This window comes from Intrasporangium sp. (genome assembly GCF_030452765.1).
GTDB lineage: Bacteria > Actinomycetota > Actinomycetes > Actinomycetales > Dermatophilaceae > Intrasporangium_A.
In genome coordinates this window covers 1-48,355 of record NZ_JAKDLO010000008.1, presented here as the reverse complement: position 1 = coordinate 48,355, position 48,355 = coordinate 1, and the positions used below count along the sequence as shown (strand labels likewise).

The 48,355-nt window shown below is 70.8% G+C and carries 43 protein-coding genes, 4 tRNA genes and 1 pseudogene; 29 read left to right on the top strand and 19 right to left on the bottom strand.

The features are described from left to right. Window positions 1–528: 528 nt before the first annotated feature. The 5 genes and pseudogenes from L0H79_RS22130 to L0H79_RS02085 form a co-directional block, all read right to left on the bottom strand. Window positions 529–684 carry a hypothetical protein gene (locus tag L0H79_RS22130; RefSeq protein WP_367652423.1) on the bottom strand — a complete coding sequence of 52 codons (156 nt, stop codon included), beginning with the start codon at window positions 682–684 and terminating at the stop codon, window positions 529–531. Window positions 685–785: 101 nt separating this feature from the next. Further along, window positions 786–1,478 (bottom strand): annotated as a pseudogene (locus L0H79_RS02100) (Tn3 family transposase); the annotation flags it as partial. Then, window positions 1,370–1,660 carry a Tn3 family transposase gene (locus L0H79_RS02095; RefSeq protein ID WP_301482883.1) on the bottom strand — a complete coding sequence of 97 codons (291 nt, stop codon included), beginning with the start codon at window positions 1,658–1,660 and terminating at the stop codon, window positions 1,370–1,372. The pseudogene L0H79_RS02100 and the gene L0H79_RS02095, both read right to left, overlap by 109 nt. A gap of 188 nt (window positions 1,661–1,848) precedes the next feature. Further along, window positions 1,849–3,186: a hypothetical protein gene (locus L0H79_RS02090; RefSeq protein ID WP_301482882.1), complete on the bottom strand. Its 1,338-nt coding sequence runs from the start codon at window positions 3,184–3,186 to the stop codon at window positions 1,849–1,851. Beyond that, window positions 3,146–3,532 carry a DUF4158 domain-containing protein gene (locus L0H79_RS02085; RefSeq protein ID WP_301482881.1) on the bottom strand — a complete coding sequence of 129 codons (387 nt, stop codon included), beginning with the start codon at window positions 3,530–3,532 and terminating at the stop codon, window positions 3,146–3,148. The genes L0H79_RS02090 and L0H79_RS02085 overlap by 41 nt, the downstream gene beginning before the upstream one ends. A 271-nt stretch (window positions 3,533–3,803) precedes the next feature. Here L0H79_RS02085 and dxs point away from each other — a divergent pair, with 271 nt between their 5' ends. The 7 genes from dxs to L0H79_RS02050 all read left to right on the top strand — a co-directional run bounded on the left by dxs (window position 3,804) and on the right by L0H79_RS02050 (window position 12,041). After that, entirely contained in the window at window positions 3,804–5,672 is a 1,869-nt protein-coding gene (dxs, locus tag L0H79_RS02080; RefSeq protein ID WP_301482879.1) for a 1-deoxy-D-xylulose-5-phosphate synthase, read from the top strand. 737 nt (window positions 5,673–6,409) lie between these two features. Continuing rightward, window positions 6,410–7,633, top strand: coding sequence for a substrate-binding domain-containing protein (locus L0H79_RS02075; protein WP_301482878.1), 1,224 nt, complete (start codon window positions 6,410–6,412; stop codon window positions 7,631–7,633). After that, window positions 7,630–8,364 (top strand): ABC transporter ATP-binding protein, encoded by a 735-nt coding sequence (locus L0H79_RS02070; protein WP_301482877.1) that lies wholly within the window; start codon window positions 7,630–7,632, stop codon window positions 8,362–8,364. Before L0H79_RS02075 ends, L0H79_RS02070 begins: the two co-directional genes overlap by 4 nt. Continuing rightward, complete coding sequence (locus L0H79_RS02065) at window positions 8,361–9,098, top strand: ABC transporter ATP-binding protein (protein ID WP_301482876.1); 738 nt, start codon at window positions 8,361–8,363, stop codon at window positions 9,096–9,098. Before L0H79_RS02070 ends, L0H79_RS02065 begins: the two co-directional genes overlap by 4 nt. Beyond that, window positions 9,095–9,982 carry a branched-chain amino acid ABC transporter permease gene (locus L0H79_RS02060; protein ID WP_301482874.1) on the top strand — a complete coding sequence of 296 codons (888 nt, stop codon included), beginning with the start codon at window positions 9,095–9,097 and terminating at the stop codon, window positions 9,980–9,982. The genes L0H79_RS02065 and L0H79_RS02060 overlap by 4 nt, the downstream gene beginning before the upstream one ends. Further along, on the top strand, window positions 9,979–11,097 hold the full coding sequence (locus L0H79_RS02055) for a branched-chain amino acid ABC transporter permease (RefSeq protein ID WP_301482873.1): 1,119 nt from the start codon (window positions 9,979–9,981) through the stop codon (window positions 11,095–11,097). The genes L0H79_RS02060 and L0H79_RS02055 overlap by 4 nt, the downstream gene beginning before the upstream one ends. Beyond that, complete coding sequence (locus L0H79_RS02050) at window positions 11,097–12,041, top strand: alpha/beta fold hydrolase (RefSeq protein ID WP_301482872.1); 945 nt, start codon at window positions 11,097–11,099, stop codon at window positions 12,039–12,041. The genes L0H79_RS02055 and L0H79_RS02050 overlap by 1 nt, the downstream gene beginning before the upstream one ends. Here L0H79_RS02050 and L0H79_RS02045 read toward each other — a convergent pair. The 5 genes from L0H79_RS02045 to L0H79_RS02025 all read right to left on the bottom strand — a co-directional run bounded on the left by L0H79_RS02045 (window position 12,028) and on the right by L0H79_RS02025 (window position 18,384). Continuing rightward, the gene (locus tag L0H79_RS02045; RefSeq protein ID WP_301482871.1) at window positions 12,028–13,875 is read right to left on the bottom strand and encodes a helix-turn-helix domain-containing protein; all 1,848 of its coding nucleotides are present in this window, start codon (window positions 13,873–13,875) and stop codon (window positions 12,028–12,030) included. The genes L0H79_RS02050 and L0H79_RS02045 overlap by 14 nt on opposite strands. Window positions 13,876–13,937: 62 nt before the next feature. Beyond that, window positions 13,938–14,726 (bottom strand): 3-hydroxybutyrate dehydrogenase, encoded by a 789-nt coding sequence (locus L0H79_RS02040; protein WP_301482870.1) that lies wholly within the window; start codon window positions 14,724–14,726, stop codon window positions 13,938–13,940. Between the two features lie 235 nt (window positions 14,727–14,961). Then, the gene (locus tag L0H79_RS02035; RefSeq protein ID WP_301482869.1) at window positions 14,962–16,494 is read right to left on the bottom strand and encodes a UDP-N-acetylglucosamine 1-carboxyvinyltransferase; all 1,533 of its coding nucleotides are present in this window, start codon (window positions 16,492–16,494) and stop codon (window positions 14,962–14,964) included. A 52-nt stretch (window positions 16,495–16,546) separates the two neighbouring features. Then, the gene (locus L0H79_RS02030; RefSeq protein WP_301482868.1) at window positions 16,547–17,803 is read right to left on the bottom strand and encodes an HRDC domain-containing protein; all 1,257 of its coding nucleotides are present in this window, start codon (window positions 17,801–17,803) and stop codon (window positions 16,547–16,549) included. Next, window positions 17,800–18,384, bottom strand: a complete 585-nt coding sequence (locus L0H79_RS02025; protein ID WP_301482867.1) for a DUF3000 domain-containing protein — start codon at window positions 18,382–18,384, stop codon at window positions 17,800–17,802. Before L0H79_RS02025 ends, L0H79_RS02030 begins: the two co-directional genes overlap by 4 nt. Before the next feature lie 141 nt (window positions 18,385–18,525). Between L0H79_RS02025 and hemE the strand changes: the two genes are divergently transcribed. Both hemE and murJ read left to right on the top strand, forming a co-directional pair. After that, window positions 18,526–19,575, top strand: a complete 1,050-nt coding sequence (hemE, locus tag L0H79_RS02020) for a uroporphyrinogen decarboxylase (protein ID WP_301482866.1) — start codon at window positions 18,526–18,528, stop codon at window positions 19,573–19,575. Further along, a complete protein-coding gene (gene murJ / locus L0H79_RS02015) occupies window positions 19,575–21,248 on the top strand; it encodes a murein biosynthesis integral membrane protein MurJ (protein ID WP_301482865.1) in 1,674 nt (557 codons plus the stop codon). The genes hemE and murJ overlap by 1 nt, the downstream gene beginning before the upstream one ends. An 11-nt stretch (window positions 21,249–21,259) precedes the next feature. Here the strand turns inward: murJ and L0H79_RS02010 are convergent, their stop codons facing one another. Then, the gene (locus tag L0H79_RS02010) at window positions 21,260–22,315 is read right to left on the bottom strand and encodes a DUF4349 domain-containing protein (RefSeq protein ID WP_301482864.1); all 1,056 of its coding nucleotides are present in this window, start codon (window positions 22,313–22,315) and stop codon (window positions 21,260–21,262) included. 101 nt (window positions 22,316–22,416) lie between these two features. On the opposite strand from L0H79_RS02010, the gene hemG reads away from it, so the two are divergent. Together hemG and hemQ are read left to right on the top strand one after the other, a co-directional pair. Beyond that, window positions 22,417–23,799, top strand: coding sequence for a protoporphyrinogen oxidase (gene hemG / locus L0H79_RS02005; protein WP_301482863.1), 1,383 nt, complete (start codon window positions 22,417–22,419; stop codon window positions 23,797–23,799). Window positions 23,800–23,842: 43 nt separating this feature from the next. Further along, a complete protein-coding gene (gene hemQ, locus L0H79_RS02000) occupies window positions 23,843–24,544 on the top strand; it encodes a hydrogen peroxide-dependent heme synthase (RefSeq protein ID WP_301482862.1) in 702 nt (233 codons plus the stop codon). A 9-nt stretch (window positions 24,545–24,553) separates the two neighbouring features. On the opposite strand, the gene L0H79_RS01995 is transcribed toward hemQ, so the two are convergent. Both L0H79_RS01995 and msrB read right to left on the bottom strand, forming a co-directional pair. Continuing rightward, complete coding sequence (locus L0H79_RS01995) at window positions 24,554–24,973, bottom strand: DUF1707 domain-containing protein (RefSeq protein ID WP_301482861.1); 420 nt, start codon at window positions 24,971–24,973, stop codon at window positions 24,554–24,556. An 89-nt stretch (window positions 24,974–25,062) separates the two neighbouring features. Further along, on the bottom strand, window positions 25,063–25,488 hold the full coding sequence (msrB, locus tag L0H79_RS01990) for a peptide-methionine (R)-S-oxide reductase MsrB (RefSeq protein WP_301482860.1): 426 nt from the start codon (window positions 25,486–25,488) through the stop codon (window positions 25,063–25,065). A gap of 70 nt (window positions 25,489–25,558) precedes the next feature. Here msrB and L0H79_RS01985 point away from each other — a divergent pair, with 70 nt between their 5' ends. Next, a complete protein-coding gene (locus tag L0H79_RS01985; RefSeq protein WP_301482859.1) occupies window positions 25,559–26,728 on the top strand; it encodes a S9 family peptidase in 1,170 nt (389 codons plus the stop codon). A gap of 70 nt (window positions 26,729–26,798) precedes the next feature. Here L0H79_RS01985 and L0H79_RS01980 read toward each other — a convergent pair whose 3' ends face one another. After that, window positions 26,799–28,439 carry an acyl-CoA dehydrogenase family protein gene (locus tag L0H79_RS01980; protein ID WP_301482858.1) on the bottom strand — a complete coding sequence of 547 codons (1,641 nt, stop codon included), beginning with the start codon at window positions 28,437–28,439 and terminating at the stop codon, window positions 26,799–26,801. A 71-nt stretch (window positions 28,440–28,510) separates the two neighbouring features. Here L0H79_RS01980 and L0H79_RS01975 point away from each other — a divergent pair, with 71 nt between their 5' ends. The 5 genes from L0H79_RS01975 (at window position 28,511) to L0H79_RS01955 (ending at window position 31,324) form a co-directional block, all read left to right on the top strand. Beyond that, window positions 28,511–29,734 carry a 4-alpha-glucanotransferase gene (locus L0H79_RS01975; protein WP_301482857.1) on the top strand — a complete coding sequence of 408 codons (1,224 nt, stop codon included), beginning with the start codon at window positions 28,511–28,513 and terminating at the stop codon, window positions 29,732–29,734. Window positions 29,735–29,822: 88 nt separating this feature from the next. Next, window positions 29,823–30,968, top strand: coding sequence for a YihY/virulence factor BrkB family protein (locus tag L0H79_RS01970; protein ID WP_301482856.1), 1,146 nt, complete (start codon window positions 29,823–29,825; stop codon window positions 30,966–30,968). A gap of 102 nt (window positions 30,969–31,070) precedes the next feature. After that, window positions 31,071–31,143, top strand: a tRNA-Gly gene (locus tag L0H79_RS01965). A 21-nt stretch (window positions 31,144–31,164) separates the two neighbouring features. Next, window positions 31,165–31,235: transfer RNA gene (locus L0H79_RS01960), tRNA-Cys, on the top strand. A 14-nt stretch (window positions 31,236–31,249) separates the two neighbouring features. Further along, window positions 31,250–31,324 (top strand) — tRNA-Val (locus tag L0H79_RS01955). Window positions 31,325–31,350: 26 nt separating this feature from the next. Here L0H79_RS01955 and L0H79_RS01950 read toward each other — a convergent pair. Beyond that, the gene (locus tag L0H79_RS01950) at window positions 31,351–32,586 is read right to left on the bottom strand and encodes a type II toxin-antitoxin system HipA family toxin (RefSeq protein WP_301482855.1); all 1,236 of its coding nucleotides are present in this window, start codon (window positions 32,584–32,586) and stop codon (window positions 31,351–31,353) included. After that, entirely contained in the window at window positions 32,576–32,920 is a 345-nt protein-coding gene (locus tag L0H79_RS01945) for a helix-turn-helix transcriptional regulator (protein ID WP_301482854.1), read from the bottom strand. The genes L0H79_RS01950 and L0H79_RS01945 overlap by 11 nt, the downstream gene beginning before the upstream one ends. Before the next feature lie 311 nt (window positions 32,921–33,231). Between L0H79_RS01945 and efeU the strand changes: the two genes are divergently transcribed. From efeU to L0H79_RS01915, 6 genes are all read left to right on the top strand, one after another. Continuing rightward, entirely contained in the window at window positions 33,232–34,110 is an 879-nt protein-coding gene (efeU, locus tag L0H79_RS01940) for an iron uptake transporter permease EfeU (RefSeq protein WP_301482853.1), read from the top strand. A gap of 44 nt (window positions 34,111–34,154) precedes the next feature. Continuing rightward, complete coding sequence (gene efeO, locus L0H79_RS01935) at window positions 34,155–35,273, top strand: iron uptake system protein EfeO (RefSeq protein WP_301482885.1); 1,119 nt, start codon at window positions 34,155–34,157, stop codon at window positions 35,271–35,273. Between the two features lie 78 nt (window positions 35,274–35,351). After that, window positions 35,352–36,647: an iron uptake transporter deferrochelatase/peroxidase subunit gene (gene efeB / locus L0H79_RS01930; protein WP_301482852.1), complete on the top strand. Its 1,296-nt coding sequence runs from the start codon at window positions 35,352–35,354 to the stop codon at window positions 36,645–36,647. An 80-nt stretch (window positions 36,648–36,727) separates the two neighbouring features. Further along, complete coding sequence (locus L0H79_RS01925) at window positions 36,728–37,762, top strand: zinc-dependent alcohol dehydrogenase family protein (RefSeq protein ID WP_301482850.1); 1,035 nt, start codon at window positions 36,728–36,730, stop codon at window positions 37,760–37,762. A gap of 246 nt (window positions 37,763–38,008) precedes the next feature. Next, window positions 38,009–39,466, top strand: coding sequence for a DEAD/DEAH box helicase (locus L0H79_RS01920; protein ID WP_301482849.1), 1,458 nt, complete (start codon window positions 38,009–38,011; stop codon window positions 39,464–39,466). A gap of 105 nt (window positions 39,467–39,571) precedes the next feature. After that, window positions 39,572–40,297, top strand: coding sequence for a VIT1/CCC1 transporter family protein (locus tag L0H79_RS01915; RefSeq protein WP_301482848.1), 726 nt, complete (start codon window positions 39,572–39,574; stop codon window positions 40,295–40,297). 70 nt (window positions 40,298–40,367) lie between these two features. On the opposite strand, the gene L0H79_RS01910 is transcribed toward L0H79_RS01915, so the two are convergent. Continuing rightward, window positions 40,368–41,213 (bottom strand): class I SAM-dependent methyltransferase, encoded by an 846-nt coding sequence (locus tag L0H79_RS01910; RefSeq protein WP_301482847.1) that lies wholly within the window; start codon window positions 41,211–41,213, stop codon window positions 40,368–40,370. Window positions 41,214–41,390: 177 nt separating this feature from the next. Between L0H79_RS01910 and L0H79_RS01905 the strand changes: the two genes are divergently transcribed. Next, the gene (locus tag L0H79_RS01905) at window positions 41,391–42,065 is read left to right on the top strand and encodes a helix-turn-helix domain-containing protein (protein WP_301482845.1); all 675 of its coding nucleotides are present in this window, start codon (window positions 41,391–41,393) and stop codon (window positions 42,063–42,065) included. A 36-nt stretch (window positions 42,066–42,101) separates the two neighbouring features. Here L0H79_RS01905 and L0H79_RS01900 read toward each other — a convergent pair whose 3' ends face one another. Further along, window positions 42,102–43,316 (bottom strand): acetyl-CoA carboxylase biotin carboxylase subunit family protein, encoded by a 1,215-nt coding sequence (locus tag L0H79_RS01900; RefSeq protein ID WP_301482844.1) that lies wholly within the window; start codon window positions 43,314–43,316, stop codon window positions 42,102–42,104. After that, the gene (locus L0H79_RS01895; RefSeq protein ID WP_301482843.1) at window positions 43,316–44,557 is read right to left on the bottom strand and encodes a hypothetical protein; all 1,242 of its coding nucleotides are present in this window, start codon (window positions 44,555–44,557) and stop codon (window positions 43,316–43,318) included. Before L0H79_RS01895 ends, L0H79_RS01900 begins: the two co-directional genes overlap by 1 nt. A gap of 127 nt (window positions 44,558–44,684) precedes the next feature. Between L0H79_RS01895 and ligD the strand changes: the two genes are divergently transcribed. The 5 genes from ligD to L0H79_RS01870 all read left to right on the top strand — a co-directional run bounded on the left by ligD (window position 44,685) and on the right by L0H79_RS01870 (window position 48,288). Next, window positions 44,685–45,647: a non-homologous end-joining DNA ligase gene (gene ligD / locus L0H79_RS01890; protein WP_301482842.1), complete on the top strand. Its 963-nt coding sequence runs from the start codon at window positions 44,685–44,687 to the stop codon at window positions 45,645–45,647. 5 nt (window positions 45,648–45,652) lie between these two features. Further along, window positions 45,653–46,771, top strand: a complete 1,119-nt coding sequence (locus tag L0H79_RS01885; protein WP_301482841.1) for a chorismate-binding protein — start codon at window positions 45,653–45,655, stop codon at window positions 46,769–46,771. Window positions 46,772–46,796: 25 nt separating this feature from the next. After that, entirely contained in the window at window positions 46,797–47,642 is an 846-nt protein-coding gene (locus L0H79_RS01880; protein ID WP_301482840.1) for an aminotransferase class IV, read from the top strand. Further along, on the top strand, window positions 47,639–48,121 hold the full coding sequence (locus L0H79_RS01875; RefSeq protein ID WP_301482839.1) for a TIGR02611 family protein: 483 nt from the start codon (window positions 47,639–47,641) through the stop codon (window positions 48,119–48,121). The genes L0H79_RS01880 and L0H79_RS01875 overlap by 4 nt, the downstream gene beginning before the upstream one ends. A gap of 93 nt (window positions 48,122–48,214) precedes the next feature. Then, a tRNA-Val gene (locus tag L0H79_RS01870) sits at window positions 48,215–48,288 on the top strand. Window positions 48,289–48,355 lie beyond the last annotated feature (67 nt).

The window sequence follows — 48,355 nt, the reverse complement described above, 5'->3', positions numbered from 1 at the left end:
AACTACATCCATGGAGAAGGCTGGCAACTCTGTTCCTCTGTTCGGGCGCCGGATACCTTCAGACCGCACTTCGGGTGACTATTCAGCGCTACCGGGCATTTGGGCTTCTGGAACAACCGCAAACAGTGGGATAGCGGCTATACCAATCAAGGCTACCTCTACAAGATGCTCAACTACAACTACAACTACAACTACAACTACAACTACCACGGAGACGGTACCGAGACATATCGCGTCGTCACAGACGGTTGGGCCGTGTATGGGCGCTACAAGCAGTCAGTGCAGTCCGAGAATTATCTTCGCGTATCGTGCTGAACCTTCCAAGTGTGCCTATGCTGAGACGCCTCCTTGACCTAACTTCTCGGCACAGGTTCGACGTTGACGACGAAGGCGAAGTCTTTCCTGCCACCGACGTCCGGCTACCTAAAGGGACGGCGAGTTACAGGTCAAATTGGCGTAACCGTCGACTGTGGAAGCGGCACTGAACTGAAGCGCTGGTCGCCCCACCTCGCCCAACAGCCGATCCCCTTACGGCCGGACTGATGGGCCATTACCACGGATGTCGAGGCGAGCGTGCATGTCGAGTTTGACTTCGCCGTAGGGCTGTATGTGTTGCCAGAACAGGGGTGACAGGCCGCGGCGGTCGTGCTCGGTGAGCTGGCCGGCCCACTGGTCTTCGGCCAGGACGTCTTGCAGCAGCAGGGTGTTGAGGTAGACCAGACCAGGGCGGCTTGCAGGATCCGCAGGCAGGCCACGCTCATCTCCTGCTCGTCGGCGCGGTTGGAGGCGATCTCGGCGCCCTTGCCGTAGTAGATGACCGCGTTGGCCCGGTTGAACGCTTCAACCACGTTCAGGCCCTCGGTGATCTCGCGTTGCAGCTGCCGGTCGCGCAGGTACCGGGCGACGAAGAGCGTACGTTGGGCGCGGCCGACCTCCAGCCTGGCCTGGTAGGTCGGGTGCGAGGCGGAGCGGGTGAACCGGCGCAGGATGGCCTCGGTGGAGGCGGTGCCGGTGGGGATCGCGGTGGCGTACTTGATCATCTGGTCGTACTGCTGGGCGATCAGGTCCCACCGGATGGGCCGGGTCAACGCCGGACCCAGCCGCGGGTACGCCTCGGGCTCACCGGGCGCGGGACGGTAGAGCTTGACGTGGTTGATGGCCTTGATCCGCGGGAGCAGGTCGAACCCGAGGAGCCGGGTGATGCCGAACCCGATCTCGGACTGGCCGTGGGCGTCGACGTAGTTGCCCTCCACCGTCATGGTGGTGCCGTGCCGGATGGCGCCCTCGACCATCGCGTGCACCTCGGAGGCGGAGGCGCGCAGGCGTTGGGAGTGGATCACCATGGAACCGCGTTCGACGTGCCAGTAGATCAGAATACCGCGGCCGCCGTAACGGGAGTGCCACTCGGTGAAGATGTTCTGGTCCCAGGAGCGGAAATGGGTGGAGTCGGAGGCGACCGCGGCGACCCGGCACCCCACAGGGACCGGCGGCGGGCGGCGAAGGTGGCGTTGGCGATGCCGATGGCGATCTGTTCGGCGGCCTCGCGGGTCAGGTAGCGGCGGCGGGCGTAGCGCAGCTGCTCCTCGCTGTGGGTGTGTCCGTGGCCGGCGGCGACAGCGCGGATGCCGGTGTTGGTGCCGTAGCCGTAGATGACCAGCATCAGCGCTCGGCCAGCACCTCGGGCGGAAGGGTGCCGCCACCGGCCACGGCCGCGACCTGGTTCAGGCAGCCGGTGCGTAGCACGGTCTCCTTCAGCACGTCGATCAGGGCGACGGTGCCCCACCGGCGGGCGACCTCGGCCTTTGACGCGGCGCAGGCTGACCGGTTCGGGTGCGGCCTCGTGCCGGGTCAGGCGGATCGGTCCGGCGGCACGGTCGGTGACGTCCAGCCACTCCAGCCCGGGCAGCGCGGCATCCAGCTCGGCCAGGGCGGTGGCCATCTCGGTGCGCAGCTGGTCGATGAACACGGTCGGGTCCAGCGGTTTGCGCAGCTCCCGGTAGTTCTGTTCGCGGCGCTGCTCGAAGTCGGCCGGCAGATCTTGGTCGGGGTTGCGCCAGGAGTGCGCCGACGACCCAGATCTCCTTGCACCGCAGCTGCTCGCGCAGTGCCTGGAAGGTGGCGACCTCGTACACCATCCGGGTCACCCGGTCGCGGCCGCGGGTGTCCGTGCGGTAGATCAACGGCGCCGTCACCGGCGGTGCCGCCATGGGTGGGCACCTGATCCCCGAGTGGGTAGTAGGTCAGGTTCCCCGCGGCGGCGTACCGGCGGATCAACACCAGCGCGTCGATCACCGGCCGGTGCGTGGTGTTGTTGCTGCGGAACTCCAATATGTCCAGCAGCGCGATCAGGCCGCGGCGGTAGTGCCCGGTGTAGGAGGCGCGCAGCGTGGTCTGCACGGTGCGTCGGTACACCGGCCCCTTCGTCTTGAACTCGTGTACCAGCTCCCGCAGCGTCTCTTCCCCGCCGGTCACGGCGGGGAAAACCACCTCCCGGACCGCGTCATCGGGCCGTTGCAGTGCGGCGTCGGCGATGTGGAAGAGGATGTTCTCCTTGCCGGTCACCTTCTTGAACGCGTTGATCAGCTCGTTGGTCACGCGCTTCTCAGCGCGGGCGCCGATGCGGTGCACCGTCGCGATCAACAGCTCCACCAGGGTGTCGGTGATCTCCAGCTCGCGTCGGTGTACCAGCGCGGCCAGCAACGTCACCATCAACGGGGTCGAGTGCCGGCGCAGATGCGAGGGCGCCTCCACCGCGGCCCGCGCCCGCCACCCGGCCACCACCCGCGGAGCCACGTCCGCGAACAGATCCGATGGGAGCCCGATCGCTCGGACCGCCTCGAGTTTGGCGATCTCGGTCATCATCGACTCCAGGCTGACGTTGCCCGGCTCGGACTTGATCAACCCCAGTACCGAGTTCGACTCCGACTCGGCCTCACCGTCCACCAGGGAGTCGTCTCCCTCGCCACCATCCTCGTCAACGGTGATCAGTGCGAGCAGTCGGGCCAAGGTTGGCTCGTCCAGCCGCTCGGTGATCCGGGCCGTCCAGGTCTGCTCGGCGGTCCGCAGCGCGGAGCGCACCATCCGGGTCATCCGCCCGCTGGTGGGTGCCTCGATCCGCTCTCGCCGGAACTGGGTCAACAGCTCCTCACGCACCCCGCTCAGCGCGCCGCTCGGCGTGCGTGACATTCGCCGCCAGCCAGGACGTCAACCGGCCCTGATCGGCGACCGTGGCCACCCGGAACCCGAGATGCGCCCGGACCTCCGCCCGGTGATACTCCGCCGTGCGACTCGACCACTCATACGACGTCAGGGCGTCGGACTCGATGCCGACCTGGCGGGCGACGAACTCGACCACCGCGTCCGGCAGGTCCGCTCGACTGCGCGGGAAACGCCCATGCCGGCTGTAGTGCTTCAACAGCAGAGCGCAGCCCAGCGCGGACGCTCCACGCTTGCCGGCCAGTAAACGACGGTCCTCGTCCAGCAGCGTCCAGAACTCGACCAGCTCATCAGCAGCGTCCTCCGGCAGTTCCATGGCAACCGATGATCTCGCGAGACCGGACGCCGCGGGGCCAGCCGACGTACTCGATTGCGGCTGGTGACAGCACCGTTACCAGCACCCCACCGACCGGCACCGCTGCAGGCAGGGTCATCGTCTACCGGCTCACAACGACTACAGCATCGAGCGGCGGCGGTAGAAGAAGCGGTGGCAGGAGAACCTGTCCAAAGGGACAACGGGAGCCCGCCGAGCGGCATACGACGTCGTAGACTCGCCCCGACGACCGCACGAGAGGATGACGGACAGCGTGAGCCTGCTGGAGACGATCACCGGGCCCGAGGACCTGCGGGCCCTGCCCGTGGGCCGAATGCCGGAGCTGGCCGAGGAGATCCGAGCCTTCCTCGTGACCGAGGTGTGCAAGACCGGTGGCCATCTCGGTCCCAACCTGGGGGTGGTCGAGCTGACCATCGCCCTGCACCGGGTCTTCCACTCGCCGCGCGACACGATCGTCTTCGACACCGGCCACCAGTCCTACGTGCACAAGCTGCTCACCGGGCGCCACGACTTCAGCAAGCTCAAGAAGCAGGGCGGCCTCTCCGGTTACCCGAGCCGGCGCGAGTCCGAGCACGATGTCGTCGAGAACTCCCACGCCTCGACCGCCCTGTCCTGGGCCGACGGCATCGCCAAGGGGCGGCGCGTGCGGGGGGAGGCCGGCCGGCACACGGTCGCGGTCGTCGGTGACGGCGCCCTGACCGGTGGTATGGCGTGGGAGGCGCTGAACAACATCGCCGTCGACAAGGACCTGCCGCTGGTCATCGTCGTCAACGACAACGAGCGGTCCTACGCCCCGACGATCGGTGGGCTCGCGGAGCACCTGGCGACGCTGCGCACGACCCGCGGCTACGAGCAGGTTCTCGCCTGGGGCAGGCGGTCGCTCACCCGCACACCGCTGGTCGGTGGGCCGGTCTACGACACCCTGCACGGCTTCAAGAAGGGCCTGAAGGACATCGTCGCCCCGCAAGGGATGTTCGAGGACCTCGGCCTGAAGTACTACGGCCCCGTCGACGGGCACGACGAGCAGGCGGTCGAGCGGGCGCTTCGCCAGGCCAAGGAGTTCGGCGGGCCGGTCATCGTGCACGTGCTCACCGAGAAGGGGCGCGGCTACCAGCCCGCGCTGGACGACCAAGCCGACCACATGCACGGCATCGGCAAGATCAACCCCGAGACCGGCCTGCCCTTCGAGGTCGGGGGGCGGATCTGGACCGACGAGTTCAACGAGGAGCTGGTCCGCCTCGGCGCGGAGCGCGACGACATCGTCGCCCTCACGGCCGCGATGCTCATCCCCGTCGGCCTCGACGGCTTCGCCGCCGCCCACCCGGACCGCGTGTTCGACGTCGGGATCGCCGAGCAGCACGCGGTGACGATGGCCTCAGGGCTGGCCTACGCGGGTCTGCACCCGGTCGTCGCGCTCTACGCGACGTTCCTCAACCGGGCCTTCGACCAGATGCTCATGGACTGTGCCCTCCACCGGGCCGGGGTGACCTTCGTGCTCGACCGGGCCGGCATCACCGGCGGCGACGGGCCCTCGCACAACGGGATGTGGGACATGACGCTCCTGTCGATCGTCCCGGGCCTGAGGCTGGCCGCCCCGCGCGACGGCGAGCAGGTACGCCGCCAGCTGCGGGAGGCCCTCGCGGTGACCGACGGGCCCACCGTCCTGCGCTTCCCGAAGGGCGACGTGGCCGAGCCGATCCGGGCGGTGCGAAGCGCAGGCGAGGTCGACGTGCTCTTCGAGACCGGCACCGAGGACGCCGACCTGCTCGTCGTCGGGGTCGGTGCCTTCGCCGGGCTCGCGGTCGACGTGGGCGAGAAGATCGCCGCGCTCGGCCGCACAGTCCGCGTCGTCGACCCCCGCTGGGTCCTACCGGTCAGCGACTCGGTCCTCGCCCTCGCACGGCAAGCCCGCACCGTCGCCGTCATCGAGGACAACCTCGTCAGCGGCGGGGTCGGCGCTGCGGTCACCCTCGCGCTGCGCGAAGCCGGCCAGGACATCCCCGTCCACCTGCACGGCATCCCGAAGCGCTTCCTCGAGCACGCCTCGCGCGCTCAGGTCCTCGAGGCGCTCGGCCTGACGGCCGAGGCGATCGTCGCCGACCTGCAGGGCCGTCTCGGGTGAGGTGCCGGCGCGACTACGCCTCCGGGCCGGCTCCCGTCTGGTACCCGGCAATCAGTCGGCCGTCGCGCAGCTCGACGACCCGGTTGCAGGCCGCCGCGACGGCGGCGTCATGGGTGGCAACGAGGAGGGGGTCGACCCACGAGTCGCGTGAAGGTCCAGGAGCAGTCTCACGATGCTTGCGCCGGTAACGGAGTCGAGGTTCCCGGTTGGCTCGTCTGCTATCAGTAGCAGGGGGTAGCCGTCCGACAACCACCTGTTGACCGCGCTGGTAAGTGGTGATGAACTCGTATGGATGGAGGCCACGTCGGTTGGTGTGTCGGTCGCTATCAGCATCTTGGTTGGTGTCGTGTTCATCTCTTCAGCTGATACCAAGTTTCTCCATGGACGCGTCGAGTCGCACGTCTCGAACTACGTCCTAGTGCCGTCAGTTTCGGTGCACCCTATAGCGCTGCTCTTGCCTCCGACTACTGCACGTCCTGCCAGCCTGCCGCTGCGTTCACTCGGCCGCAGGACGCCCGTGGCAATGCTCACCGCCGAGTGACAGAACAGCGAGGCACTGGCGTGTCCTGGTTTGCGAACGGTGCGTGGCGAGCAGACACACGGGTTCCCCACCTTTGTGGTGTCGCCCACCACCAACGAGGCCGTACCGCACGGCTACCTTCGCGCCAGAGGTCAGGTGATGACGACATCTCGCTGCAGCAAGAGCGCGAGCACCCGGCCGGAGCTGGAGGACGACCATGTCCAAGCGGTGGAGCCTCGCCCTCGCGGGCGGCCTGATCACCCTTTCCCTGGCTGCCTGCGGCAGCCCCGGAGCACCCGGGAGCCCCGGCGCGAACGCGTCGCCGGGCGATGAGCAGCCGGCGGGCGCGGCTGCGCCGTACAAGGTCGGCCTCGTCTACTCGAAGAGCGGGCCGCTCGCCAGCTACGGCGAGCAGTACCGTCAGTCGCTCACGGTCGGCATCGACTACGCGACCAAGGGCACCGGCGCCGTGAACGGCCACAAGATCGAGATCTCCGAGCAGGACGATGCCGGTGACCCGGCCAAGGCCGTCGCCGCCGCCACCGCCCTGATCGGCAAGGGCAACAGGATCATCGCCGGGTCGACGGCCTCCGGGGTGGCTCTGCAGGTCGCGCCCATCGCCGCCGACAACAAGGTGCTGTTCATCTCCGGCCCGGCCGCCGCCGACGCCATCACCGGTGCGAACAAGTACACCTTCCGCTCCGGCCGCCAGACCTGGCAGGACGTGGCGACCGCCGGTGCGATGCTCGGTGACGTCAGCGGCAAGAAGGTCACCGTCCTCGCCCAGGACAGCGCCTTCGGCAAGGCGAACATCGCGGCGGTGAACGCCGTCCTCGGCTCGAAGGGCGCGAAGGTCGACTCAGTCGAGGTCCCCGCCGCGGCGACGGACTTCACCCCCTTCGCGACCAAGATCAAGCAGGCGGCACCGGACCTGCTCTTCGTCGCGTGGGCCGGGACGAACGCGACGGCGATGTGGACCACGCTCGAGCAGCAGGGCGTCTTCGACACGACGAAGGTCGTGACCGGCCTCGACATCAAGCCGACCCACGCCCTATTCGGCGCAGCCGGCACGAAGATCGACTTCCTCTCGCACTTCTTCGACGGCGCGGCCGACAACGCGGCCTACCAGGCGCTCGCGGCGGGGATGAAGGCGCAGAACGCCTCGGTCGACCTGTTCACCAACGACGGGTTCGTCGCGGGCCAGATGATCGTGCATGCCCTCGAGGCGAGCGGCGAGAACACCGACGCCATGGTCGCCGCCTTGGAGGGTTGGACGTTCGAGGGCCCCAAGGGCCAGGTGCAGGTCCGCGCCGCGGACCACGCGATGCTGCAACCGATGTTCACCGCCACCCTCAAGAAGGAGGGCGACAGCTACGTGCCGGTGCTCGGCAAGACGCTCGACGCGGCGACGGTCGCCCCGCCGGTCACGCCGTTCAAGTGATCGAGGCACAGGCCGTCGGCTGGCGCGTCGGAGGAGCGCAGATCCTCGACGACGTGTCCGTGTCCGTTGGGCCCGGTGAGCTGCTCGGCATCATCGGCCCCAACGGCGCGGGCAAGTCCTCCCTCGTCGACATCCTCTCCGGCGTCCGGCGCGCCACCACGGGCAGGATCGCCTTGGGGGACAAGGACGTCACCAACAAGAGCGCGACCAGGCGGGCGCGGATGGGGCTGGCCCGCTCGTTCCAGACATCGGCCCTCTTCGATGGCCTGACCGCCGGGGAGAACGTGCGCCTGGCCATCCAGGCGGCGGGGGAGCGGCCCTTCACCCCTTTTCGCCGTGCCGAGGGCGACGACGCCGAACGGATCGACGGGCTGCTCGCGCGGGTCCGTATGCCGGGCCGCGCGGACACGCTCGCGAGTGACCTCTCGCACGGAGACCGGCGCAAGCTGGAGCTCGCGATGGCCCTGGCTTCCGACCCGTCCGTGCTGCTGCTCGACGAACCGATGGCCGGCGTGTCGGCCGAGGACGTCGATGGGCTGACCGAGATCATCGGCGAGGTCCGCGACGTCGGCGTGGCGGTCGCCATGGTCGAGCACCACATGCACGTCGTCCTCGGGCTGGCCGACCGGGTCGCCGTCCTGCACCACGGGCAGCTGCTCGCGACCGGGTCCCCGGACGAGGTGACGGCCGACGACCGGGTCCAGCAGGCCTACCTGGGAGAAGCGCTGTGAACGAGACCGACACAGGTACCCCCGGCCCCATCCTCACCGTCGAGGACCTGCACGTCCGCTACGGCGGGTCGCACATCCTGCAGGGAGTCTCGTTCGACGTTGCGCCGAAGGGGGTGACCGCCCTGCTCGGGCGCAACGGCGTGGGCAAGACCACCACCCTGAAGGCCATCCTCGGCCTGGCTCCTCGGACCGGACGGATCCTCGCCGCCGGCACGGAGATCCAGAAGCACTCGACGACGCGTATCGTGCGCGACGGGATCGGCTACGTCCCGGAGGACCGCGAGGTGTTCGGAGGCCTGACCGTCGAGGAGAACCTCCGGCTCGTCGACCGTGAGCGGGGCATCGAGGCACCCGTCGTCGACCGGCTCTTCCCGGACCTCGTGGCGCGCCGGAACCAGCGCGCCGGAACCCTCTCCGGCGGACAGCAGCAGATGGTTGCGCTGGCCCGGGTGCTGCTGCGCCCGACGACGCTGCTGCTGATCGACGAGCCGACCAAGGGACTGGCGCCCAAGCTCGTCACCGAGGTCGCCGACGTCCTCGCCGAGGTGGCCCGCTCGACACCGATCCTGCTCGTCGAGCAGAACCTGCCGCTGGTGCGTCGGATCGCCGACGACGTCGTCGTCCTCGACGCCGGCCGAGTCGTGCACCGCGGCCGGGCCGCGACGCTCGTCGCCGACGCCGACCGCACCCGCGAGCTGCTCGGCGTCTCGATGCGCAAGGAAGGTGCCGCATGACCGACCTGCTCCTGCTCGTGGTCACCGGGGTCGGGCTCGGGGCCCTCTACTTCCTCGCCGCCAGCGGCCTGAGCCTCATCTACGGCCTCATGGGCGTGCTGAACTTCGCCCACGGCGCGTTCATGATGGCCGGCTCCTACGCCGGCTGGTGGACGATGACCTCGCTGCTTCCCGCGTCGATGCCGGTCGCGGCACGGCTCGGCATCGCCGTTGTCGTCGCCATCGTCGTCGGCGCGGTCGTCGGCCTCCTCGTCGAGGTCGTCCTCATCCGGCCGCTCTACCGGCGCCACATCCAGCAGGTCCTCGTCACCGTCGGCCTCGCGCTGGCGAGCGTTGCCGCGGCCCAAGGGATCTGGGGGGCAGACCCCAAGCCGCTGCCCAAGCCCGAGTGGATGTCGCAGACGACGCAGCTGCTCGGCGCGCGCCTGCCCAACGACCGGTTCGTGTTCATCCTGGTCGCGCTCGCGCTCTATCTCGGGTTGCTGGCGCTGCTCCACCTGACCCAGCTCGGCCTGGTCATCCGCGCCGGTGTCGAGAACCGCACGATGGTCGAGGCGCTGGGCATCAACGTACGACGCACCTTCACGATCGTCTTCTCGATCGGGGGTGCGGCTGCCGGCCTCGCCGGGCTTCTCTACTCGCAGTACAGCGGGACCGTGTCCCCTGCCCAGGGCGGCTCGTTGCTCATCTACGCCTTCATCGTCGTCGTCATCGGCGGCATGGGCTCGCTCACGGGTACGGCGGTCGCCGCCGTCACGGTCGGTCTGGTCCAGCAGCTGGCCAACTACTACGCGGCCAGCGGTGTCGGCGACCTGTCCGTCGTGCTGCTGCTCGCCCTCGTCCTGCTGCTGCGACCCAGCGCCATGAAGGGAGCGATGGCATGAGGTCACCGACCCTGTCCACGTCGGAAGCAACCGAGCCGCCCCGTCCGTCGGCCGCCGTCACGCCACCGGTGGGACAGCGGGGACCGGCGAAGGCGTGGCTGCCAGTCCTGCCCGCCGTGCTCGTCGTGGCGATCCTCGCGTACCTGCCGTACGTCCCGGTCGAGGTGCCCGGGCTCCTGCCGTGGCGGGTCAACGGTCCCGGGTCGATGCAGCTGGTGGCGACGTGCCTCGTGATGGCGGGCATCGCGCTCAGCTACGACGTCATCTTCGGCCGCACCGGCCTGCTCAGCTTCGGTCACGCGCTCTTCGTGGCCGCCGGCAGCTACTTGCTGACGATCTCGCTGGCGTCCTGGTCGCTGCCGCTCTGGGCAGCCATCGTCGTCGCGCTCGCGTTCACCACCGTCCTCGCCCTGCTCGTCGGCGCCATCGCGTTGCGGGTCGGTGGGATCGCCTTCGCCATGGTGACCCTCGCGTTCGCCCAGGCAGCCTCGATCATCGTGTTGCGCAACCCCGGCGACGTGACCGGCGGCGAGGAGGGCACGAGCCTGCCCAGGGCGGCGATCCCCGACCTGCTCGTCGGGGTCGCCAACGCCCCCTACCGCTACTGGCTCGCCCTCGCGTTCGCGGTGGTCGCCGCGGTCACCGTCACGATGCTCGTCCGCTCCCGCGCCGGTCACGCCATGGCCGCGGTGCGCGAGAACGAGGCGCGCGCCGCCGTCCTCGGCTTCCCGGTCTACCGGGTCAAGCTGCTGGCGATCGTCGTCGGTGCCTTCCTCGGGGGCCTCGGCGGAGTCGTCCACGCGCTGGTGCTCGGCGGCTCCAGCCCGCACATCACGACGACCGAGTTCACCCTCAGCCTGCTCGTCATGGTCGTCCTCGGCGGGGCCGGCCGGACCTGGGGGGCGCTGCTCGGCGGCTTCCTCTACCACTACGCCGATGCCCGGCTCGTCGAGGTGAGCGGGTCGTCGCTGTTCCAGGCCCTGCCCGAGGTCGCCGGTCAGGTCCTCGCCCAGCCGCTGTTCATCCTTGGGGTCTTCTTCATGGTGGTGGTGTACTTCGCACCGACGGGCCTCGCCGGGCTCGGAGCCCGCCTGTTCCGGAAAGGACGTCTCTGATGACCACCGCACCCGACTTCGTCATGGAGCTGCCGGTCGGCAGCGTCGGCATCCACGATCTGACCGTGGGGACTCCGGTCGACGGCGCTCCCGTCGTGCTGGCCGTGCACGGCATCACCGCGAACGGTCTCTCGTGGCGCAAGGTCGCCGAGGAGATCGACCGTCGGCACGGATCGGGCGCGGTGCGGTTCCTCGCACCCGACCTGCGTGGGCGGGCCGCGAGCGCCGATGCGGGTGGCCCGTTCGGGCTGCGCGTCCATGTCGAGGACCTGGCCACGATCGCCTCGATCTTCGGCGCCCGGCCGGTCCTGGTCGGGCACTCGATGGGAGCCTTCGTCGCGGGCCTCGCGCTCGCCACCCACCCGGAGCGCTTCGCCGGGGCCGTCCTGGTCGACGGCGGACTCGCCTTCCCGGCTCCACCCGGCCTCGACATCGACGCCGCCCTCTCAGCGGTCATCGGCCCGGCGATGGACCGGCTGTCGATGCGCTTCGCCGGCCCAGCGGCATACGTGCAGTTCTGGAGCGAGCACCCCGCGGTCGGTCCTGCGCTGCGCGGGACGGCCGGTGACGCGGTGCGCGCCTACCTCGAGCACGACCTCGTTCCCACCGAGGACGATGGCTGGCGCAGCAGCTGCGTCCTCGACGTCATCCGAGCCGACGGTGCGGATGTGCTCGCCGACGCCGACACCCACGGCGCCGTCGCGAAGGCGGTCGCCCAAGGTTCCAGCATCGAGCTCGTCTGGGCACACCGCGGGCTGCTCGACGAGGCGCAGGGTCTCTACGACGACGATCGGCTCAGGGCGCTCGACGTGCCGGCCGACATCGCCGTGCACGACGTCGACGCCAACCACTACACCGTCATCCTCGAGGAGCCGGGGGTGACGGCTGTGGCCGACGCCATCGACCGCCGCCTCGAGCGAGCGGAGGCGATCAGCCAGGCGTGAGCAGCAGGTCCCGCAGCCGCAGCGCGAGCTGGATCTCGAGGGCCCGGTCCGGGTGCTGCCACGCGTCGCCGAGGAGCGCCGTGATCCGCTCGAGGCGCTGGGCGACCGTGTTGACGTGCACGTGCAGCGTCCCGGCCGTGTAGCGGGGGCTGGACCCGGCCGCGAAGTATGCCGCGAGTGTGCCGGCGAGGTCGGTGCCGCGACGCTCGTCATAGTCGAGCACCGGGCCCAGCACGCGCGCGACGTACTCACCGATGTCCGGCTCCGAGCCGACGATCAGTCCCGCGAAACCCAGCTCGGTCGCGGCGCCGCCCATCCCGCGGCGGCCCAGCGCGAGCAACGCGCGGACGGTGCGGACTCCCGCGGCATGTGCGTCCGGGATGCCGCCGACGCCGGCGAGGGGGCCGACCCCCGCCACGGTGGTCCCGGCCCGGCGTCCGAGCCGGGCCGCCATCGACTTGGCCAGGCCGTCAGGGTCGTCACCGGGCACGAGCGCGACGATGTCTCCGTCGTGGGCGCCGACGAGCGCGTCAGCACCGGCGATGGTGCTGGTCGAGAGCAGCACGCTGCGTGATGTCGCACGATCGTCACCGCGGATCACGAGCAGGCAGAAGGGTTGCCCTGCGTTGAAGCCGGCCGACCGGGTGAGGGCGAGCCGGTCGTCGATCCCGCCACGCGGACTGATCAGGTCGGACACGAGGCGGTCCCGCTCGTGCTGGTGGGAGTCGACCACAGCGCGTTCGAAGAGCAGGACGAGGGCGGTGACGACGGCGGCTCGCTCGATGGTGCGCCGGTCGGAGTCGCTGAGGTCCTCGACACCACCGACGAAGAGGGTGCCGAGCCGGTCGCGCACCGCGCTGACGGGCGCGACATAGGTCCCGTCGACCTCGACGAGCCGCCCCGATCCCCAGTTGCCGTCGGTCACGAGTCCGAGATCCTGCGGGACCGGGCCCGACTCGCTGCGTCGCTCGCCCTCGGCATCGGTGAGGACCGCCCAACCACCGAGCAGCTCGACGAGGGACTTCGTGATGCCCTCGACGCCCCCGTCCTGCAGGACCAGGGAGGCGAAGCGGTCGTGTGCGGCGGCCGCCTTCTCGACACCGGCGGCATACTGTCGGACGGTCTCGTGAGCCTCGGAGAGAGCCCGCACCGCCTGCTCCGCCTCCGCCAGCGCCCGGGTCTGCACCAGGGTCACGGCGGCGAGCGCGGCGAGGCTGCCGAGCAGGGACACCTCGTCGCGGGTGAACGGGCGGGGAGACCGGTTCGCGGCGAAGAGGACCCCCACGAAGTGCGACTCCACGATGAGCGGGGTGCCGCAGATGGCGATGATGCCCTCGTCGGCGACCGCGCTGTCGATCGCCGAAGTGTGCGCGAAGCGTTGGTCGTTGGTGTAGTCCGCGGTCCAGTAGGGCTTGTGGGTGGAGGCGACGAGGCCGCCGAGGCCGTCTCCGAGGGCGAGGCGCACGGACTGGAACCGCGCGGAGATCGACCCGTCCGTGGCTCGCATGTAGGTGTCGCCGACCTCGGGGTCGTAGACGGTGAGGTAGGCAAGGTCGGTGCGCAACAGGATCCGGGCCCGCCGGACGATCGCGTCGAGCACACCGGCCGGGTCGCTCTCCGAGGCGAGCTCCCGCGCGATGTCGAGCAGGGCCGACAGGGCGGCCTCCCGGGCGAGGTGCGCGTCGCGCTCCTGCGCGAGGCGCAGGGCGAGCTCGCGGGCCCGCGGCGGCACCTGCACGGCGACGACGTCGGGGACGGTCGCGTGGGCGGCCAGCAGCTCCAGCAGGTGGAGCAGCCGGCCTTGCTCGTCGGTTGGGAGCTCGTCGTCTGGCACGGAGCCGATCCTAGGTCGGTGATCGCGCATCTTCCGGTCGGACGCAGGGCCCACGTGTCCGCTCAGTGGGCCGTCCAACCGCCGTCCATCGCGAACGACGCCCCGGTCACCGACGCGGCGGCCGGGCCACAGAGGAACACGGCGAGGGCGGCGACCTCGCCCGGTTCGACGAGCCGTTTGACCGCCACCGGCGAGAGCATGATCGACTCGACGACCTCCGCCTCGGGGATCCCGTGGGTGAGGGCCTGGTCGTGGATCTGCTTCTCCACCAAGGGGGTGCGCACGTACGACGGGTTGATGCAGTTGGACGTGACGCCGTGCGCGGCCCCCTCTAGCGCGGCGACCTTGGACAGGCCCTCGAGTCCATGCTTGGCCGTGACGTACGCCGACTTGAACTCGCTCGCCCGCAGCCCGTGGACGCTCGACACGTTGACGACCCGGCCCCAGCCGCTGGCGTACATGTGCGGCAGAGACTGCCTGATGAGCCGGAAGGGCGAGGCGAGCATGAGGGCGAGGATGAGGTCGAATCTCTCGAGCGGGAACTCCTCGATCGGACAGACGTGCTGGATGCCGGCGTTGTTGACGAGGATGTCGATGTCGGTCGGCAGGGACGCGAGCCCGTCGAGGTCGGCCAGGTCGGCCACGACAGGCTCGACCCGGGTCGCGACGGCGAGCTTCTCGAGAGCGGGCTCGTCCCGGTCGACCGCGTGGACCGTGGCCCCAGCCCCGGCGAGGGCGGTGGCGATGGCTGCACCGATCCCGCTCGCCGCACCGGTGACCAGTGCGTTGCGACCGGTGAGGTCGACCGGGCCGCCAGTGGTCGCAGGTGCGGTGAGCGAGGTGTCGGCCATGCGGGAAGACTAGGGACGGTGCCCGAGAGGGCTCATGTGGTCAGCAGCCATATTCTGGACGGATCCATGTGGCGCTGGTCAAGGCTGGAGGGATGGCTTTCGTGGCGTGTCGCGCCGGATCGCCACGAGAAGTGCGATCGTGGTGGGTCGTCGCGCGCCCTCTGGCGACACTTCCTCGACTCCGCTCCGACCGGGTGCCTCGCAAGCTCGGCCCCCGACCTGCGCTGCATCTTCGTCAGATGTCGCGGAAGACCTCGACCGTGGCGCCGAGCGCGTTGAGCCGCTCGGCGAGGTCCTCGTAGCCGCGGTTGATCACGTAGACGTTGCGCAGCATCGACGTGCCGGGCGTGGCCAGCATCGCGAGCAGGATGACGACGGCCGGGCGCAGTGCCGGGGGGCAGCCGACCTCGGCAGCGCGCCAGCGCGTGGGCCCCTCGACCATGACCCGGTGCGGGTCGAGCAGCTGCACTTTGGCGCCGAGCTTGGTCAGCTCGGTCAGGTAGATGGCCCGGTTCTCGTAGACCCAGTCGTGGATCATCGTGCTGCCTTGCGCGACCGCCCCGATCAGGGCGAAGAAGGGCAGGTTGTCGATGTTGAGCCCCGGGAAGGGCATCGGGTGGATCTTGTCCGTCGGCGCCTGGAGCGGGCCGGGAATCGTGGTGAGGTCGACGAGCCGAGTCCGACCGTTGGCGGAGGTGTACTCGTCGGAGACGCGATACTTCATCCCCATCCCCTCGAGCGTCGCGAGCTCGATCTCGATGAACTCGATCGGGACCCGCCGGATCGTGATCTCGGAGTCGGTCACCACCGCGGCCGCGATCAGGCTCATCGCCTCGATGGGGTCCTCGCTGGGGGAGTAGTCGACGTCGACGTCGATCTCGTCGACCCCGGTCACCGTGAGGGTCGTGGTACCGATGCCCTCGATCCGCACGCCGAGCCGCTCGAGGAAGAAGCACAGGTCCTGGACCATGTAGTTCGAGGAGGCGTTGCGGATGACCGTCGTGCCGGGGTTGCGGGCTGCCGCCATGAGGACGTTCTCGGTGACGGTGTCGCCCCGCTCGGTGAGCACGATGGCACGAGTGGGGTGCACGGCGGCGTCGCGGGTCGCCTCGTACGCCCCGTGGGTCGCCGTCACGTGCAGGCCGAAGTGGCGCAGCGCCGCCAGGTGCGGCTCGACGGTGCGCGTGCCGAGGTCGCACCCGCCGGCGTAGGGCAGGTCGAAACTCTCGTGCTGGTGCAGCAGGGGGCCGAGGAACATGATGACGGTCCGGGTGCGGCGGGCCGCGTCGACGTCGATCGCGGCCAGGTCGAGCGCCTCGGGCGGCACGATCTCGAGGTCGCTGCTGTCCGGCAGCCAGCGGGTGCGCACGCCGATGGATGCGAGCACCTCGAGGATCCGGTTGACCTCCTCGATCCGCGCGAGGTTGCGCAGGGTGGTCCGCCCGCGGTTGAGCAGCGCGGCACAGAGCAGCGCGACCGCAGCGTTCTTGGACGTCTTGACGTCGATCGACCCGGAGAGCTTGCGCCCGCCGACGACCCGCAGATGCTGCGGACCAGCCGAGCCGAGGGAGACGAACTCCGAGTCGAGGGCGTCGCCGATGCGGGCGAGCGTGTCGAGGCTCATGTTCTGCTTGCCGGCTTCGATGCGGGTCACCGCGCCCTGCGAGGTGCCGAGGAGGTGGGCGAGCTCGGCCTGGGTCAGGCCCTTGTGGCGGCGGGCGTCCCGGATGAGGCTGCCGATTCGAGTGAGGTATGGCTGATGTGACACGACCCAGAGCCTAACTCATATATGAGTTAGGCGCCAATCGACACCCCGAGGGCTACCCAGAGTGCGGCACCGGGTGCTCGGCGCAGGCCCGGGCGATGAGGGGTGCGGTGAGCGTCGCCTGCCACGGGCGGGCGCCGACGGCCCGCAACGCGAGGCTGACGTCGTCGGTCGTGGGGTCGGCGGGTCCCTCCCAGAGGAAGCGGCGCAGCAGCTCGGGGGTCAGCAGGTTCTCGACCGGTACGGCGAGCTCCTGCGAGACCGCAGCGATCAGCTCGCGGGATCGGCCGAGCCGGGCTGCCGCCACGGGATCACGGTCGGCCCAGGAACGAGCCGGCGGGGGACCGCTGTTGGGCAGGCTCAGCATTGGCAGCTCGTCGTCGGACAGGGCGAGCGCGGCGGCGATCCCCTCGACGATGACCTCCTCGTTGCGCCGGATCGACCGGGCGAGGCGAGGCTCCTTCGAGCCCACCGAGCGGGGTGCTCGGCTGTCGCGCTGGTGCTCGGTCGCGAGCTCGGCGATGGCCGCATCGGGCAGCACCCGGCCAGGGGCGACGTCGCGGCGCTGGGCGATGGCGTCACGGTCCAGCCAGAGCTCCCTGACGATGGCCAGCCCGCGCCTGCTGCGCACCTTGTGCACGCCCGACGTACGCCGCCACGGATCGACCCGGGGCTCGGGACCGGTGAAGGACAGCAGGTGGTCGAACTCCTCGCGCGCCCACCCGAGCTTGCCCTGTCGCTCGAGGTCGTCGGCCACCGCGTCACGCAGGTCACCGAGCACCTCGACGTCGAGAGCGGCATACCGAAGCCACGGCTCCGGGAGGGGACGCGAGCTCCAGTCCGCGGCGCTGTGCTCCTTGGCGAGCCGGACGCCGAGGTAGTGCTCGACCATCGCGCCGAGACCGACCCGGGGCCGTCCCGCGAGCCGCCCGCCCAGCTCGGTGTCGAACAGGACCCGCGGGTGCAGGCCCACCTCGGCGAGACACACGAGGTCCTGAGTGGCGGCGTGCACGATCCACTCGCTGTCGCCGATCGCGTCGTCGACGACCCCCAGGTCGGGACAGGCGACGGGGTCGATGAGCCAGGTGCCCGTCCCGTTCCGGCGCAGCTGCACCAGGTAGGCGTGCTGGCCATAGCGGTACCCGGAGGCCCGCTCGGCGTCGAGCCCGATGGGCCCGCGGCCCGACCTGACGGCGTCGGCTGCCTCGGCCAGGGCCGTCTGGTCGGCGATGACATCGGGCACCCCCTCGACCGGGGCGGCGAGCAGCGCGAGCTCCTCGGAGAGGCTCGCCGACTGCTCGGCGTCACTCACCGGCGCGGGCCCGGGAGCGCGACGACGCCGTCGGGCAGCGGTGGGATGCCGGCGATCGTGCAGAGCATGTCGCCCCAGGCGCGCAGGTGCTCGGTCAGCGCCTCATCGGTGGGAGTCCACGAGGCGCGGATCTCCATCTCGACGCTGGCAGCGCGGTCGGCGAGCCCGGCGAAGCCTTCGCTGACAACCCTGGTGATGGTGCCGGCCTCGGCGGTCCAGGCGACGCCGCGGTCGTGGAGGGCATCGATCAGCCAGGACCAGCCGACCGAGCCGAGCATGGGATCGGTGGCCAGCTCGGGCTCGAGCTCGGCGCGGGCGAAGGTGACGATGCGCCACGCCCCGTCCCAGGCATCGGGCTCGGCGGGGTCATACAGCAGCACGAAGCGACCCGTCGCGAGCTCGTCCTCCGGATCGGTGGGGTCGAGGACGTCACCGGTCAGTGCCGCCGCGTGCGGTGCGATGCGGCTCGGGGCGGGGACCTCGGTGAGGCGCACCTCCGGTCGCAGGCGCACGTCGCGCAGGGTGTTCAACACCCTCATGAAACCCGCGTCCTGCGCGCCCGGCAGCGTCTTCGTGTGCACCACACGAGAGTATGTCGCTCACCTCGGTTCTGTCCGCAGGCCACGCCGAGCGCGTGGCTCGGCCGGGACGCGAGCGCGTGGCTCGGCCGGGATGCGGGCGCGTGGCTCGGCCGGGACGCGGGCGCGTGGCAGGATGATGCGGTGCCCTCCACAGCCCCTGCGCGCACCCGGTCGAGCGACCTCGTGCGTGCCGCGCGCTGCGAGCCGGTGTCGCGCACCCCGGTCTGGTTCATGCGGCAGGCCGGCCGGTCCCTGCCGGAGTACCGCGCCCTGCGGGAAGGCACCTCCATGCTCGAGGCGTGCACCCGCCCCGAGCTCGTCACCGAGATCACGCTGCAGCCGGTGCGCCGCCACGGGGTGGATGCCGCGATCTTCTTCAGTGACATCGTCGTGCCCGTCGCGGCCGTGGGACTCGAGATCGAGATCGTCGCCGGTGTCGGCCCGGTCGTGGCGCGTCCGATCCGGTCGCGCGCCGACCTCGAGCGGGTGCCCGAGCTGACCAGCGGACATGTCCCGTACGTCACCGAGGCGGTCCGGCTCCTCGTCGCGGAGCTCGGCGACACCCCCCTCATCGGCTTCGCCGGCGCGCCCTTCACGCTCGCGTCCTACCTCGTGGAGGGTGGGCCCTCGAAGAACCACGTGCGCACCAAGGCACTGATGCACGGCGACCCAGCCCTGTGGCACGCGCTGTGCGACCGGCTCGCCCAGGTGTCCGGGGCGTTCCTGCGGGTGCAGGCGCAGGCAGGCGCGAGGGTGGTCCAGCTCTTCGACTCGTGGGTCGGTGCCTTGTCGCGGGCCGACTACACCCGCTTCGTCCAGCCCCACTCGGCACAAGCGCTCGCCGCCGTCGCCGGCCTCGACGTCCCCCGGATCCACTTCGGTGTCGGCACAGGCGAGCTGCTCGCGGACATGGCCGCGGCCGGCGCGGAGGTCGTCGGCGTCGACTACCGCGTCAGCCTCACCGATGCCCGCGAGCGGATCGGCCCTGGCCACGCGGTACAGGGCAACCTCGACCCGGCGCTGCTCTTCGCTCCGTGGGAGGTGCTCCGTGCGGCCGTCGTCGAGGTCGTCGAGGAGGGCCGGCGCGCACCAGGACACATCTTCAACCTCGGCCACGGTGTGCTGCCTGACGTCGATCCCGACGTGCTGACGCGCATCACCGATCTCGTGCACGAGGTGTCCACGCGCTGATGGCCGACGGGTCCCTCGCCCGGTCGAGCCTCGTCATGCTCGGTGGGTCGTTCGCATCCCGCGTGCTCGGTGTCGTGCGGGGGGCGCTGCTCACCGCGATCATCGGCACGCTGGCGGCCGGCGACGCCTTCGGTCTGGCGAACACCCTGCCCAATGTTCTCTACCTGCTGGCCGCCGGCGGCATCCTCAACGCGGTCCTCGTGCCGGCCCTGTCCCGCGCGATGAGGCTGCAGGACGGCGGCCAGGAGTTCACCGACCGGGTCGTCACGGTCGCCTTGGCCGGGATGCTCGGGCTCACGGCAGTGGTCATGTTCGGCGCCGGCTTCTTCGTGTGGCTGCTGAGCGGCGGCCGCGGCCCCGAGTTCAACAGCCTTGCCCTCGCCTTCACCCTCATGTGCCTGCCGCAGGTCTTCTTCTACGGCGTCTACGCCCTGCTCGGGCAGATCCTCAACGCCCGGGACCGCTTCGGTGCGTTCGCGTGGGCCCCGTTCGTCGCCAACGTCGTCGCGATCGGGGGACTCGTCGCGTTCATGGTGATCTACCCCGACCCCTCCCACGTGGATCGCACCGGCCAGCACCTGCCGCGTCCGCCGGAGGCATGGACCGGCGGGATGGTCTGGCTCTTCGCCGGCACGGCGACCCTGTCGGTCGCAGCCCAGGCCCTGTGGCTGGTCCCCGCCCTGCGCCGGGCCGGCTTCACCTACCGGCCCCGCTGGGGTCTGCGCGGGGTCGGGCTCGGTGGGGTGAGCCGGCTTGCGCTCTGGGCTTTCGCCGGTCTCGCCGTCTCGCAGCTCGGGTTCTTCATCAACACCGCGGTCCTCAACCGTGCGGCGAGCTTCGGCACTGCCACCCACCCCATCCGAGGCCCCCTGCTCTACCAGGTGGCCTTCACGATCTTCATGCTGCCCCACGCGTTCATCGCCGTCTCGATCATCACGGCGCTCTTCCCGCGACTGTCGCGGAACGCCGCCGACCAGGACACGCCGGCGATGCTGGCCAACTTCCGGCGTGGCCTGACGCTGCCCCTCGTCGCGAACCTTCCGGTCGTGGTCTTCATGATCATCGGGGCGGGTCCGATCGTCGCCCTGCTCAACCCCGGGATCGACGCCGTCTCGATCGAGCTGGGCGGCTATGCCTTGACGGTCATGGTCCTGGGCATCATCCCCTTCGGGATCGACCTGCTCTGCTACCGGACGTTCTTCGCCCTGAACGACGGCCGGTCGCCCCTCGTCATGCAGGTGGTCCTCACGGCGGTCACCGCGCTGGCCGCCGCGGTGACCTACCTCACCCCACCTCAGTGGGCCCTCGGGGTCGTCGCGGCGGGGATGACTGTCGGCAACGTGCTCAGCTCCGGCACCGGGCTGATCCTGCTGCGCCGCCGGCTCGGCCCGCTGGGCCTGAGCCGTGTGCTCGTCAGTGCCGCCCGGATCGGTGTGGCCGCGGTTGTTGCGGGCCTGCTCGGCTGGGGCGCGTTCGTGGTGGTCTCACCGATCGCTGCGGACCTCGCCGAGATGAGCACGTCACAGCGGGTCTTCGCCAACGCCCTCGTCCTGGGTCTGTCCGGCCTCGTCTTCGTCGTGGTCTACCTCGCTGTGGCCGCCGCGCTACACGTGTCGGAGGTGCGTGAGGTCGGCGCCCTCGTGCGCCGCAAGGCCGTGCGGAACCGCGGCTAGGACCGGCCAGGTCAGTCGGTCGGGTTCGCGGCCGGCCTCGCCGGTCCGGAGCCGGACCCCCGCCGCGTCCACCACCGGCGCCCGAGCAGGACGGCTACGAGGAGCACGAGCAGCCAGGGGAGCAGCATCGCCACCCCGGTGAGCAGGACGGTCACCGAGTCGAGCAGCCCGGTCCACGCCTGACGGAGCTGCGCCATGAAGCCGCTCGTGGCCACCGGCGTCGCGCCGGTCCAGAGGCTCACCGTGACGTCCGAGGTCGTGGTGCGCCGCTCGAGGGTCGCGAGCCGGCTCTGCAGCGAGTCGAGCTCGGCCTGCCGTCGTGTCACCTCGTTCTCCAGCGCGATGATCTGCGAGAGGCTGGTCGCCTTGGCGAGCAGCGCGCGGGCCTGGGCGACGGCGTCGCGCAGGGGTCCGATCCGGGCCGTCACGTCGACGTAGCCGTCGGTGAGGTCCTCGCTCTGGGACGACCGGTAGGACACCGTCCCGATCCGGGAGAGCCCGTTCACGAGCCCGTCGAGCTTGTCCGCAGGGACCCGCACGGTGATCTGGGCCTGGTCCACCCCGACCCGGGGCATGCTGGCCTCGACGCCGAGCCCGGGCTGTGGGCCTCCGGTCGGGTCGGGCGCGGTCACGACGCTCTCCGAGAGCACCTGGCCGCCCGCCGCCGCCGTGAGGGAGCGGACCGTGCCGCTGGCCCCGACCAGATCGGACACCTGGATCCCGAGCCATGCCGAGCGGGCGATCTTGGGTCCCACGACGGGCGTGCCGGCGGCCGCCCCGCTGCCCGCCGCGTCCCGGGCCGGTGCCGTCCCCGGTGCCGGCGACTGCCCCGCGTCCGGGACCTCGGGGCTGCCGGCGCCGATGCGGGCCAGCTCGTCGGCGGGCAGCCCCGCGCCGGGCTGCGCCGGCGGGGAGGCCGAGCTGTCGCTGGCCGCTCCGCTGGTGACACCGGGGCGGAACTGCAGCCCGACCGGGAACGCCACGACGAGAAGGAGGAGCACGGCCAGTGCCCAGACCCATCGCCGATGGAACCAGCCCTTGGGTCGACCTCCGGTGACTGCGGTCATCGTCTGCCCCTCGGCTCTGCGGCACCGGGCGGCGCCGTTCACCCGTTCAGACACCCGGGAGCCCCGGAGCGTTGCATGGAGCCTGGTGGCAGAGTGCACCCATGGGTGTTCGCGTGGCGGTCATCGGGGGCGGGATCAGCGGGCTCGCCGCAGCCTGGGAGCTGGTCCGGGCCGATCCTGGCCTGTCGGTCACCGTCCTCGAGGGCTCACCGCTGCTCGGCGGGCGCCTCCGGCTGGCCGAGGTCGCGGGCGCACCTGTCGACGTCGGGGCGGAGTCCGTACTCGTGCGGCGCCCCGAAGCCACCCAGCTCGCCGACGAGCTCGGCCTCGTCGACCGCCTGACGCACCCGGCTGCGGTGGGTGCCTCGATCGTCTCGCGCGGTGCGCGCTGGCCGATGCCGCGAGGCACCCTCATGGGCATCCCGTCCGACCCCGACTCGGTTGCCGGGCTGCTGACCTCGATCGAGGTCGACCGACTGCGCCACGAGGTCGTCTCGGCCCCGATCGGCGGCGACGTCGCAATCGGGCGGCTCGTCGAGGACCGGCTCGGCGCGGCGGTGACCGACAAGCTCGTCGAGCCACTGCTCGCCGGCATCTACGCGGGCGACTCCCGCGCCATCTCGGCCGAGGTCGCCGTCCCGAGCCTGTATGCCGCTGGGCGCACGGGCGCGTCGCTGCTCGAGGCCGCTCGTGATGCGGCCACGCAGTCCCGGCCGGACCAGGGCGTTCCGGGGCCCGTCTTCGCCACCCTCGTCGGCGGGCTCGGCAGGTTGCCCGGCCTGCTCGCCACAGCCCTGGAGTCGAAGGGCGTGCAGATCCACACGAGGACGATGGTGCGTCGCATGGCCGGACGCCCGGGGCAGTGGAGCCTCGTCACCGGACCGAGCACCGACGAGGTGCTCTGGCGCTTCGAGAGGGTGCTGATCGCCACGCCCGCCGCTCCGGCGGCCCGGTTGCTCGGCACCGTCGCACCGACCTCGGCGGCCGCCCTCGCCACGGTGCAGTACGCGTCGATGGCGATCGTCACCTTCGCGTTCCCCGGGCCGGTCGGCGATCCCTTCGCAGGCAGCAGCGGCTTCCTCGTCCCCCCGACCGAGCCGCTCACGATCAAGGCCTCGACCTTCAGCTCGGTCAAGTGGCCGTGGCTCGCCGACGCCTACCCGGACCTCACCTTCGTCCGGGCCTCGCTCGGACGGCACCGTGAGGAGGCCACGATGCAGCGACCCGACCCGGCACTGGCCGGTTTGGCCCTCGACGACCTGACAACGGTCCTCGGCCCGCTGCCCGCCCCGCTCGACCTGCACGTGCAGCGCTGGGGCGGTGGGCTGCCGCAGTACGCCGTGGGTCACCGCGGGCTCGTCGAGCGCGTCCGGGCGGGTCTGCCGCCGACGCTGGAAGCAGGCGGAGCGGCATACGACGGGGTCGGGATCCCCGCCTGCATCGGGTCGGCACGTGCGGCAGTCCGCCGTCTGCTCACCCAGTGACCCGGATGGGGGCAAGCGGACGCCGCGGGTCATGATGGGGGGCATGAGCGACCGACTGAGCCCTGCCCAGATGCGCGAGATCAACGACACCATCCGCTACTCGATGTGGTCGGTGTTCGGGTCCGTGGCACCGCTCGGGGAGGACCGCGAAGCCATCGCCGCCGAGTTCCAGGCCTTCCTCGAGAAGGTCGAGGGCGAGGGTGTCACCGTGCGAGGCCTATACGACGTGGCCGGGCTGCGCGGCGACGCCGACTTCATGGTGTGGTGGCACGCCGAGACGATCGAGCAGCTGCAGGGGGCCTACCGCGGGCTGCTGCGCACCGGGCTCGGCGAGACCCTCGAGCCGGTCTGGTCCTCGGCCGCGCTGCACCGCCCCGCCGAGTTCAACAAGAGCCACATTCCCGCCTTCATGGCCGACGAGCGGGTCCGCAAGTACGCCTGCGTCTACCCGTTCGTCCGGTCCTACGACTGGTACCTGCTCGAGGACACGGAGCGCCGCGACCTGCTCGTCGAGCACGGCCGGATGGCCCGCGAGTACCCCGACGTGCGGGCCAACACCATCGCGGCCTTCGCCCTCGGCGACTACGAGTGGCTGCTCGCCTTCGAGGCCGACGAGCTGGACCGCATCGTCGACCTCATGCGTGAGCTGCGGGCGGCTCGGGCGCGGCTGCACGTGCGCACCGAGATCCCCTTCTTCACCGGTCCGCGCGTCGCGCCCGACGAGCTCGTCGCCGCCCTGCGCTGACCAGGGTCATCAGCGCCGGTCGTCCGTCTGGCCCTGGTCCCGGCCCTTGCGGCCGTCCGCGCCGTACAGGACGATCCCGCCGACCGGGATGATCAGGAACCACATCCACTGCCCGGTGAGGAAGAAGAGCACCAGCGCGGCGAACGGGAGCAGCGCCATGACCGTGTCGCGTGTCCGGCGACTGGGCCGGCCCTGGGAACGGCCGACGGCGGATGGGTGAGCCACCTCGGACCGGGGCGGCTCGGCAGCGGCCGGCAGGTCGGTGAACAGCGCGTCGAGGTCTGACCGCGTCACGGCGTCGAGGGCCTTGCCGCGCCGGTCCTCGTACTCGTCGGCGTCCAGGCGCCCGGTCTTGAAGTGTGACTGGAGCAGGGACGCGGCGCGCTGGCGCTCGTCGTCGCCGACCCGGTAGTCCGGCTGGTCGGTCATCGCTCAAGCCTAGCTACGTGCGGCTTCCACAGTTCGGCGGTCGGGGATCTGCGCGCCGTCGCGCATCCAGCCGGAGGCAGGGTGAGACGTCAGGATGGGTCGGGCGTGAGCCGCAGGCTGATCGAGTTGATGCAGTAGCGCTGGTCGGTCGGGGTGTCGTAGCCCTCGCCCTCGAAGACGTGGCCGAGGTGGGAGCCGCAGGCCGCGCAGCGCACCTCGACCCGGCGCATGCCGTGGGAGCTGTCCTCGATGTACTCGACCCGGTCGCCGGCCAGCGGCGAGTAGAAGGACGGCCACCCGCAGTGCGACGTGAACTTCGTGTCGCTGCGGAACAGCTCTGCGCCGCACGCCCGGCAGGAGTAGACACCCACGGTCTTGGTGTCGGTGTACTCCCCGCGGAAGGGCGCCTCCGTGGCGGCTCGCCGCAGGACCTGGTACTCGTCCGCGCTGAGGCGCTCGCGCCACTGCTGGTCGGTGAGGGTGACGGCGTAACGGTCGGTCTGCTCGGGGCTCATGCCATGGCCAACGCCACGCGGTCACGGTTTGTGCCCAGGTGTCGCCGCGTGGTTTGCGAGGATGACGCCCGTGACGTGGCGACGCTGGCTCACCCGACCCATCCTTACGGCCACCGCGGCAGGTGCCGGCACCCTGCTCGGCGCCGCAGGCGGCTCGGTCGCGGCGGGGGCGTACTTCGCGCGCAGACTGCTCACCCCCGACGAGGACCAACCGGACGACGTCGTCGTGCTGGCCCACGCTGGGCGTGAGCTCAGCCTTGGCGTCACCTCGGAGACGATCGTGCCGGGACGCTACGGGCTCTGGCTCGACGGGGGCGCCGGTCATGCCCGGGTGGGCCGGATCCTGCGCCGAGACGCCGTGTCGGTGACACGCGAGCTGGTGGCCGTCGACCGCGGGCGGCTGCATCCCGGACCGGCACGGTGGAACCAGTACTGGTTCTGGGACCGGCCGAGGGTCAGCATGGGCATCCCGGACGAGGATGCCGTCATCCTGACCGAGCTCGGGCCTGCCCCGGCGTGGATCGTGCCGTCGGGGCCGGGTTCGGCAGCCGAGACCTGGGCGGTGCTCGTGCACGGGCGGGGCGCACGCAAGGAGGAGACGCTGCGTGCCGTCCCCGTGCTGCGGCGTGCAGGCATCACCTCCCTCGTCGTGGGCTACCGCAACGACCCGGACGCGCCGAGGGGGCCGGACGGGCGGTACTCGCTCGGCCTGGCCGAGTGGCGTGACGTCGACGCAGCGCTGCGGTATGCGGTGCGGCGGGGCGCCCGACGCGTGGTGCTCTTCGGATGGTCGATGGGCGGCGCGATCGCCCTGCAGGTGCTCGACAACTCGGTCCTCGCCGACCGGATCTGCGGGGTCGTGCTCGACTCGGCGGTCCTCGACTGGACGGCCGTGATGCGACATCATGCCCGGCTCCAGCGGGTCCCGGAATGGGTCGTCCGGGTCGCGAGCGCACTCATGGGCATGTCGCGGGCCGGTGGCCTCGTCGGGGTGCGGGAGCCGATCGACATCGCCCGCACCGACTGGGTCGGCCGCTCCGGCGAGCTCGACCGGCCGCTGCTCGTCATCCACTCGGACGGCGACGACTTCGTCCCCATCGGGCCTGCTGTCGAGCTGGCTCGGCGGCGTCCCGACATCGTCCGCTTCGAGCGGTGGGAGGCCGCCGGTCACTGCCGCGAGTGGAACCACGACACCGACCGGTGGGAGCGCGTCGTCACGGAGTTCGTCACCAGCCTGTGAAGCGCGGCAGGATGTCGGCATGGCCAGGACCGGGTACGGCGCGGTCAGCCGGCCCGGTCAGCCGGCCCGGTCAGCCGGCCCGGTCGATGACCGGGCCGACCGCGCCGGCAAGGTCTGCGGGCAGCGACCCGAAGGTGTCGCCCCAGCGCCGCGCAATGCGGCTGGCGAGGAACGCGTCGGCGACCGGGCCGGGGGAGTGCTCGACGAGCAGCGCCGCCTGTAGCGCCAGGGCGAGCCCCTCGACGACGGTGCGAGCGGTGAAGGCCGCTGACGGCGAGTCGGCCTCGAGCGAACCGGCTTGCAGCAGAACGGAGTCGGTGAACTCGTCGAGCTCGCGGCTGCGGCCCCGCACGACGTGCAGCTCCTTGGTCAGGGCCTGCAGGCTCCCCGGCTCACGGGTGACCGCCCGGACGACGTCGAGGGCGTTGACGTTGCCGGAGCCCTCCCAGATCGAGTTGAGCGGGGCCTCGCGGTAGAGCCGGGCGAGCCCGTTCTCCTCGACGTACCCGTTGCCGCCGAGGCACTCGAGTGCTTCGGCGACCATCGGCGCGGCCCGCTTGCACACCCAGAACTTGCCGACCGCCACGCCGAGCCGCACGAGGTCGGTCTCGCCGTTGTCGACGGCGTGGGCCAACCGCAGCCCGAGCACGGTCGCCGCCTCGGCCTCGAGGGCGAGATCGGCCAGCACGTTGCGCATGAGCGGCTGGTCGACGAGGGTCGCACCGAAGGCCTGCCGATGGCGTGCATGGTGCAGGGCCCGGGACAGCGCGTCGCGCATGGTCGCGGTCGAGCCGAGGATGCAGTCCAGCCGGGTCGCCCCGACCATGTCGATGATGGTCCGCACGCCGCGCCCCTCCGGGCCGAGCCGGCTGCTCCACGTCCCGTCGAACTCGACCTCGCTCGAGGCGTTGGAATGGTTGCCGAGCTTGTCCTTGAGCCGCTGGATGGCGAAGTAGTTGCGGGTGCCGTCGTCCAGAGCCCGTGGGACGACGAAGCAGGTGAGCCCCCCGGGTGCCTGGGCGAGGACGAGGAAGACGTCGCTCATCGGCGCGGAGCAGAACCACTTGTGCCCGCGCAGCAGGTACGTGTCGCCGAGCAACGGGCCACCGTCGGCCGGTATGGCTTCGGTCGTGTTGGCGCGGACGTCGCTGCCACCCTGCTTCTCGGTCATGCCCATGCCGGAGATCGCCCCGGCCTTGTCGGCGACCGGCCGGATCCCGAAGTCGTACTCGCGGCTCGCGAGCTTCGGCAGCCAGCCCGACGCGAACAGCGGGTCGTGTCGCAGCGCCGACCCAGCGGCATACGTCATCGAGATGGGGCACCCGTGGCCCGCCTCGACGCGCGACCACATGAGGAAGCCCGCGGCGCGGCGCACGTGGGCTCGGCTACCTGCCGGGCTCGTCCAGGGTTCGGCGGCGAGGCCGGCGCCCACCGCCCGGGTCATCAGCCAGTGCCACGAGGGGTGGAACTCGACCTCGTCGATCCGGTTGCCGCGCGCGTCGTGGGTGTGCAGGATCGGCGGGTTGGCGTCGGCGAGCCGGCCGTGCTCGAGCGCCTCGGCCGTGCCGCCGAGCCGTCCCAGCTCGCGCAGGTCGGCGACGTCGCCCGGGTCGGCCCACCGGTCGACCGCCTCGGCCAAGGGGCGGTCCTGAGCCAGCAGGTGATGGCCCGCGAAGGGTGGGACCTGGTTGTCGACGACATGGGTGCGCACGACTCGAGCCTAGGGCGCGTCGTGCTGCCGGGTCGCCGGACGGGCGCATTCGTCATGAGAGTCTGGGCCCCGTGATCACCTCGCACGCCAGCGGCGTCCAGCTGCACCTGACCTCGCTTCCCGACGGACGGTTGGGGTCCTCGGCGCGTCAGTTCGTCGACTGGCTGCAGGCGGCGGGGCAGTCCGTGTGGCAGGTGCTGCCCCTGTCGGTGCCGGATGCGGCGGGCTCTCCGTACAAGTCCCCGTCCGCGTTCGCGGCGTCACCGGAGCTGCTCGAGCACCCCGACGCCCAGGTGTCCCCGGAGGAGCTTGCCGCCTTCAGCGAGGCGGAGTCGTACTGGGTCGGCTCGTGGGCGGCATATGGGGGTGAGGTGACCGACCAGGTGAGGTTCTCGCGCGAGTGGGCCGACCTGCGCGCCTACGCCCGCGCCAGGGGGGTGCGCATCATGGGCGACATCCCGATCTATGTCGCGCCGAAGGGGGCCGACGTCTGCGCCTGGCCGAGCATGTTCCGGGACGACGCGGTCGCCGGATGCCCGCCCGACGCGTACGCCGCGACCGGCCAGCTGTGGGGTAACCCGGTCTACCGGTGGGACGTCATCGCGGCCGACGGCTACGCCTGGTGGGTCGAGCGGCTACGGCGCTCGTTCGAGCTGTTCGACTACGTACGCCTCGACCACTTCCGCGGCTTCGTCGACTACTGGGAGATCCCCGCGCATGCCGAGACCGCGATGGAGGGCCACTGGGAGCGCGGGCCCGGGCGGGCGCTGTTCGACGCGGCCCGGGCGGAGCTGGGCACGCTGCCCATCCTCGCGGAGGACCTCGGCGACATCGACGCCGCGGTCATCGACCTGCGGCGCGAGCTCGGTCTGCCGGGGATGGCGGTGCTGCAGTTCGGGTTCGACCCGGCCGACGCCGCCAACACGCATCACCCCGACCACCTCCGGACCGACCAGGTCGTCTACACCGGCACCCATGACAACGACACGGTCATCGGCTGGTGGGCCACTCTTCCGGATGTGCCGCGCGACATGGTGCGCGCCGCGACGCGGGCGACGCGGGTCAGCGCGGACGTCGACGACGAGCCGTCCTGGGCGCTCATCGAGCTCGCGCTGGCTTCGCCGTGCGAGCTGGCCATGATGCAGGCCCAGGACGTGCTGGCGCTGGGCTCCGAGGCCCGGATGAACACGCCGGGGATCGAGGGCGGCTGGGGCTGGCAGATGGACCCGGGCGCCCTGACCGCCGCCCACGCGCAACGGCTGCGAGGACTGACCGAGCGGGCCCGCCGCTGCTGACCCGCCGGGGCGTGGTGGGCCGGCGATCGGCCGGAGACACGGGTGGGGTCGCCGGTACCAGGCCCGGACCCGGATAGCCTCAGCGGTGATGGAGGTCAAGAGGCGGATCCACCGGGTCCTCGTTCACGTGCCGGGGGCGGTGCGTACCGTCCGTCTCACCCTCGAGACGATCCGGGTCTGCCTGCGCTACCGGGTGACCGGCCTCGCGTCAGAGGCAGCCTTCTTCATGCTCCTGTCACTCCCGCCCCTCGTGCTGGGGCTGTTCGGTGGGGTCGGCTATGTCGGTTCGATGCTCGGACCCGACACCGTCGACCGGGTGCTCGACGTGATCAGCACGTATGCCGCGCAGTTCCTCTCGCAGGAGACGGTGGACCAGCTGCTCCTGCCGACGGTCGACGACGTCCTGCGGCGCGGTCGTGCCGACCTCATCTCGGTCGGCTTCGTGCTCTCGCTCTGGTCGGGGTCGCGCTCGCTCAACGTCTTCGTCGACACGATCTCGATCATGTACGGCCAGAGCGGCGTCCGCGGGATCATCGGCACCCGGGTGCTGTCCCTGTCGCTCTACTCGGTCGGGATGGTCGTCGCCGTCATCGTCATGCCGCTCGTGCTGCTCGGCCCGGAGCTCATCGGGACCTGGCTGCCCCCGCAGTTCGAGGTGCTGATGATCGCCTACTGGCCGCTCGTCCTGGTCCTCAGCATCGCGACCCTGACGACGATCTACCACATCTCGACACCCCGGCGCGCCCCGTGGTGGCGCAACCTGCCCGGTGCGCTGCTCGCCTTCGCGATCTGGGTCGTGGCCTCCGTCGTCGTGCGGATCTCGCTCGAGGCCTCGCTCGGGGGGACCTCGATCTACGGACCACTCAGTACGCCCATCGTGCTGCTCATCTGGCTCTACGTGCTGGCCATCGCGATCCTCATCGGGGCAGCGCTCAACGCCGCCACACGGGTGCTGTGGCCGGTGACCCTGCACCAGGGGGCCGGCCGCCGGATGGTCGCCTGGGCCAGGAACGGCGCCGGGAACCTCTTCTCGCGGGGGGGCGAGGGCGAGCAGGGCGAGGGCGGACCGAGTCACGCGGGGCGGCCCGAAGGGGAGGCCGCCGGCTTCGTCTCGCCGGCCGACGCGCAGGAGCAGCGAGCCCTGGAGCAGCAGTACGAGCATCGCGAACGTTCGGCGCTGGCCGAGGCCATCGAGCGTGAGCTGAAGCGCGGGCTCGGCTCTGACAAGGACTGATTCGGCCCTCGGGCGTGTCTTGGCGGCTGGTTTTGTGGATCACGGACCGATCCGCTACTGTCTACCAAGCACCGAGCGGGGAGTGACACGTCTGGTGTTCGTGCGGACATAGCTCAGTTGGTAGAGCGCAACCTTGCCAAGGTTGAGGTCGCCGGTTCGAGCCCGGTTGTCCGCTCGGAGGGCAGCTTGCCTTCACGGTGGAGTGGCCGAGAGGCGAGGCAGCGGCCTGCAAAGCCGCGTACACGGGTTCAAATCCCGTCTCCACCTCGGAGCATCATCCCGGGCGATTGGCGCAGTGGTAGCGCGCTTCCTTGACACGGAAGAGGTCACTGGTTCAAACCCAGTATCGCCCACCATAACGCTTGACCTGTGCCCGTTCAGTTCAGTCGTAGAACGTCGAACGATTGAGAATGGACCGCTTCCAGAGCGTGTGGCGGTCAGCCTCGCTCAGACCGGCAGCGTCGGCGGCCTCGCGCCAGGTGCCTTCGATCGTCGCGACGATGCGGTCGACGACCTCCTGGGCGTCGGGTCGGGACAGTCCGTAGTCGGCGGCGGCGGCCACACAGACCGAGAACTGGCTGGTTCGGCTGCCGTCCCGACCGATTGACATGGCTTGAGCCGAGGTGTCGGTCGAGCGGATCTGCGGGGTCAGGTCAAAGGCAGACGTCAGGTCGAGGTACTCCCCATCCCAGAACGCTGCATGGTTGCGCGCGTGGTCGTCGTTGTTGCCGATCGCGACGTTGAAGACGACTCGCTCGAACAGCCGGCGGCCGACGTCTCTGGGGGCCCGCCCCAGCTCACGCAGGACGTCCAGCATCTCGGGATACGACCCGTAGCGTGCACCGAGGAGTGCGTCGAGTCCAAGCATCGCCAGACCTGAGACGACGTGGCGGCGTCGGCCGCCGGGAGTGCGGTCGAACCGCTCGATGAGCAGCACGTCACGACCCATCGACCGGATGACCCGGGCATCGGGTACGTCAAGTCCGCAGTAGCGCGCGAGCTCGATGGCAACCGCCTCCGCCCTGATGATCGGGTGCACGTCGGCGGAGACGGACAGCTTGGCGATGTACTCGGTGCCCGAGTCATCGGTGACGAGAACCTTCGGGTGTGCTCCACCGACGGCGGTCCCGTTCAGGAGGGCGTCGCCGATGGCGGGACTCAAGGGCTCGCCCGCCAAGACCTTCTCGGCGGCGTTGTACAGCTCGTCAAGGCCGGCGGTGTTCAACCTTGGGCGATACTCCTGGGCGCTCTGCTGGAAGTCGATGGCGCCCAGCCGGTTCGAGCCGGACTCCAGCATGTAGGTCTCGATACTGAGCTCACGGTCTCCCGAGCCCAGGCGGTTGCCGATCACGCGCTCACCCCAGGAGTCGGGGGTTGCGTCCTTGAGGCAGGCAGCGATGGCGAGACCCCCGAGTGGCTCCTGGGCTCCGCGTCGCAACGGCAGCTCGGTGGTGTAGAGACTGACCGCGTTCTGGTTGTCGAGGTAGGACCGGGCATAGGTGAAATCCAGACGGTTTGCTCCGACCCGGTCGACGGCCCCCGCCACGACCGGCGTCGCCTCGCCTGGCAGCCACGTCCAGACGAAGACGCGCCGTGCTCGGTACGGGTCAGAAGTCATCGTCGGGTTCAGACTTCCTCCTGGGCTTGCCCACCCTAGTGGGCAGCAACGCCAATCGGTCTCGTCCCTCGCGACGCAGACGGGCAAGCGCCGCATGGTCTTCAGCGCCGAACAGGGGGACCCCCACGATGTCGGCAGCGTTGAACACGTTGCCGAGGGAGACGCCCGGATCCCCCGCCTCGATCGCGGCGACCGTACGGCGGTCCACCCCGATTCGCTCAGCCAGCTCGACCGCCGTCCATGTGCGGGCAATCCGGGCGGCCTTGATCTGCTGGCCGAGCACCGCGGCGGCGTCGGCGGCGCCGCGGCGGGCCGAAACCCGGATCCTGGCCACGTAGGCTCCTTACTTAGTACTCAATATACTATTAAGCACATAGTAACGTACATGGTCAAGGCGACAATCATGACCCCATTCCCCTGACCGTGCGCCGGGTATGCAAACCCGGAGGATCCAACCACGAGGGCGATCCTCTCAGTGTGTCGGAGGGCGGGATCGCGCTCGACCGGTTCGGCACCATCCCTCGGGTCCACCCCATGGCGCGCCCGCGTTGTTAGGTAAGGCAAGCCTATGCCAGACTGCGGCCCTGGGTACTTCCCGACGGTCGTCCCCGAGGCGACCAGATTGCGAGCGGACGGGGATCAGGCGTGTTCGGCAACTATCTCGTGGGGCTTCGTGAAGGTCTCGAGGCCTCCCTCGTCGTCGTCATCCTCGTGGCCTACCTGGTCAAGTCCGGTCGGCGGCACCTGCTGCCGCGCATCTGGGGCGGGGTGGCCCTGGCGATCATCGTCTCGCTCGGGTTCGGCGCTCTGCTGACCTACGGTCCGCGCGGGCTGACCTTCGAGGCCCAGGAGGCGATCGGCGGGTCACTGTCGATCATCGCGGTGGGGTTCGTGACGTGGATGGTCTTCTGGATGGCCCGGTCGGCTCGGACCATGTCCGGCGAGCTGCGCGGCAAGATCGACCAAGCCGCCGACGGGAGCTGGATGGCGCTCGTGGTCGTGGCCCTGCTGGCCGTGGGGCGCGAGGGTCTCGAGACCGCCCTTTTCCTCTGGGCCGCGACACAGGCCGCGGCGAGCGGTACGGGGTCGACCGTTGCCCCGCTCATCGGTGCCGGGCTCGGCATCCTGACCGCCGTCGTCACCGGCCTCCTCATCTACCGGGGCGCGCTCCGGCTCAACCTGGGCAGGTTCTTCGCCTGGACCGGAGGGTTCCTGATCCTCGTCGCGGCCGGGGTGCTGTCATACGGCGTCCACGACCTGCAGGAGGCCGGCATCCTGCCCGGCCTGAACAACATCGCGTTCGACGTCAGCGACACCATCGCGCCGACCTCCTGGCTCGGCACGCTCCTGAAGGGCACGCTCAACTTCTCGCCGGTCACGACCTGGCTCGAGGCGCTCGTCTGGGTCCTCTACGTCGTGCCGGTCATGTTCTTGTTCATCCGCACGATCCGACGCACGGCCCCGCCGCGCACCTCCTCGAACCCGTCACAGCACGCCCCGACCTCGCAAGGAGCCTCCGCGTGAAGCGCCGACTCGCCGTCTACCCGCTCGCCCTGGCGCTGCCGCTCATGGCGGCCTGCACGACGAACGACCCCAGCTCGGACACGTCCGGCACCGCCACGCCACGCTCCCTGGCCGTGACCTCGACCGACGACAGGTGCGACGTGTCGGCGCAGCAGGCGCCCTCGGGCAACCTCGTCTTCACGGTCAAGAACGACGGCAGCAAGGTCACCGAGTTCTACCTGCTCGGTCAGGACGGGCTGCGGATCGTCGGCGAGGTCGAGAACATCGGTCCCGGCCTGACCCGGGACCTGGTCGTGCAGGCCGCGGCCGGTACGTACTTCACCGCATGCAAGCCGGGCATGGTGGGCGACGGCATCCGCAGCTCGTTCACCGTCACCGACTCCGGTGAGCCGGTGGCCGCCAGCGGCAAGGAGGCCGAGCTGGTGGCCACCGCGAACACGCAGTACGCCGGCTACGTCAAGGACCAGAGCGACCAGCTGCTGGCCAAGACCGAGCAGTTCGTCTCCGACTACAAGACCGGCAAGGACGACGCTGCCCGTGCCCTGTACGCGGACGCGCGGGTCCACTGGGAGCGGATCGAGCCGGTGGCCGAGTCGTTCGGTGACCTCGACCCCCGGATGGACCTGCGTGAGGCCGACCTGCAGGCGGGGGAGAGGTGGACCGGCTGGCACCGCGTCGAGAAGGACCTGTGGCCGCCCAAGAGCGGCTACCACCCGATGAGCCGGACCGAGCGGAGCGCCGTGGCCGACCAGCTGCTGGCCGACACCAAGGAGCTGCACCAGCGCACCCGCACCATGACCTTCACTGCCGACCAGATCGGCAACGGCGCCAAGGAGCTGCTCGACGAGGTCGCCACAGGCAAGGTCACCGGCGAGGAGGAAGCCTGGTCACACACCGACCTGTGGGACTTCCAGGCCAACGTCGACGGCGCTCGCGTCGCCTGGGAGGGGCTGCGCCCGGTGCTCCAGCAGAAGGACCCCGACCTCGACGCGAAGCTCGAGGAGCGCTTCGCCGCCCTGCAGAAGCTGTTGGACGCCCACCGCGAGGGCACGGGGTTCGTCCTCTACACGAGCCTGAGCACCGACCAGGTGCGCACCCTCTCCGATGCCGTCAACGCCCTGTCCGAGCCGTTGTCCCAGCTCACCGCAGCGGTCGTGCTCTGAAAGGTGCCGGACGGTCGCAGCCGACCCGGCGTGTCCCGACCCCGATCCCGACCCGATCCTGACCCCGAAGGAGGTTCAATGCCCGAGACACCTGAGCAGCCCGACCGCAAGGGAGCGCTCTCGCGCCGCCGGCTCCTCGGGGTGGCCGGGGCGGGCACCGCCATCGGCGCGGCCGGCTTCGTGGGCGGACTCGGCGCGAGCTGGGCCGCGACCGGGCCGACACCCGACGATGCCTCGCAACCCCAGTCCCACCCGTTCCACGGTGAGCACCAGGCGGGCATCGTGACCGCCGCCCAGGACCGGCTGCACTTCGCCGCGTTCGACCTCACCTCCGACTCGCGGGACGACCTGGTGGCCCTGCTCAAGGCCTGGACCGCGGCCGCCGCCCGGATGACCGCGGGGGAGCCCGTCGGCGAGCGTGCCCAGCCCTACGACGCACCCCCCGACGACACCGGCGAGGCGCTGGGCCTGACCGCGTCGCGGCTGACCCTGACCTTCGGCTTCGGCCCGAGCCTGTTCCGGGACGCGCACGGCGCCGACCGGTTCGGCATCGCCGATCGTCAGCCGAAGGCACTGCGCCGCCTGCCGCACTTCCCGGCGGACAACCTGGTCGCCGCGCGCAGCGACGGCGACCTGTGCATCCAGGCCTGCGCAGACGACCCGCAGGTCGCCGTCCACGCCGTGCGCAACCTCGCCCGGATCGCCTTCGGCACCGCGGCGATCCGCTGGGCCCAGCTCGGCTTCGGCCGCACCTCGTCCACCTCGCAGAGCCAGCAGACCCCCCGCAACCTGTTCGGCTTCAAGGACGGCACCGCCAACCTCAAGGTCGAGGACACCGCCGACATCGACCGGTTCGTCTGGGTCGGCGACGGGGACGACCCCGCGTCCGACTGGATGACGGCAGGGTCCTACCTCGTGGCCCGCCGGATCAGCATGACGATCGAGACCTGGGACCGCACCTCCCTGCGCGAGCAGGAGGGCATCGTGGGCCGCGACCGGCAGCACGGCGCCCCGCTGTCGGGCGGCACCGAGTTCACCGAGCCGGACTTCTCCGTCACCGGTCGCGGCGGCAAGCCGCTCATCCCGGTGGACAGCCACGTGCGTCTGGCCCACCCGAGCCACAACGACGGTGTCCAGATCCTGCGTCGGGGCTACAACTTCACCGACGGCAACGACGGTTTGGGCCGGTTGGACGCCGGGCTGTTCTTCATCGCCTACGTGCGCGACCCCGCCACCCAGTACATCCCGATGCAGAACAAGCTCTCCCGGGACGACGCGATGATGGAGTACCTGCAGCACACCGGGTCGGCCCTGTTCGCCGTGCCACCCGGGGTGCCTCAGGGCGGCTACCTCGGGGAAGCCCTGTTCACCTGACCGTCGCAACGAACCCCGTCGCCGGACCTCGTGACGACCGTCCATGGACACGGGTGTGCGAGAGGGTCGAGTCTGGAGCCATGGCACAACCGACCCTGCCCGAGACGATGCGCGCCTGGCAGACGGTCGGCACCGGCGCACCCGACCGGATCCGCCCGGTCACCCGCCCGGTGCCGTCCCCGGGGCCGGGTGAGGTGCTCGTCACGGTCGAGGCCTGCGGCATCTGTCGGACCGACCTGCACGTCACCGACGGGGACCTGCCGGAGCATCGGCCGCACGTCGTGCCCGGCCACGAGGTCGTCGGGACCGTTGCCCGGCAGGGCCCCGACACGTGGCGCTTCGCACCTGGTGACCGCGTCGGCATCGCGTGGCTGCGCAGCACCTGCGGTGCCTGCCGTTGGTGCCGGTCGGGCCGTGAGAACCTCTGTCCCGCAGCAGAGTTCACCGGATGGGACGAAGACGGCGGCTACGCCGAACACATGATCGTCCCCGAGGCGTACGCCCACCGGATTCCGCCCGAGCTGCCTGCCGAGCAGGCGGCGCCGCTGCTCTGCGCCGGCATCATCGGCTATCGTGCGCTGCGCCGCGCCGCCCTGCCGCCGGGTGGCCGGCTCGGGCTCTACGGCTTCGGCGCCAGCGCCCACCTGACCGCCCAGCTCGCCATCGCCCAAGGCGCCGAGGTGCATGTCCTGACCCGCGGCGCGCAGGCCCAGCGCCTCGCCCTCGAGCTTGGCGCGGCCTCGGTCGGTCCGGCGGACGCCATGCCGCCCGTCCCCCTGGACTCGTCGATCCTCTTCGCGCCCGCCGGTGAGCTCGTCCCCGTCGCCCTGGCCGGTCTCCAGCAGGGCGGCACCCTCGCGCTCGCCGGGATCCACGTCAGTGACATCCCGCCGCTGAGCTACCAGGCCCACCTCTTCCGGGAGCGGACCGTGACCTCGGTCACCGCCAACACCCGCCGCGACGCGGAGGAGTTCCTCGCCCTCGCCGCACGCCTGCACATCCGCGCCAGCGTCACGACCTATCCGTTCGAGGCCGCCGACGAGGCGCTCGACGACCTGGCGCACGGACGCTTTGCGGGGGTCGCCGTGCTCAGCCGCGCGGCCGCCGCACGGTGATCCGCCGGAGCGGCTGAGCGGCATACAGACGTCCCGGTATGCCGCGCACGGCCCGGCGTCCGCTGCATCCCGTCTGTCGGTTACCCTTGGTGCAGCGATCCGCACAGTTCTGCCTCGGGTCGCCTCTTCGTGGCGGGGCCCATTGCTCTCGCCAGTGTCGATTCGCTCTTGCGCCGCGACCCGTTCATCGCCGAACGCTCATCGCGCCGGGCAGAACGACCCTCTTTCCTCGTGGAGTAGCCACCTGTGTCCACTGACACCGCCACCTTCGCCCGCCTCGGCGTGCCCACCGTCCTCGTCGACATCCTGGCCGACCAGGGCATCACGACGCCGACCCCGATCCAGGCAGCCACGCTGCCCGACTCCCTCGCCGGCCGTGACGTGCTGGGGCGCGGACGGACCGGTTCGGGCAAGACGTACGCCTTCCTCCTACCCCTGCTGGCCCGGCTCGCCCAGTCGCCCGCGAAGCGCCGGCCACACCGGCCTCGGGCCCTCATCCTCGCTCCCACCCGCGAGCTCGTCGCCCAGATCGACGCCGCCATGGCGCCGCTCGCGACGCCGCTCGGGCTGCGGTCGCAGACGATCTTCGGCGGGGTCGGCCAGAGTCCGCAGGTGCAAGGCCTGCGTGCCGGCGTCGACGTGATCGTCGCCTGCCCCGGACGCCTCGAGGACCTCATGTCGCAGGGCCAGGTGTCCCTCGACGAGGTGCAGGTCACCGTGCTCGACGAGGCCGACCACATGGCCGACCTGGGCTTCCTGCCGGGGGTGCGCCGGATCATGGACAAGACCCCCCGCACCGGGCAGCGCCTGCTGTTCTCGGCGACCCTCGACGGTGCGATCGACGTCCTCGTCAAGCGCTTCCTCGCAAGGCCGGTCACCCACGAGGCAGACTCGGGGCAGTCACCCGTCTCGACGATGGACCACCATGTCCTGCACGTGACCTCGGACGGGCACCTGCCCGTCATCCTCGACCTGGCTGCTGCCCCCGGCCGCAAGGTCGTGTTCACCCGGACCAAGCACCGGGCCAAGAAGCTTGCCCGCCAGCTCAATGCCTCGGGTGTCCCGGCCGTCGAGCTGCACGGCAACCTCAGCCAGGGCGCCCGGACCCGCAACCTGGACGACTTCCACTCGGGTCGCGCCGACACACTCGTCGCCACCGACATCGCGGCGCGCGGCATCCATGTCGATGACGTCGCACTCGTGATCCACGCCGACCCGCCGGTCGAGCACAAGGCGTACCTGCACCGGTCCGGACGCACCGCTCGTGCCGGCGCCGACGGGACGGTGGTCACGATGATGCTCGACGAGCAGGTCCGTGACGTGCGCGACCTGACCCGCAGGGCCGGCATCAAGCCGACGACGACGCGGGTGCATCCCGGCCACCCGATCCTCGCCGAGCTGGCACCGGGGGAGCGGACCTATGCCGGCGGCCTCGTCCGGGAGCAGGCCACGACCCAGGACAAGCCTGCCGGCCGTGGCACGTCCCGGGCGGGATCTCCCCGGGGTCGGTCGCGCCATGGTGGCGGGAGCGGCAGTGGTTCAGGCCGCGCGCGGGGGGCCCGCTCTGGCAGCACGGGTGGCCGGCCGCGTGGATCCGGGCGACGGAACACGTCGTCGACGGTGTACTCGACCAGCTCGGGCGCCTCGGGCGGGCCGGCCTCGTTCGCACAGCGCAGCCAGGCGGGCAGTCGCCGGGCGCGCTGACGCCCGCGAGAGCCGACGGGGTGCGTGTCCCACCCGGTTGGTCGTCCACCCGAGGCTCTTGTGGCATTGTCGGCGCGGCGCGGGCGCATCCGCGAGAATGCGGCCATGGCGAGCGGGCAGCGGGAGGCTGACGTCGGGCCGGAACCGGGCCGTGGGCAGGCTCTGGCAAGGCGGTTCGGGCTGAGTCGGCTGCACGCTGCGGAGCGGGTCAGCGACCTGAACGACGGGATCATCGGTACGGCGGGGATCGTGGAGGGGTTCGCCGGCGCCGGGCTCGGCGGGATGGCAGTGGTCCTCGCTGCGGTGTCGGCGTTGATCGCCGGTTCCATCGCCGTGGGAGGCACCAAGTATGCGGAGGTCGCCGCCGAGCGCGAGGTGAAGGCCGCCCTGCTGACCGAGCTCGACCGCGTGCTGCAGCTCAGCCCACAGGAGGAGCTGGCCGAGCTCGCGGAGCTGTACGAGGCCAAAGGGCTCTCGGCCGGCCTTGCCGAGCAGGTGGCCGAGGAGCTCAGCGCACATGATGCGCTCAGCGCGCATGCGGAGGCGGAGTACGGCATCTCGTCGTACTCGCCGCGCCCGTCCGTCGCGGCCGTGGGCGCCGGTCTCGCCTTCATGCTCGGGGCTGCGTTGCCGCTCGGGATCGTCTGGGTCACGCCGCTCAGCCTGGACGGGCTGATCACCTACGCCGCCGTCCTGGTCTCGTTGAGCATCAGTGCGGTGGTGCTGACCCGGATCGGAGGCTCCAGCCTGTGGCACAACGTGCGTCGATCGGTGGCCATCGGCGTGCTCACCATGACGACTGCCTGGCTGGCCGGGCAGCTGTTCACGTAGCCGCTGGAGCTGGCTGAGCGGCATACCCATGAAGGTATGCCGCTCAGCGGGCGTGATGGTGCCCGCCGCGCTATGCCTTGTGCGCAGTGACGACCAGGTACTCCCAGCGCATCGTGCCGTTCGGGTCGAGACCGCGGTCGCCGAGTGCGGCGAGCTCGGCATCGAGCGAGGCGGCCCGGTCGGGAGAGTCGGACAACCCCCGGTAGGCCGCGATCGTCGGGCCGTAGTTGTCCTTGAAGTAGTCGCGGAACTCGGCACCGGTGTCGAAGTGGTCGACGACGATGTCCCGTCGCTCGAACGTGAGCCCGGTGACCCGGTCGCCGAACAGCTCGCGGACGTGGTCCTCGCTGCCCCACAGCGGGGCCGGCTGCGCGCCGGGTGGCGGGGGGGCGACATACGGCTTCATCGTCGCGAACATCTGCCCGATGAAGCCCTGCGGCGTCCAGCTCGCGATCGCGATCGTGCCGCCGGGCCGGGTGACGCGCAGGGTCTCGTCGGCGGCGCGCTGGTGGTGCGGCGCGAACATGATGCCGACGCTCGAGACGACCGCGTCGAACTGGCCGTCGGCGTACGGGAGGGCTTCGACGTCGGCCTCCTGCCACGTGAGGTTCGCCCCGGCAGCCTGGGCGGCCCAGCGACCTGCGGCGAGGAGGTCCGGGGTGAGGTCGCTGGCGATGACCTCGGCGCCGGCCAGCGCGGCGGGTACGGCGACGTTGCCCGAGCCGGCGGCGACATCGAGGACGCGGGTGCCCGGGCCGATCCCGGCGGCCGCGACGAGCACGGGTCCCATGCTCGGGATGATGTCGCTGGCGACGGCCGGGTAGTTGCCGAGCGCCCACATGCCGCGGTGCTTGGCCTTGAGCTCGCGGTCGGCGGCGGCCAGGTCATCGGTTGCGGTGGTGGCCTGTTGGGTCATGGTGCTCTCCTTGGGAGTGGTGGGATCCTTTGGTGATTCCCGGTGACCCAATCCTCGGCTCGCCGCCGGGAGCACCTCCAGTGCCGGTTGTGTAGCGCGGCCGGTATCGGTTCTGTACTGCAATCCTCTTGTCAGGGGCTCCCAGCGGGAGTTTCCTGAACGTGGGAGGTGGTGACGATGACGTCCTACGGCCAGTTCTGTCCTGTCGCCAAGGCGATGGAGGTGCTCGACGAGCGCTGGACCCTGCTCATCGTGCGAGAGATGCTGCTCGGCAGCACCCACTTCAACGAGCTGCGCCGCGGCGTGCCGAAGATGTCACCGGCCTTGCTCTCCAAGCGACTTCGCTCCTTGGAGCGCGCCGGCATCGTGCACCGGCAGGTCGACGCGTCGCGCACCGGCTACACGCTGACGAAGTCCGGCACCGACCTGCTCGATGTCGTCAACGCCCTCGGCCTGTGGGGGCTTCGGTGGATCCCCGAGCTCGGTGACGAGGACCTCGACCCGCACCTGCTGTTCTGGGACATCCAGCGCACCATCCCCGTCGACCGCTGGCCTCGGGAGCGGACGGTCGTCGCGTTCGAGTTCCCGGACGTGCCGGTGCGCAGCTCGCGTTGGTGGCTGGTCGTGACCGGCGAGGACGTGGACGTGTGCGACGCGGATCCGGGATACGAGGTCACCGCCACAGCCCGTATGCCGCTGCGCCTGCTCGCGCGGATCTGGCGCGGTGAGGAGCGGTGGCACAGCGCCGAGGGCCGGGGCGACCTGGTCGTCGCGGGCTCGTCCCCCGCGCGGCGCGGACTGCCCGAGTGGATCGGGCAGTCCGCCATGGCGACCCTGGCAGCGGCTCGCTGAGTCTTGGCGCGCCCGAGGCGGCGCCTCGGGCCCGTGCTACTCCGCGTAGAGCTGCAGGTCGGTGCCGAAACGGTCGCACATCTCCACGGTCGTGTCGAGATCCGGGTGGCGCACGATGACCATGCCGTCCGAGAGCAGCGTGGCGCGCCAGTCCCGCCGGTGCGCCCCGATGGGCAGCAGGTCGACGACGCAGACGTGCGGGCCGTAGCGGGCCAGCAGGGACTCCAGCCCCTCGATGCGGGTGATCCGGCCTGAGCCCTGGGCCCGCTTGAACAGGGTGGCCGCGTTGTAGCGGCGCTCGATCTGCTGGCGCACCTGACCATGGACCACGGCCTGGGCCCAGGCGAGGAAGAAGTCGGCGTCCGTCGCGTAGTTCATGATGTCGACGCTGCGCGCGCCGGGCGCCCTCGCACCGATCTCGCCGAACACGGCTTCACCGTCGGACTTGAGATACCACTCCATGTGCGTGAAGCCGGTCTGGAAACCGAGGGCCGAGAGCACCTTGGCCCCCATCTCGCGACCCGGCAGGAGGCTCGGCTGATGCGTGTCGCGCAGGGCGAGTGTCACCGGGGTGATCCATTCGTGGCTGCGCCCCTGCAGTGGTCGCGGCCGGTACCAGGAGATGTTGTCGACGAGGACCTCACCGCCGGCGCAGATCGTGTCGTAGGTGAACTCCTCGGCCTCGATGAACTCCTCGACGCTGACCCGGCGGACGTGCCGGATTGCGGGCAGCACGTGGCCGAGGTCGTCGAAGGAGTCGACCCGGTAGGTGTCGGCCGACCCGGCCCCGGCGATCGGCTTGACGACCAGCGGGAAGCCGATGCGCTCGGCTGCCTCCCACACCTCGGCCACGGTGCGTGCCTTGGCGTGCCGCGGGGTGCGGATCCCGGCGGCATCCAGGACCTGCTTCATGACCTCCTTGTCCCGGAAAGGGATCGTCTGCTCGACGGTCATCCCCGGCACTCCGAACGCTTCACGGATGCGCGCGGCCAGGAGCATGTACGGCTCCCACAGGCACTCGACCCGGTCGAAGGAGACGTGTCGGGCCAGTCCTTGCAGGGCCGCGAGCACCGAGCCCTCGTCCGCCAGTGAGACCCGTTCGTAGTGCGTGAGGCCCGCGCGGGGCGCACGCGGGCGCGAGTCGCCACCCTGGTCGCCGACGCCGATGACGGTCGCGCCGGTCTGGGCCAGGGCCCGGGTGAAGTAGCCCATCTCCGGCGGGTAACCGGGCGAGATCATGACGATGTTCACTACTGCTCCTCGGCAAGCTCGACCCGGACCGTGCTCAGGATGCGCGCGAGGGCCTCACGCACGACGCGCGTCTCGGGGTGGCGCACGATGATGAAGCCCTCTCCCTCGTACGACGACGATGCTGGCTGCCCCGGCTGCGGCAGCCGGGACTCGACGACGAGGTCACCGATCTCGCGTTGCAGCTGCTCGATACCGTGCACCGCCCGGACCCGCCCCCGGCCTTGCCCACGCAGGTAGACCGTCCCTGCGGCGTAGTCCCGCCGCAGCGGGGTGAAGGAGTCGAGCAGCACGAGCTCGGTCCAGACCCGATAGAAGTCGACGCCGTGCGCGTAGCCGATCATCGAGGTGATCTGGGCGCCGGGCGGTCTGGCCGCCACCTCGGAGACGGCTACCGACCCGTCCGGCCGGCGGAACCACTCCATGTGCGTCAAGGCATCGCGCACGCCGAGAGCGCGCAGCGCGGCCGGACCGACCCGGCCGATCTCGCCGTACTCGGGCGTGTCTATCTCGCGCGGCAGCAGCACGCTCCACTGGATCCATGGGTTGCGAAGCACGGTCAGGGGCGGCGGGAGGTAGTCGGAGATCGACCAGAAGATGGTCTGGCCGTTCAGGGTGATGCTGTCGAAGCTGTGCTCGTCGCCGACGAGGAACTCCTCGAGCAGGCCGGGCGCAGCACCATGTGGCGGGTCGACGGCAAGCCAGCTGCGCAGGTCGTCGGGGCCATCGAGCCGGTAGGTCGCCCGAGCCCCGGCACCGGCGGGCGGCTTGAGCACGAGCGGGAACCCCACCTCTTCGGCGAAGTCCATCGCCGCCTCCGGCGAGGCGACGAGGCGATGGCGCGCGCACGGGATCCCGGCGTTGCGAAGCACCGTCTTCATCCTGGCCTTGTCCCGCACGTTGAGGGCGGTCTCGTGGTCCATCCCGGGGATGCCCAGCGCCTCGCGGACCTGCCCGACGGGCACCTGCAGCTCCTCGAGCGCCGCGACGAGCCGCTCGACCCGCCCGAGCTGCCCGCTCAGCCCGCGGACCGCGTCGAGGATCTGTTGGGCATCGAGGGCGTCGTCGATGCGCCAGTGCGCCGCGACGTGCTCCTTGAGCACAGGCGGTAGCCGGTCCACCGGGTCGCAGGTGACCAGCCCGAGGCGCACACCCGGCAGTTGAGCAGCCGTGGCCACGAAACGCGTGGTGGCCTCCAGCAGGTATGGCGCGACGAACGCTGCCGTGATCGGCTTCCCGCTCATGGCCAGACCTTAGCGGCCCGGCGGGGGAGTGCGCGCCCCGGAACGCCGCCGGGTTTCGCGGCGACGACCGGCCCAGCATCACCACCCGCTCGGTCTGATCGTCCGATCCGTGTGGTGCAATCGGAGCATGGCCGCCGCGAGCAGGACCCCCGCGATCGAGCTCGACGTCGACGGCTACGACGTGCGCCTCACGAACCCCGACCGTGTCTACTTCTCCGAGCGGGGCGAGACCAAGCGAGACCTGGCCGACTACTACCTCGCCGTCGGGGACGGGATCGTCCGGGCGCTGCGCGACCGACCCTGCATGCTGCACCGGTTCCCGAAGGGCGTCGACGGCGAGAAGGTCCACCAGAAGCGGCTGCCTGCCGGCGCCCCGCCGTGGGTCGAGACGGTCCGGCTCCACTTCCCGCGCTACGGGCTGCACGCCGACGAGCTGTGCGTCACCAAGCTCGCCGACGTCATCTGGGCGGTGCAGATGTCGACGGTCGAGTTCCACCCGTGGAACTCGCGTCGGCCCGAGCCGGAGCTGCCCGACGAGTGGCGAATCGACCTCGACCCGATGCCGCAGTGCTCGTTCTCCACTGTGCGCCGGGCCGCCCACGTCTCACACGAGGTCCTGGACGAGCTCGGTGCCGTCGGCTGGCCCAAGACCTCCGGGGGCCGGGGCATGCACGTCTATGTCCGGATCAGTCAGGAGCACGGCTTCAAGGTGGTGCGCCGGGCCGCTCTGGCGTTCGCCCGTGAGGTCGAGCGCCGCCTGCCAGATGAGGTCACCACGACGTGGTGGCGCAAGGACCGTGCCCCGACCGACCTGTTCGTCGACTACAACCAGAACGCGCGCGACCACACGATGGCGGCGGCCTACAGCGTCCGCGGCAACGCTCGCGGGACGGTCTCGGCCCCCGTCGCCTGGGACGAGGTCGACGACGTGGAGCCGGACGACTTCACGATCGCGACGATGCCCGAGCGGTTCGCCCGGCTCGGCGACCTGCACGCGGGGATCGACGAGGCGGCCTTCGACATCGCCCCGCTGATCGAGTGGGCCGACCGCGACGAGCGAGATGGGCAGACCGAGCCGGACGACCAATGACCCGTATGCCGCCCACTCGCCTCCGCAGGGCCGGTGCGGCCCCGCCCGGCGACCTCCCGGAGGACCGGGTCGACCACGCCCGCTTCCGGGGCCGGTCGGCCCGCGGCGTGCTCGAGGTGCGCACTGGCCCCGACGCCCTCGAGGCGGTCGAGAAGGAGGGGTTCTGGGCGGTCGTGGCGAGCTTCGAGGGAGCGGTGGTGGCGGTGCGGTACGCCGAGGTGGCCTCGGCGTCGCCGCCGCAGTCGACGCGCCAACGAGTGCCACCGGACCTGCACCGCACTGACTGGGCGCCGCTGACCGGGCGGTGGCACACGAGCCTGGGGCGAGCGGCATACGTCACGGCTGTGGGGGAGGTGCGCGAGCGGATCGCCGCGGGCACGGTCTACCAGGTCAACGTCTGCCGAGTGCTCTCGCACCGGATCGACCACGACGCCGATCTCGACGCGCTCGATCTGCTGGTGCGCCAAGGAAACCCGTCTCCGTACGGCGCACGGGTGCGCTGTGCGGCGGCCGGGCTCGACGTCGTCAGCGCATCGCCCGAGCTGTTCCTGGCCCGTCGGGGCGACCGCCTCGAGACCCGCCCGATCAAGGGCACTGCGGTCATCCCTGACGACCTGCTGGACAAGGACCACGCCGAGAACGTCATGATCGTCGACCTCATGCGCAACGACCTGTGCCGCGTGTGCCGGCCCGGCAGCGTCTCGGTCGAGGCCCTGTGCGCCGTCGAGCAGCATCCGGGTCTGGTCCACCTCGTGTCGAGGGTGTGCGGGCGGCTGCGCCCTGGCACATCGTGGGCTGACATCGTCGCCGCGACCTTTCCGCCGGGGTCCGTGTCCGGGGCGCCCAAGTCGAGTGCCCTTGCCGCGATCCGTGACCTCGAGCCGACCCCCCGTGGACCCTACTGCGGAGCGATCGGCTGGATCGACGCCGAGCGAGGTGAGGCGGAACTCGCGGTGGGGATCCGGACGTTCTGGGCAGAGGATGGTCGAGACGGTCGGCGGTGGCTGCGTTTCGGCACCGGTGCCGGGATCACGTGGCACTCCGACCCGCAGCGGGAGTGGCGCGAGACCCAGCTCAAGGCGGGTCGACTCGTCGGACTGGCATCGGGCAGGGTGTCCGGGTGACGTGGGCAGCGAGAGGAGTGGACGGATGAGCGGTGGGATCAGGGTCTGGGTGAACGGCCGGCTCGTGGAGCCGGACGCGCCGGTCCTGTCCGCGCTCGACCATGGGGTCACCGTGGGCGACGGCGTGTTCGAGACGGTGAAGGTCGAGCAGGGGAAGGCCTTCGCGCTACGTCGGCACCATGCCCGGCTGCGCCGCTCGGCGGCCGGGCTCGGCCTCCCGGACGTCGACCTGGACCTGCTGGGCGAGGGGATCGCGGCGGTCCTCGACGGCCACGAGCTCGACTTCGGGCGGCTGCGCTACAGCGTGACCGGCGGTCCGGGGCCACTCGGATCCGACCGGCTGGCAGCCCAGCCCACCTACATCGTGCTGGCCGGACCGCAGCCCCGCCCGCCCGGCTCGGGCGCGCTCGTGCTCGTGCCATGGACCCGTAACGAGCGGTCCGCCGTCGCCGGGCTCAAGACGACCTCGTATGCCGAGAACGTCGTCGCGCTCGCCTACGCCAAGCAGCGCGGTGGCATCGAGGCCGTCTTCGCCAACACCCGGGGCGAGCTGTGCGAATGCACCGGCAGCAACATCTTCGTCGTGCGCGACGGCGTGGTGCTGACGCCACCGGCGCAGTCCGGCCCGCTTCTCGGCATCACGCGCGAGCTGACGATCGAGTGGGCGGGTCAGAGCGGCATACCGGCGCAGGAGACCGCACTGCCACTCAGCGTCCTGGGCGACGCGGACGAGGTCTTCATCACGAGCACGACCAAGGACATCCTGCCCGTACACGCTGTCGACGGCCGGGCGCTGCCGAGTGAGCGGCCCGTCACGACCCGGCTGCAGCAGATCTTCCGCGCCAACGCCGCGCGAGACCTCGACCCGTGAGCGAGAAGAGGTCCTCGGCAGGGTCGAAGCGACCCGACGGCGTGGACTACTCCGACGAGAACATCACCCTCGACGCCCATGAGGACCGGTGGGCCTGGCGAGCCAGGCTACGCCGCAACCGGGCCACGCATCTTGCCTGGCGGTCCGTCGTCGGCATCGTGGGCGGCCTCGTCACGGTCGCCGGCCTCGTCATGGTCCCGGCGCCCGGGCCCGGCTGGCTCATTGTCTTCTTCGGCCTGATGATCCTGGCCAGCGAGTTCGAGTTCGCCCAGCGGATCCTCATGTTCGCCCGGCGCCAGGTGGGCCGGTGGAACGACTGGGTCATGGCACAGCCGGTCTGGGTGCGCGGGCTCGTCGCGTTCGCGACGCTGCTGCTCGTGCTGGCGATCTTCTGGGGACTCTTCGCGCTCACCGGGGTGCCGGGCTTCCTGCCGGGCTGGATGGCCGACCCCCTGCGGCAGGTGCCGGGCGTCGCCTGAGCTGGCCGGGCGGGGTCCGGCCGGTGGGCGGATTACCAGCGGACGCGGGTCATTGGATAGTGTTCCCCCGTCGCCCCACAAGGGCGACATCCTGGACGTGTAGCTCAGTTGGTTAGAGCGTTCGCTTCACACGCGAGAGGCCAGGGGTTCGAGTCCCTTCACGTCCACGCAAGCCGCGCGTTCCGCCAGATTGAGCCGATCCCTCGAACTAGACTATTGCCTGGGTGGGAGGTC

Bases quoted from the DNA above. Each gene is read 5' to 3' on its own strand.
- L0H79_RS02090 (WP_301482882.1), bottom strand. From the start codon at position 3,186: ATGTCACGCACGCCGAGCGGCGCGCTGAGCGGGGTGCGTGAGGAGCTG.
- L0H79_RS01925 (WP_301482850.1), top strand. From the start codon at position 36,728: ATGGCACAACCGACCCTGCCCGAGACGATGCGCGCCTGGCAGACGGTC.
- ligD (WP_301482842.1), top strand. From the start codon at position 44,685: ATGGCCGCCGCGAGCAGGACCCCCGCGATCGAGCTCGACGTCGACGGC.
- L0H79_RS01915 (WP_301482848.1), top strand. From the start codon at position 39,572: ATGGCGAGCGGGCAGCGGGAGGCTGACGTCGGGCCGGAACCGGGCCGT.
- L0H79_RS01970 (WP_301482856.1), top strand. From the start codon at position 29,823: ATGGAGGTCAAGAGGCGGATCCACCGGGTCCTCGTTCACGTGCCGGGG.
- msrB (WP_301482860.1), bottom strand. From the start codon at position 25,488: ATGAGCCCCGAGCAGACCGACCGTTACGCCGTCACCCTCACCGACCAG.
- efeO (WP_301482885.1), top strand. From the start codon at position 34,155: ATGGCGGCCTGCACGACGAACGACCCCAGCTCGGACACGTCCGGCACC.
- L0H79_RS01995 (WP_301482861.1), bottom strand. From the start codon at position 24,973: ATGACCGACCAGCCGGACTACCGGGTCGGCGACGACGAGCGCCAGCGC.
- L0H79_RS02085 (WP_301482881.1), bottom strand. From the start codon at position 3,532: ATGGAACTGCCGGAGGACGCTGCTGATGAGCTGGTCGAGTTCTGGACG.
- L0H79_RS02075 (WP_301482878.1), top strand. From the start codon at position 6,410: ATGTCCAAGCGGTGGAGCCTCGCCCTCGCGGGCGGCCTGATCACCCTT.
- L0H79_RS01905 (WP_301482845.1), top strand. From the start codon at position 41,391: ATGACGTCCTACGGCCAGTTCTGTCCTGTCGCCAAGGCGATGGAGGTG.
- L0H79_RS01910 (WP_301482847.1), bottom strand. From the start codon at position 41,213: ATGACCCAACAGGCCACCACCGCAACCGATGACCTGGCCGCCGCCGAC.
- hemQ (WP_301482862.1), top strand. From the start codon at position 23,843: ATGAGCGACCGACTGAGCCCTGCCCAGATGCGCGAGATCAACGACACC.
- efeB (WP_301482852.1), top strand. From the start codon at position 35,352: ATGCCCGAGACACCTGAGCAGCCCGACCGCAAGGGAGCGCTCTCGCGC.
- L0H79_RS02055 (WP_301482873.1), top strand. From the start codon at position 9,979: ATGAGGTCACCGACCCTGTCCACGTCGGAAGCAACCGAGCCGCCCCGT.
- hemG (WP_301482863.1), top strand. From the start codon at position 22,417: ATGGGTGTTCGCGTGGCGGTCATCGGGGGCGGGATCAGCGGGCTCGCC.
- L0H79_RS01880 (WP_301482840.1), top strand. From the start codon at position 46,797: ATGAGCGGTGGGATCAGGGTCTGGGTGAACGGCCGGCTCGTGGAGCCG.
- L0H79_RS02050 (WP_301482872.1), top strand. From the start codon at position 11,097: ATGACCACCGCACCCGACTTCGTCATGGAGCTGCCGGTCGGCAGCGTC.
- murJ (WP_301482865.1), top strand. From the start codon at position 19,575: ATGGCCGACGGGTCCCTCGCCCGGTCGAGCCTCGTCATGCTCGGTGGG.
- L0H79_RS02095 (WP_301482883.1), bottom strand. From the start codon at position 1,660: ATGCTGGTCATCTACGGCTACGGCACCAACACCGGCATCCGCGCTGTC.
- L0H79_RS02040 (WP_301482870.1), bottom strand. From the start codon at position 14,726: ATGGCCGACACCTCGCTCACCGCACCTGCGACCACTGGCGGCCCGGTC.
- L0H79_RS01895 (WP_301482843.1), bottom strand. From the start codon at position 44,557: ATGAGCGGGAAGCCGATCACGGCAGCGTTCGTCGCGCCATACCTGCTG.
- L0H79_RS01950 (WP_301482855.1), bottom strand. From the start codon at position 32,586: ATGACTTCTGACCCGTACCGAGCACGGCGCGTCTTCGTCTGGACGTGG.
- L0H79_RS02060 (WP_301482874.1), top strand. From the start codon at position 9,095: ATGACCGACCTGCTCCTGCTCGTGGTCACCGGGGTCGGGCTCGGGGCC.
- L0H79_RS02010 (WP_301482864.1), bottom strand. From the start codon at position 22,315: ATGACCGCAGTCACCGGAGGTCGACCCAAGGGCTGGTTCCATCGGCGA.
- L0H79_RS01885 (WP_301482841.1), top strand. From the start codon at position 45,653: ATGCCGCCCACTCGCCTCCGCAGGGCCGGTGCGGCCCCGCCCGGCGAC.